Origin of the sequence: Xanthomonas sacchari, from assembly GCF_024266585.1 — a bacterium.
Lineage (GTDB): Bacteria > Pseudomonadota > Gammaproteobacteria > Xanthomonadales > Xanthomonadaceae > Xanthomonas_A > Xanthomonas_A sacchari_C.
The window spans coordinates 840,344-896,310 of sequence record NZ_CP100647.1 but is presented as its reverse complement, the minus strand read 5'-3'; the positions used below and the strand labels follow the sequence as shown (position 1 = coordinate 896,310).

At 71.0% G+C, this 55,967-nt stretch carries 49 protein-coding genes and 1 pseudogene (1 of these 50 cut by a window edge); 19 read left to right on the top strand and 31 right to left on the bottom strand.

Annotated elements, in window-relative coordinates; translation table 11 throughout:
• Window positions 1–1,151 precede the first annotated feature (1,151 nt).
• Both NKJ47_RS03740 and NKJ47_RS03735 read left to right on the top strand, forming a co-directional pair.
• A complete protein-coding gene (locus NKJ47_RS03740; protein WP_254460198.1) occupies window positions 1,152–2,723 on the top strand; it encodes a M4 family metallopeptidase in 1,572 nt (523 codons plus the stop codon).
• A 307-nt stretch (window positions 2,724–3,030) separates the two neighbouring features.
• Window positions 3,031–4,311, top strand: coding sequence for a DEAD/DEAH box helicase (locus NKJ47_RS03735; protein WP_254460197.1), 1,281 nt, complete (start codon window positions 3,031–3,033; stop codon window positions 4,309–4,311).
• 397 nt (window positions 4,312–4,708) lie between these two features.
• Here NKJ47_RS03735 and NKJ47_RS03730 read toward each other — a convergent pair whose 3' ends face one another.
• Window positions 4,709–5,038, bottom strand: a complete 330-nt coding sequence (locus tag NKJ47_RS03730; RefSeq protein WP_254460196.1) for a DUF6172 family protein — start codon at window positions 5,036–5,038, stop codon at window positions 4,709–4,711.
• 162 nt (window positions 5,039–5,200) lie between these two features.
• Between NKJ47_RS03730 and NKJ47_RS03725 the strand changes: the two genes are divergently transcribed.
• Window positions 5,201–5,962: an SDR family NAD(P)-dependent oxidoreductase gene (locus tag NKJ47_RS03725; protein ID WP_254460195.1), complete on the top strand. Its 762-nt coding sequence runs from the start codon at window positions 5,201–5,203 to the stop codon at window positions 5,960–5,962.
• Window positions 5,963–6,293: 331 nt separating this feature from the next.
• Here NKJ47_RS03725 and NKJ47_RS03720 read toward each other — a convergent pair whose 3' ends face one another.
• The gene (locus tag NKJ47_RS03720) at window positions 6,294–6,926 is read right to left on the bottom strand and encodes an NAD-dependent dehydratase (protein WP_254460194.1); all 633 of its coding nucleotides are present in this window, start codon (window positions 6,924–6,926) and stop codon (window positions 6,294–6,296) included.
• 558 nt (window positions 6,927–7,484) lie between these two features.
• Between NKJ47_RS03720 and NKJ47_RS03715 the strand changes: the two genes are divergently transcribed.
• Both NKJ47_RS03715 and NKJ47_RS03710 read left to right on the top strand, forming a co-directional pair.
• Complete coding sequence (locus tag NKJ47_RS03715; protein WP_254460193.1) at window positions 7,485–8,411, top strand: carbohydrate kinase family protein; 927 nt, start codon at window positions 7,485–7,487, stop codon at window positions 8,409–8,411.
• Between the two features lie 91 nt (window positions 8,412–8,502).
• The gene (locus NKJ47_RS03710) at window positions 8,503–9,003 is read left to right on the top strand and encodes an MgtC/SapB family protein (protein ID WP_254460192.1); all 501 of its coding nucleotides are present in this window, start codon (window positions 8,503–8,505) and stop codon (window positions 9,001–9,003) included.
• On the opposite strand, the gene NKJ47_RS03705 is transcribed toward NKJ47_RS03710, so the two are convergent.
• Window positions 8,964–9,590, bottom strand: coding sequence for a ParB-like protein (locus NKJ47_RS03705; protein ID WP_254460191.1), 627 nt, complete (start codon window positions 9,588–9,590; stop codon window positions 8,964–8,966). The two genes, NKJ47_RS03710 and NKJ47_RS03705, sit on opposite strands and share 40 nt — an antisense overlap.
• 459 nt (window positions 9,591–10,049) lie before the next feature.
• Between NKJ47_RS03705 and NKJ47_RS03700 the strand changes: the two genes are divergently transcribed.
• Window positions 10,050–11,660, top strand: a complete 1,611-nt coding sequence (locus tag NKJ47_RS03700) for a GGDEF domain-containing protein (RefSeq protein WP_254460190.1) — start codon at window positions 10,050–10,052, stop codon at window positions 11,658–11,660.
• 263 nt (window positions 11,661–11,923) lie between these two features.
• On the opposite strand, the gene NKJ47_RS03695 is transcribed toward NKJ47_RS03700, so the two are convergent.
• Window positions 11,924–12,832, bottom strand: a complete 909-nt coding sequence (locus tag NKJ47_RS03695) for a DUF808 domain-containing protein (RefSeq protein WP_254460189.1) — start codon at window positions 12,830–12,832, stop codon at window positions 11,924–11,926.
• Between the two features lie 435 nt (window positions 12,833–13,267).
• Between NKJ47_RS03695 and NKJ47_RS03690 the strand changes: the two genes are divergently transcribed.
• Together NKJ47_RS03690 and NKJ47_RS03685 are read left to right on the top strand one after the other, a co-directional pair.
• Entirely contained in the window at window positions 13,268–14,893 is a 1,626-nt protein-coding gene (locus NKJ47_RS03690; protein ID WP_254460188.1) for a dihydroxyacetone kinase subunit DhaK, read from the top strand.
• A 311-nt stretch (window positions 14,894–15,204) separates the two neighbouring features.
• On the top strand, window positions 15,205–16,128 hold the full coding sequence (locus tag NKJ47_RS03685; protein WP_254460187.1) for an IS110 family transposase: 924 nt from the start codon (window positions 15,205–15,207) through the stop codon (window positions 16,126–16,128).
• A gap of 327 nt (window positions 16,129–16,455) precedes the next feature.
• Here NKJ47_RS03685 and NKJ47_RS03680 read toward each other — a convergent pair whose 3' ends face one another.
• Both NKJ47_RS03680 and NKJ47_RS03675 read right to left on the bottom strand, forming a co-directional pair.
• Window positions 16,456–17,604 carry an XAC2610-related protein gene (locus NKJ47_RS03680; RefSeq protein ID WP_254460186.1) on the bottom strand — a complete coding sequence of 383 codons (1,149 nt, stop codon included), beginning with the start codon at window positions 17,602–17,604 and terminating at the stop codon, window positions 16,456–16,458.
• A gap of 85 nt (window positions 17,605–17,689) precedes the next feature.
• On the bottom strand, window positions 17,690–17,830 hold the full coding sequence (locus NKJ47_RS03675; RefSeq protein ID WP_254460185.1) for a hypothetical protein: 141 nt from the start codon (window positions 17,828–17,830) through the stop codon (window positions 17,690–17,692).
• A 420-nt stretch (window positions 17,831–18,250) separates the two neighbouring features.
• On the opposite strand from NKJ47_RS03675, the gene NKJ47_RS03670 reads away from it, so the two are divergent.
• Window positions 18,251–19,942 (top strand): ABC1 kinase family protein, encoded by a 1,692-nt coding sequence (locus NKJ47_RS03670; protein WP_254460184.1) that lies wholly within the window; start codon window positions 18,251–18,253, stop codon window positions 19,940–19,942.
• 123 nt (window positions 19,943–20,065) lie between these two features.
• Here the strand turns inward: NKJ47_RS03670 and NKJ47_RS03665 are convergent, their stop codons facing one another.
• From NKJ47_RS03665 to NKJ47_RS03640, 6 genes are all read right to left on the bottom strand, one after another.
• The gene (locus NKJ47_RS03665; protein WP_254460183.1) at window positions 20,066–22,444 is read right to left on the bottom strand and encodes a DUF3772 domain-containing protein; all 2,379 of its coding nucleotides are present in this window, start codon (window positions 22,442–22,444) and stop codon (window positions 20,066–20,068) included.
• A gap of 316 nt (window positions 22,445–22,760) precedes the next feature.
• On the bottom strand, window positions 22,761–23,783 hold the full coding sequence (locus NKJ47_RS03660; RefSeq protein ID WP_254460182.1) for an NAD(P)H-quinone oxidoreductase: 1,023 nt from the start codon (window positions 23,781–23,783) through the stop codon (window positions 22,761–22,763).
• Window positions 23,784–24,141: 358 nt separating this feature from the next.
• A complete protein-coding gene (locus tag NKJ47_RS03655; RefSeq protein WP_254460181.1) occupies window positions 24,142–25,458 on the bottom strand; it encodes a histidine-type phosphatase in 1,317 nt (438 codons plus the stop codon).
• A gap of 8 nt (window positions 25,459–25,466) precedes the next feature.
• A complete protein-coding gene (locus NKJ47_RS03650) occupies window positions 25,467–27,968 on the bottom strand; it encodes a TonB-dependent receptor domain-containing protein (protein ID WP_254460180.1) in 2,502 nt (833 codons plus the stop codon).
• A gap of 114 nt (window positions 27,969–28,082) precedes the next feature.
• On the bottom strand, window positions 28,083–29,165 hold the full coding sequence (locus NKJ47_RS03645; RefSeq protein ID WP_254460179.1) for a FecR family protein: 1,083 nt from the start codon (window positions 29,163–29,165) through the stop codon (window positions 28,083–28,085).
• Window positions 29,158–29,673 (bottom strand): RNA polymerase sigma factor, encoded by a 516-nt coding sequence (locus tag NKJ47_RS03640; protein WP_254460178.1) that lies wholly within the window; start codon window positions 29,671–29,673, stop codon window positions 29,158–29,160. The genes NKJ47_RS03645 and NKJ47_RS03640 overlap by 8 nt, the downstream gene beginning before the upstream one ends.
• Window positions 29,674–30,028: 355 nt before the next feature.
• On the opposite strand from NKJ47_RS03640, the gene NKJ47_RS03635 reads away from it, so the two are divergent.
• On the top strand, window positions 30,029–31,099 hold the full coding sequence (locus NKJ47_RS03635; RefSeq protein WP_254460177.1) for a pirin family protein: 1,071 nt from the start codon (window positions 30,029–30,031) through the stop codon (window positions 31,097–31,099).
• 333 nt (window positions 31,100–31,432) lie between these two features.
• Here NKJ47_RS03635 and NKJ47_RS03630 read toward each other — a convergent pair whose 3' ends face one another.
• The 6 genes from NKJ47_RS03630 to NKJ47_RS03605 form a co-directional block, all read right to left on the bottom strand.
• Window positions 31,433–32,035, bottom strand: coding sequence for a DUF4142 domain-containing protein (locus tag NKJ47_RS03630; protein WP_254460176.1), 603 nt, complete (start codon window positions 32,033–32,035; stop codon window positions 31,433–31,435).
• Between the two features lie 220 nt (window positions 32,036–32,255).
• Complete coding sequence (locus tag NKJ47_RS03625; RefSeq protein ID WP_254460175.1) at window positions 32,256–32,471, bottom strand: hypothetical protein; 216 nt, start codon at window positions 32,469–32,471, stop codon at window positions 32,256–32,258.
• 3 nt (window positions 32,472–32,474) lie between these two features.
• Window positions 32,475–33,062: a peroxiredoxin family protein gene (locus NKJ47_RS03620; protein ID WP_254460174.1), complete on the bottom strand. Its 588-nt coding sequence runs from the start codon at window positions 33,060–33,062 to the stop codon at window positions 32,475–32,477.
• Window positions 33,063–33,416: 354 nt separating this feature from the next.
• Window positions 33,417–33,635, bottom strand: a complete 219-nt coding sequence (locus tag NKJ47_RS03615; protein ID WP_254460173.1) for a hypothetical protein — start codon at window positions 33,633–33,635, stop codon at window positions 33,417–33,419.
• A 33-nt stretch (window positions 33,636–33,668) separates the two neighbouring features.
• Window positions 33,669–33,848: a hypothetical protein gene (locus NKJ47_RS03610; RefSeq protein WP_254460172.1), complete on the bottom strand. Its 180-nt coding sequence runs from the start codon at window positions 33,846–33,848 to the stop codon at window positions 33,669–33,671.
• 91 nt (window positions 33,849–33,939) lie between these two features.
• Complete coding sequence (locus NKJ47_RS03605) at window positions 33,940–34,692, bottom strand: IclR family transcriptional regulator (protein ID WP_254460171.1); 753 nt, start codon at window positions 34,690–34,692, stop codon at window positions 33,940–33,942.
• Between the two features lie 211 nt (window positions 34,693–34,903).
• On the opposite strand from NKJ47_RS03605, the gene fucP reads away from it, so the two are divergent.
• Together fucP and NKJ47_RS03595 are read left to right on the top strand one after the other, a co-directional pair.
• Window positions 34,904–36,211 carry an L-fucose:H+ symporter permease gene (gene fucP, locus NKJ47_RS03600; RefSeq protein WP_254460170.1) on the top strand — a complete coding sequence of 436 codons (1,308 nt, stop codon included), beginning with the start codon at window positions 34,904–34,906 and terminating at the stop codon, window positions 36,209–36,211.
• Between the two features lie 3 nt (window positions 36,212–36,214).
• Window positions 36,215–36,589, top strand: coding sequence for an L-rhamnose mutarotase (locus tag NKJ47_RS03595; RefSeq protein WP_254460169.1), 375 nt, complete (start codon window positions 36,215–36,217; stop codon window positions 36,587–36,589).
• Between the two features lie 375 nt (window positions 36,590–36,964).
• On the opposite strand, the gene NKJ47_RS03590 is transcribed toward NKJ47_RS03595, so the two are convergent.
• From NKJ47_RS03590 to NKJ47_RS03565, 6 genes and pseudogenes are all read right to left on the bottom strand, one after another.
• Window positions 36,965–38,284 carry an L-fuconate dehydratase gene (locus tag NKJ47_RS03590; protein ID WP_254460168.1) on the bottom strand — a complete coding sequence of 440 codons (1,320 nt, stop codon included), beginning with the start codon at window positions 38,282–38,284 and terminating at the stop codon, window positions 36,965–36,967.
• Between the two features lie 248 nt (window positions 38,285–38,532).
• On the bottom strand, window positions 38,533–39,390 hold the full coding sequence (locus tag NKJ47_RS03585; protein WP_254460167.1) for a fumarylacetoacetate hydrolase family protein: 858 nt from the start codon (window positions 39,388–39,390) through the stop codon (window positions 38,533–38,535).
• Between the two features lie 34 nt (window positions 39,391–39,424).
• Entirely contained in the window at window positions 39,425–40,171 is a 747-nt protein-coding gene (locus NKJ47_RS03580; RefSeq protein WP_254461329.1) for an SDR family oxidoreductase, read from the bottom strand.
• A gap of 33 nt (window positions 40,172–40,204) precedes the next feature.
• Window positions 40,205–41,083 (bottom strand): annotated as a pseudogene (locus tag NKJ47_RS03575) (amidohydrolase family protein); the annotation flags it as partial.
• Window positions 41,080–42,111 carry an aldo/keto reductase gene (locus NKJ47_RS03570; RefSeq protein WP_254460166.1) on the bottom strand — a complete coding sequence of 344 codons (1,032 nt, stop codon included), beginning with the start codon at window positions 42,109–42,111 and terminating at the stop codon, window positions 41,080–41,082. The gene NKJ47_RS03570 and the pseudogene NKJ47_RS03575, both read right to left, overlap by 4 nt.
• Before the next feature lie 192 nt (window positions 42,112–42,303).
• Window positions 42,304–42,972, bottom strand: a complete 669-nt coding sequence (locus NKJ47_RS03565) for an HAD-IA family hydrolase (protein WP_254460165.1) — start codon at window positions 42,970–42,972, stop codon at window positions 42,304–42,306.
• Between the two features lie 237 nt (window positions 42,973–43,209).
• On the opposite strand from NKJ47_RS03565, the gene NKJ47_RS03560 reads away from it, so the two are divergent.
• Window positions 43,210–43,428 (top strand): hypothetical protein, encoded by a 219-nt coding sequence (locus NKJ47_RS03560; RefSeq protein ID WP_242161229.1) that lies wholly within the window; start codon window positions 43,210–43,212, stop codon window positions 43,426–43,428.
• 343 nt (window positions 43,429–43,771) lie between these two features.
• Here the strand turns inward: NKJ47_RS03560 and glpK are convergent, their stop codons facing one another.
• The 4 genes from glpK to NKJ47_RS03540 all read right to left on the bottom strand — a co-directional run bounded on the left by glpK (window position 43,772) and on the right by NKJ47_RS03540 (window position 49,025).
• Window positions 43,772–45,271, bottom strand: coding sequence for a glycerol kinase GlpK (gene glpK / locus NKJ47_RS03555; protein WP_254460164.1), 1,500 nt, complete (start codon window positions 45,269–45,271; stop codon window positions 43,772–43,774).
• A 100-nt stretch (window positions 45,272–45,371) separates the two neighbouring features.
• Entirely contained in the window at window positions 45,372–46,193 is an 822-nt protein-coding gene (locus tag NKJ47_RS03550) for an MIP/aquaporin family protein (RefSeq protein WP_254460163.1), read from the bottom strand.
• 163 nt (window positions 46,194–46,356) lie between these two features.
• Window positions 46,357–47,871, bottom strand: a complete 1,515-nt coding sequence (gene glpD / locus NKJ47_RS03545; protein WP_254460162.1) for a glycerol-3-phosphate dehydrogenase — start codon at window positions 47,869–47,871, stop codon at window positions 46,357–46,359.
• Between the two features lie 293 nt (window positions 47,872–48,164).
• A complete protein-coding gene (locus NKJ47_RS03540) occupies window positions 48,165–49,025 on the bottom strand; it encodes a DeoR/GlpR family DNA-binding transcription regulator (protein ID WP_343237525.1) in 861 nt (286 codons plus the stop codon).
• Between the two features lie 165 nt (window positions 49,026–49,190).
• Here NKJ47_RS03540 and NKJ47_RS03535 point away from each other — a divergent pair, with 165 nt between their 5' ends.
• Entirely contained in the window at window positions 49,191–49,664 is a 474-nt protein-coding gene (locus tag NKJ47_RS03535; protein ID WP_254460160.1) for a DUF1456 family protein, read from the top strand.
• 157 nt (window positions 49,665–49,821) lie between these two features.
• Complete coding sequence (locus NKJ47_RS03530; protein ID WP_254460159.1) at window positions 49,822–50,640, top strand: HDOD domain-containing protein; 819 nt, start codon at window positions 49,822–49,824, stop codon at window positions 50,638–50,640.
• A gap of 87 nt (window positions 50,641–50,727) precedes the next feature.
• Here NKJ47_RS03530 and NKJ47_RS03525 read toward each other — a convergent pair whose 3' ends face one another.
• Window positions 50,728–51,855 carry an exodeoxyribonuclease III gene (locus NKJ47_RS03525; RefSeq protein WP_254460158.1) on the bottom strand — a complete coding sequence of 376 codons (1,128 nt, stop codon included), beginning with the start codon at window positions 51,853–51,855 and terminating at the stop codon, window positions 50,728–50,730.
• A gap of 74 nt (window positions 51,856–51,929) precedes the next feature.
• On the opposite strand from NKJ47_RS03525, the gene NKJ47_RS03520 reads away from it, so the two are divergent.
• Entirely contained in the window at window positions 51,930–52,136 is a 207-nt protein-coding gene (locus tag NKJ47_RS03520) for a hypothetical protein (protein WP_254460157.1), read from the top strand.
• A gap of 155 nt (window positions 52,137–52,291) precedes the next feature.
• Entirely contained in the window at window positions 52,292–52,723 is a 432-nt protein-coding gene (locus NKJ47_RS03515; protein ID WP_254460156.1) for a hypothetical protein, read from the top strand.
• Between the two features lie 153 nt (window positions 52,724–52,876).
• On the opposite strand, the gene NKJ47_RS03510 is transcribed toward NKJ47_RS03515, so the two are convergent.
• A complete protein-coding gene (locus tag NKJ47_RS03510) occupies window positions 52,877–53,104 on the bottom strand; it encodes a hypothetical protein (protein WP_254460155.1) in 228 nt (75 codons plus the stop codon).
• A 358-nt stretch (window positions 53,105–53,462) separates the two neighbouring features.
• On the opposite strand from NKJ47_RS03510, the gene NKJ47_RS03505 reads away from it, so the two are divergent.
• Window positions 53,463–54,245 carry a lysophospholipid acyltransferase family protein gene (locus NKJ47_RS03505; protein WP_343237534.1) on the top strand — a complete coding sequence of 261 codons (783 nt, stop codon included), beginning with the start codon at window positions 53,463–53,465 and terminating at the stop codon, window positions 54,243–54,245.
• A gap of 339 nt (window positions 54,246–54,584) precedes the next feature.
• On the opposite strand, the gene NKJ47_RS03500 is transcribed toward NKJ47_RS03505, so the two are convergent.
• The gene (locus NKJ47_RS03500; RefSeq protein ID WP_254460153.1) at window positions 54,585–55,319 is read right to left on the bottom strand and encodes a hypothetical protein; all 735 of its coding nucleotides are present in this window, start codon (window positions 55,317–55,319) and stop codon (window positions 54,585–54,587) included.
• A gap of 139 nt (window positions 55,320–55,458) precedes the next feature.
• Here NKJ47_RS03500 and NKJ47_RS03495 point away from each other — a divergent pair, with 139 nt between their 5' ends.
• Window positions 55,459–55,967 carry the 5' portion of a ThuA domain-containing protein gene (locus NKJ47_RS03495; RefSeq protein ID WP_254460152.1) on the top strand. Its footprint extends 211 nt past the window's final position, so only the first 509 of its 720 coding nucleotides appear in the window; the start codon lies at window positions 55,459–55,461; its stop codon lies off the right edge, out of view.

The following is a 55,967-nucleotide window of genomic DNA, read 5'->3' as shown; positions in this document are numbered from 1 at the left end:
ACGAGGCATTCTTGGATTGGCGCTGCCGATCGCATCAGCGTGCAGTCGTTGCACATCACCCGACCTGCCTGATACCAGGCGGTACATCTGCTGCACCCGACGCAGCAGATGCACCGCCACTGTGGGAGGGACTTCAGTCCCGACGCGACGAACAAAACGGCGTCGGGACTCACGCCCTTCTGCGGCGGATGCCTCGGAGATGACGTAGAGGCGCGTGTGTTTTCTGCGGTCTTCTCCACATCACGGGATGATCCCCAAGCAAGTCCGGCACAGCGCGTCGGGGCTGAAGCCCCTCCCACAGTGCAATGGCCAAACGCTACGAGGCATTCTTGGATTGGCGCTGCCGATCGCATCAGCGTGCAGTCGTTGCACATCACCCGACCTGCCTGATACCAGGCGGTACATCTGCTGCACCCGACGCAGCAGATGCACCGCCACTGTGGGAGGGACTTCAGTCCCGACGCGACGAACAAAAAGGCGTCGGGACTCACGCCCTTCCGCAGCGGATGCCTCGGAGATGACGTAGAGGCGCGTGTGTTTTCTGCGGTCTTCTCCACATCGCGGGATGATCCCCAAGCAAGTCCGGCACAGCGCGTCGGGGCTGAAGCCCCTCCCACAGTGCAGCGACCAGACGCTACAGGGCGTTCTTGGATCGGTGCTGCCGATCTGCCGATCGCATCGGTGTGCGGTCGTTGCAAATACCACCCGACCTGCGTGACACCTGACGGTGCATCTGCTGCGCCCGACGCAGCCGATGCACCGCCACTGTGGGAGGGACTTCAGTCCCGACGCGACGAACGGGGCTGAAGCCGCTTCTCCACCCTGCATTCCGCACGACGACCCGGCGCTGCACGCATCGCGCTGCAGACGTCGCGTGTCGGTCTTGCGCGTCACACCGCGATGACGCGCCAACCCGCCTCGACCGTACATCCCACATCGCGGTACTGGCGCACGTCGTCTCCGCACGACGCAAATTTCTGAACAAAACCTGTCTACCACGCGGCGCGGCGGCGCCGTTATGGTCGCTGCACAGGGGGAGGCAGTGCGCCCGATCGGCCGCACTGCCGCAGACGTCATGCCACGCACCGCGCCACGGCCGCTTCGCTGCCGCGCCGGCGCGTCCTTTCTTCCCACGTTCGAGGATTCCATCCATGCTCCTGCCGCTTCGTCATCGCCCGTTGGCGCTGCTCCCGTCCCTGCTGCTCGCGCTCGCCGCCACCTCCGCCAGCGCCGCGCAACGCGTGGACCTGCATGCCAAGAATCCGGACACGCTCGGCACCCAGTACCGCAGCGCCGCCGCCCGCGTCGGCGGCATTCCGGCCGCGGCCGCGGTGCGCCATGCCGAACTGATCGGGCTGGACGCAGAATCCGCGCTCACCCTGCTCGGCAGCAGCGAGGATCCCGACGGCACCGTGCACCGCCGCTACCAGCAGACCTTCCGCGGCATTCCGGTGTGGGGCGAACAGGTGATCGTCAGCGAACGCGCCGACGGCAGCGTGCGCAGCCTGTTCGGCCGTTCGGTGGCCGGGCTGGCCAGCGAACTGCCGGCCACCGCCGCCAATGCCGCCAGCGCGTCGCTGTCGGCCGATGCCGCACTGACGCTGGCACGCCGCGCCGCGCTCGGCGCCACGCTGGCCAACCGCCGCCTCGAACGCGCGCAGGCGCCGCAGATGATCTATCTGGACGACAGCGACCGCGCGCACCTGGCCTACGTGGTGTCGTTCTTCGCCGATGCGCCGCAGGGCGGTGCGCCGAGCCGGCCGTTCGTGATCGTGGACGCGCGCAGCGGCGCCATCCTGAAGCAGTGGGACGGCCTGACCACGCGCGACGCCACCGGCCCCGGCGGCAACGCCAAGACCGGCCAGTACGAGTACGGCAGCGACAGCATCCACGGCTTCCTGGACGTGGACAACAACTGCCGCATGCAGAACACCAACGTCAAGTCGGTGAACCTCAACGGCGGCAGCTCCGGCACCACCGCCTTCCAGTTCACCTGCTCGCGCAACACCTACAAGGCCATCAACGGCGCCTACTCGCCGATCAACGACGCGCACTACTTCGGCGGCGTCATCGAGAAGATGTACCGCAGCTACGTCGGCGTGGCGCCGCTGACCTTCCAGCTGGTGATGCGCGTGCATTACGGGACGCGCTACGAGAACGCGTTCTGGGACGGCTCGACGATGAGCTTCGGCGACGGCAACACCCGCTTCTATCCGCTGGTCAGCGCCGACGTCGCCGGCCACGAGGTCTCGCACGGCTTCACCGAGCAGCATTCCAACCTCACCTACTCCAACCAGTCCGGCGGCATCAACGAGGCGTTCTCGGACATGGCGGGCGAGGCCACCGAGTACTACCTCAAGGGCACGAACGACTTCAAGGTCGGCACCGAGATCTTCAAGTCCAACGGCGCGCTGCGCTACATGGCCAACCCGACGCAGGACGGCAGTTCGATCGACAACGCCGCCAACTACCGCAGCGGCATGGACGTGCATTACTCCTCGGGCGTCTACAACAAGGCGTTCTACACCCTGGCCACCACGTCCGGCTGGAATACGCGCAGCGCCTTCGAAGTGTTCGCCCGCGCCAACCAGCTGTACTGGACGCCCAGCACCACCTTCAACAGCGGTGCCTGCGGCGTGCAGACCGCCGCCAGCGACCTCAACCGCTCGGTGACCGCGGTGCGCAACGCCTTCGCCGCCGTCGGCGTGAGCTGCACGCAGTAACGTCCGGCGCAGCGCGCACGGCCATCGGCGATGGATGGCCGTGCGTTGCAGTTGGGGAATGGGGAATGGGGAACAGACGATCTCGCTGTTCCCTCGGATGAGCGGCTTCAGCCACGACAGGCATTCCCGATACCGCCCGTCGCGGCTGAAGCCGCTTCCGCAACGCAACCTGGACCCTGGCAGAGAACGCGTTGGGCAGCGTCCTTCGGCCGCGCCACCGTTGGCGGCGCCGCGCCGCGGCGGACGCCGCGTTTCCATCGGCGTCGGCGATACTGTGCGGTCTCTCCCGCGCCCTGCCCGCCCCCCGATGCCGTTCGCTTCCCTCGGGCTGTCGCCCGCGCTGTATCCCGCCTTCGCCGCCGCGCTCGCGCGTGCCGGCTGGCAGACGCCCACGCCGATCCAGCAGCAGGCGGTGCCGCTGATCGTCGCCGGCCACGACCTGCTGGCCATGGCGCAGACCGGTTCCGGCAAGACCGCGGCATTCGCGCTGCCGCTGCTGCAGGCCTGCGCGCAGGCCGCCAGACCAGCGCGTTCCGCCCGCGTGCTGGTGCTGGTGCCGACCCGCGAATTGGCGGTGCAGGTCGCCGACACCTTCGTCGCGCTGGGCCTGGAGCTGCCGCGGCGGCCGCGGGTGGTGGTGGCGGTCGGTGGCGTCTCGATCAATCCGCAGATGCTGGCGCTGCGCGGCGGCGCCGAGGTGGTGGTGGCCACGCCCGGTCGCCTGCTCGACCTGCTGGAGCAGCGCGCGCTGCAACTGGACGCGGTGGCGCACCTGGTGCTGGACGAGGCCGACCGCCTGCTCGACCTGGGCTTCGGCGCCGAACTGGAGCGGCTGCTGCGCCTGCTGCCGCCGATGCGGCAGACCCTGCTGTTCTCGGCCACCATGCCGGCGCCGATCGCGGCGCTGGCTGCGCGCCTGCTGCGCGCGCCGCGGCGGATCGGCGACGCCGCCGACGCCGCACCGATTCCGGCGACGCTGCGCCAGCGCGCGATCGAGGTCGACAGCGGACAGCGCCTGGCGCTGCTGCAACATCTGCTGGAACACGAGGCCTGGCCGCGGGCGCTGGTGTTCGTGGCCAGCCGGCGCAGCGCCGAGCAGGTCGCCACCGCCCTGGCCAAGGCCGGCATCGCCGCGCAGCCGCTGCATGGCGAACTGGCCCAGGGCCGGCGCCAGCGCACCCTGGACGCGTTCCGCCAACAGCAGCTGCGGGTGCTGGTGACCACCGACCTGGCCGCGCGCGGCATCGACATCGCCGCGCTGCCGGTGGTGGTGAACTACGACCTGCCGCGCTCCACCGCCGACTACACCCACCGCATCGGCCGCAGCGCGCGCGCCGGCGCCGACGGCCAGGCGCTGAGCTTTGTCGACGCGGCCAGCGCGGCGCATCTGCGCCTGATCGAGAAACGCCAGGGCGTGCGCGTGCCGCGGGAACGCATTCCCGGTTTCGAGCCGGTGCCGGCACCGGCCGCAGCGCCGGCCACGGAAACGGCCCCCTCCACCGGCGGCATCAAGGGCAAGCGACCGAGCAAGAAGGACAGGCTGCGCGCGGCGCGTGCGCAGGGCGGCGAGCCACCGACAGACGGCTGAACGGCACCGCGTCGGCCTTGCCGCGGATCAGCGCGGATCCGTCGCCACGCCAACGCGTGCCGCGCCGGGAAAAGTTTCCGGCCACACACATCCGGGCGCCTTGCGTCATCGCGCGAACGCGACCGTTTCCGGCAAGAGACGTCTCAAGGAAACCCCAAGTCACCTGCTTTCGCCACACGCAAGCCGAATCCAGGCTGTCCTGTAGGAGCGGCTTCAGCCGCGACGGGCGTTACCGGGAACGCCCCGTCGCGGTTGAAGCCGCTCCTACACATACGTCCCGTGATTGTTAGCATCCCGCGACCGCGCAACGCGGGCTGCGGCAACGCCACAGGGGCGATGGGCGGTGGGACCGCAGGCCGCGGCACGGCGCCGACGCGGCCTGCGCGCCGGATCGGGCTCAGTCCTCGAACGGATCGTGCTCGCGCTCGTCCTGGCCGCCCTTGGCCCGCGGCGGCCGCGTGCAGGCCCGGCTGCGGATCTCCACGTAGAACTGATCGCCGCCGGCGGCGACCAGCGCGTCGACCGCACGCAGCAGCTCGGCCGGCGGCAGCACCGCGGCGGTGGCCTCCTCGGTGCCGAACAGCGTGTCGAAGTCCCAGTAGTCGGCGCCGGCGGGCAGGGTCTTGCGGCGCTCGCGGCGGATGTATTTGCGGATGTCGTGCTTGGCGGCGTCGAGCAGGCGGTCGGGATGCTTGCCTTCGATGCGGAGCCGGTAGGTCTTCTTCACTGCGGGAAATCCTGGAAAGGGGATGCGGCGGCCATCGCACCGCGGCGGGCGCACCGGCACGCGGCGCGTGCGACGGGCCGCCATGGTGCCAGAAGCGGCCACGCGCTGCGGAATGCGCGGATAATCGACGCACGCCCCACGGCCACGCAGGAGGAACCACCGATGACCGATCCGTCCGCCTTCGCGGGATACCGCGTGCTCGTCGCCGGCGCCAGCCGCGGGATTGGCCTGGCCATCGCCGACGCCTTCGCCGGCCACGGCGCGGCGGTGGCGATCTGCGCGCGCAGCCCCGCGCCGCTGGCCGACGCCGCCACGCAACTGCAGCGCCACGGCCACCCGGTCGCGTCGCAGTGCTGCGACCTGGGCGACGCCGCCCAGATCGAAGCCTGGGTGGCGCAGGCCGCAGAGGCGCTGGGCGGCATCGATGTGATGATCAACAACGCCTCCGGCTACGGCCATGGCGACGACGATGCGAGCTGGCAGGCCGGCTTCGACATCGACCTGATGGCCGCGGTGCGCTGCAATCGCGCCGCGCTGCCGCGGCTGCGCGCCAGCGGCCGCGGCTGCATCCTCAACATCAGCTCGATCAACGGCCTGCGGCCGACACCGCGGGTACCGGCGTACTCGGCGGCGAAGGCGGCGCTGAACTACTACACGACCACGCTGGCGACGCAGCTGGCGCGCGAGCGGATCCGGGTCAACGCGATCGCGCCCGGCTCCATCGAGTTCCCCGGCGGCCTGTGGGAGCAGCGCCGCCAGCAGCAGCCGGAGCTGTACCGGCAGATCCGCGCCAGCATCCCGTTCGGTGCCTTCGGCGCGCTGGACGACATCGCCAACGCGGCGCTGTTCCTGGCTTCGCCGCAGGCGCGCTGGATCACCGGCCAGGTGCTGGCGGTCGACGGCGGCCAGTCGCTGGGCGCCTGAGGCTGGTCGTGCGCACGCGCACGGCTGGAGCGTGTTATTGCACGGTGAGGCGAGCACGAAGCGGCCTGTGCCGCGTTGAGACACGGCGTGCGCCGCGGCCCAAGCCGGTCGCCTCGGTGGGCGCGCAATGCCGTGTCAGCTGCAGCTTGCCTGCGCCTTGGCTGGCGGCAGCGCGCAGCTTCGGCTTTCCCGGCGCAGTGGCGGTGTCGCCTGACGTCGCGCCGCAAGGAGGCGATCCACGCCGAAGCGTCTCAACATGTATCGACACGCGCGGTGCTACCGACTCGCGAATCCCCTCCAATCCCGAATCCCCACTCCCCAATCCCAGCCCCTAGACCAACTGCGCCGCGTCGATCACCTGCACACCCGGACGCGGCTGCAGCGCGCCCGCGACCAGCGCCGCGGCGATGCGTTCGGCCGGATTGATCCGGTAGCGTCGCGGCAGCAGCGGCCCGAGCGCCCGCAGCACCACGCTGGCGGCATGTTCGCCGGGACGGCGTTGCGCGCGTTCGCCGCCGATCAGGCCCGGCCGCACCAGGGTCAGCGACGGGTAGGCCAGCGCGCGCAGGTCGTTCTCCAGATCGCCCTTGACCCGGTTGTAGAACGCCCACGAATGCGGATCCGCCCCCAGCGCGGAGTTGAGCGCGAATGCCTCGGCGCCGTGCTGGCGCAGCAGGCGCGCGATCGCCAGCGGATAGGCGTGATCGACCCGACGGAACGCCTCGCGCGAGCCAGCCTGGCGCATCGTGGTGCCGAGTGCGCAGATCCCCGCATTCACCCGCCACCACGGCGCCTGCGCCGGCAACGCATCGAAGTCGAGTAATGGGTTGTGCAGCTTGGGATGGGCCAGGCCCAGCGCGCGCCGGGTCGGCGCGATCACCGCGCTGCAGGCCGGCTCGGCCAGCAACTGGGCCAGCACGTGGCCACCGACCAGGCCGGTGGCGCCGGCGAGCAGGATCTTCATGGGGATGTCCTTGGAGACTGGCGAGGAGCGGCGACTATCGCAGGGGCGGCGGAAAGGCGCCGTGGGTGGTCTGTTTGCAGCGGGTGCCAGTCCATGAGGCGCTGCGCGCCCCGACCCTCACCCCAACCCCTCTCCCGGCGGGAGAGGGGCTAGGCATGCGCGGCCCCTCCCTTCTCCCCTCGGGAGAAGGTGCCCCGCAGGGGCGGATGAGGGTACGGCCGCCAGCCAGGCATCCGTCCTGCACGCCAGCGTGCAACCAAGCCCACCAGCACGCTGCCGGACGACTGGCGCCCGGCATCCATGAGGCGCTGCGCGCCCCGACCCTCACCCCAACCGCTCTCCCGGGGGAAGAGGGGCTAGGCATGCGCGGCCCCTCCCTTCTCCCCTCGGGGGAAGGTGCCCCGCAGGGGCGGATGAGGGTACGGCCGCCAGCCAAGCGTCCCTCCTACACCCCCCTGCCCACGACACCCCACCCGGTCGCCGCGCCGCAGCAGGTACGCCACAATAGCCGCCCCATCGCGCCGGCCGGCGCGCTGCAATCTGACGAGGAGCGGTTCGATGTTCGTGGTGTGCGGAGAGGCCTTGTACGACATCTTCATCGACGGCTACGCCGGCACCTCGGTCGGGATGACCGCGCGCCAGGGCGGTTCGCCGTTCAACGTGGCCATCGGCCTGGCCCGCCTGGGGGCGCCGTCGGCGCTGTTCACCGGCCTGTCCACCGATCCGCTGGGCCGCCAGCTGCGCGCCACCCTCGAAGGCGAAGGCGTGGCCCTGGACTACTGCATCGACAAGCGCGAGGCGACCACCCTGGTGATGGTCGCGCTCGACGCCGGCGGCGTGCCCAACTACGCCTTCTACGGCACCGGCTGCGCCGACCGCGCGCTGACCGAGGCCGACCTGCCGGTGCTGGACGCGCGCGTCGGCGGCCTGCATTTCGGCTCCTACACGCTGGTCGCCGAGACTACCGCCAGCACCTTCCAGGCCCTGGCCGAACGCGAGCGCGGGCAGCGGCTGATCTCGCTGGACCCGAACGTGCGCCCGACGGTGGAGCCGGACATGGCGGTGTGGCGCGCGCGGCTGGCGCGCTGGATCGCGCTGGCGCACGTGGTCAAGGTCAGCCAGGAGGACATCGAGTTGCTGTATCCGCAGCAGGATCCGTTCGCGGTCGCCCGCAGCTGGCTGCAGCAGGGGCCGTCGCTGGTGGTGATGACCCTGGGCGGCGACGGCGCGGTGGCCTGGCGCGGCGACAGCGAAGCGCGCGTGCCCGGCCGGGTGGTGCAGGTGGCCGATACGGTCGGCGCCGGCGACAGCTTCCAGGCGGCGCTGCTGCAACAGTTGCCCGACCCCGCCGCGCTGGCGGCGCTGGGCAGCGAGCCGGCCGCGCTGGAGCGCCTGCTGCAGTTCTGCGTGGCCGCCGCGGCGATCAACTGCACCCGCGCCGGCGCCAATCCGCCCAGCCTGGACGAGGTCCGCGCCGCGCTCTGAGGCCGGCCGACGGCCTGCACGGAACGCCCGCCGCCGGTTTCCCTATGATGGGCCGGCCGCCCACGGCGCGACATCCACCGGGAGACCTGCCTTGATCGACCTGTCCGACATCGCCGTGCGCCTGGGCATCGCCGCCCTCGCCGGTGCGGCGATCGGGTTGAACCGCGACCTGCACGGCAAGCCGATCGGGATCCGCACGCTGGGGCTGGTGGGCCTGGCCACCGCGATGGTGGTGCTGCTGGCCGACCCGCTCGGCAGGGGCGGTTTCACCGACGCCGGCAGCCGCGTCATCCAGGGCATCCTCACCGGCATCGGCTTCCTCGGCGCCGGCGTTATCTATCACACCCGGAAGCATGTGCGGGTGCACGGCCTGACCAGCGCCGCCTGCGTCTGGCTCACCGCCTGCATCGGGATCCTGTGCGGCGCCGGCCAGTGGCAGATCGTGGCGGTGTCCCTGGGCATCGCCTTCGTCATCCTGCTGTTCGGCGGCCGCGTCGAACGCGCCCTGCACACGGCGCTGGGCGGCAAGCCGGCGCGTGCCGCGGCGCCCGATCAATCATCGGACGACGGCCCGCACCAGCCCGGCAGGTAGCTCGCGTCCCGGCTCTTGGCGAGCGCGAGCGCCATCTCCACCGCGCGGGCAAAGTCCTCCTTGATGTCGCGGCGCCGCAGCCGGCGGCGGAACAGGTCGGCCCACAGGAATTCGCTGAACGGCGTGGTGTCCTTGGCGTAGCCACCCGCGCGCCGGACCTCGCCGGCGAGGCTGCGGTAGGGATCGTCCTTCAGGTCCGCGATCGACGTCGGCATGTCCTTGAAGGCGCGGCGCTCGCCCTTGGCGTCGTAGGGATAGGCCCAGCGGCGATGATCCAGCACGCGCCACAGCGCGTCCTTGTCGACGACGCTGAGGTCGGCGATCACCGTGACCAGGATGTCCTTCACCCCTTCGTCGTGCAGCGCCCGCGCCAGGTGGTGGTGGTCGACCACGTAGTAGCGCCCGTCCGGCCCCAGCACCACCGGAATCGTGTGCGTGCCGAGCAACTCGGCCTGCTTGTGCCTGGACGCCTGCGCGCGCCAGCGCTTGCGCTTCTCCTTCACCTCGCGCATGCCCACGGTCATCTGCGTCGGGCGCAAGGACAGGATCGGCACGGGATGCAGCAGCGGTTCGCGGGGATCGGCCATGCTCAGTCTCCGTGGCGGTGGGGGGGCGCGGCGCGGCCGGCGCCGCGGCAGGCCTGCCGCCAGAGTGCCAGCGTCGTGCGCGTCGTGCACAACGCCAGGACACGCCCGATTTTCTCGGTGCTCCTCTCTCCCCCGGGAGAGGGGTTGGGGGTGAGGGTGCGGCGGCCAGGGGGCCGTCTCCCCAGACGCGACACTAGCGCCCCCGACCCTCATCCGCCCCTTCGGGGTACCTTCTCCCGGAGGGAGAAGGAAACGGGCGGCCGCTCCGTCGAATTCCGCCGCCTGCCCGCGTTGCTCCCCTCTCCCGCCGGGAGAGGGGCCGGGGGTGAGGGTGCGACGGCAATGGAGTGCGCTTCACAGACACGCCGCCCGCCGGCTCAAGCGCGCGGCGCCAGCGCCGATATCCAGATCCTGAGCGCCACCATCGGCGGCGCATTGACCTGGGAGGAACCGGCTGGCATGGCGGACCAACGCGACGAGCCGCCGATCAGCGGACTGCGCAAGCTGCTGTCGCCGCGCAGGCGCGATCCGGCGCCGACGCCGGCTGCGGCGCTGCCGGCGCGCGCGCATGGGCACGGCCATGGGCACAAGCACGCCCCTGCGGCAACGCCTGCGCTGGCGGCCACCGACCCGGCCGCCGCCACCGCCGCGCTGATCCGCCTGTTCCAGCAGGCGCACGCGCCGCTGGACCTGCTCGGCGCCTTCGCCGACGGCATGGCCACGCTGCACGGCGAGCTGGGCGACATGGGCCGGCGCCTGCAATCGGCGGCCAGCAGCGGCGACTGGCCCAGCTACGGCCGCGCGCTGCGCCAGCTGATCGACAAGTACATCCGCACCATCGACGTCGAAGACCCGCTGGCCGGCCCCAGCGACAGCGAGCGCCTGCGCGACCTGCTGCGGCAGACCGTGGCCGGCGCGCTGGCGGCGCTGCTGCACACCCTGCCCGAACTCGCCAACGAGGCCGAGGCCAGCGGCGAGGCGCTGCGCCAGTGGCGTCCCGGGCAACCGCTGGACCCGGTGGCGCAGCAGGTCCGAGAGCTGTGCCACCAGATCGCGCTGCGCGCCAGCGACAGCCAGGAGCAGCAGGCCCTGTTGCTGAGCCTGTTCGACCTGCTGCTGGAGAACGTCGGCGAACTGCTCGACGACACCAGCTGGCTGCAGGGCCAGATCGCGGTGGTGCGCGACCTGATCGCCGGGCCGCTGGACCGCTACTCGATCGAGGAGGCGCGCGGCAGCCTGCGCGAGGTGATCTACAAGCAAGGCCTGCTCAAGCAGGGCATCGCCGAATCCAAGCAGGCGATGAAGGAGCTGATGCTGACCTTCGTCGAGGACCTGGACGGCATGGCGGTCAGCACCGGCGAATTCCACGACCGCATCGCCGACTACTCGCAGACCATCCGCGACGCGCGCAGCATCGCCGATCTCAACCGCCTGCTGCAGGAAGTGCTGCAGGACACCGGCCACGTGCAGGAGCAGGCGCTGCGCGCGCGCGACCACCTGATCACCGCACGCCAGGAGGTGGAGGCGGCCGAACAACGCATCCTGCGCCTGGAACAGGAACTGCAGGACGTCAGCGGCCTGGTCCGGGTCGACCAGCTGACCGGCGCGCTCAACCGCCGCGGCCTGGACGACCTGTTCGCGCGCGAACTGGTGCGCACCGAGCGCAGCGCACAACCGCTGTGCGTGGCGATGCTGGACCTGGACGATTTCCGCCAGCTCAACGCCACCTACGGCCATCCCGGCGGCGACAGCGCGCTGCGCCACCTGGTGGAGGTGGCGCGCACCACCTTGCGCGCCAGCGATGCCATCGCCCGCTTCGGCGGCGAGGAATTCGTGCTGCTGATGCCGGACTGCACGATCTTCGAGGCCAGCGCGGCGGTGACCCGGGTGCAGCGCGCCCTGGCCCAGCGCGCAGTGGTACACGAGGACCAGCGCGTGTTCGTCAGCTTCAGCGCCGGCGTGGCCCTGCGCCAGCCCGGCGAAGCGCAGGACGCGCTGATCCGCCGCGCCGACCTCGCCCTGTACGAGGCGAAGAAGGCGGGCAAGAACCGGGTGATTTCAGCGGAGTAGCCGGGAATCGGGAATCGGGAATCGGGAATCGGGAATGGTATCCGAGCACACCCGCTGTCAAGCGATCTGCCGGGAAAAGTTCCGATCCCTCCGAAGAAGGTACGCACGTACATGGACGGCAAATCGCGATCTGCCGTAGGAGCGGCTTCAGCCGCGACGGGCGGTCCCGGATACCCGATCGCGGCTGAAGCCGCTGCTAGCAATCAAAGCAAGAAATCCAGGAAGGCGGCGCCCCCGCAAAACATCCCGCCGGTGTCCAGCCGCTACGATTCGCGACTGCCACGCAGCTTCTGGAACGCCAACACGGCGCCCAGCACCAGGGCCCCGGCCACGATACCCACCACCGCATTGCCCACCGCCAGCACCAGGCTGCCCAGGCCGCCGGTCGGGGCGAGGCCGGCGATGGCGTGGTGCAACGGGCCGATGCTGTGCACCAGGATGCCGCCGCCGACCAGGAACATCGCCGCGGTGCCGGCGATCGACAGGGTGCGCATCAGCCACGGCGCCAGCCACAGGATGCCGCGGCCGATCGACGCGGCGGCGGCGCCCTTGCGGCTCAAGTACAGGCCCAGGTCGTCGAGCTTGACGATGCCGGCGACCAGGCCGTAGACGCCGGCGGTCATCGCCAGCGCGATCGCCACCAGCACCGCGAGCTGCTGCACGAAAGGCACGCCGGCGACCACGCCCAGCGACAGCACGATGATTTCCGCCGAGAGGATGAAGTCGGTGCGGATCGCACCCTTGACCTTGTCCTTCTCCAGCGCCACCACGTCCACCTGCTGGTCGGCCAGCGCCTGCACCTGCTGCGCGCGCCGCTGCGCGTCCTCTTCCTGCGAATGCAGGAAACGGTGCGCCAGCTTCTCCACCCCTTCGAAGCACAGGAAGGCGCCGCCGATCATCATCAGCGGGGTGATCGCCCACGGCAGCCAGGCACTGATCGCCAGCGCCGCCGGTACCAGGATCGCCTTGTTGAGCAGCGAGCCCTTGGCCACCGCCCACACCACCGGCAGTTCGCGGTCGGCGTTCACCCCGGTCACCTGCTGCGCGTTCAGCGCCAGGTCGTCGCCGAGCACGCCGGCGGTCTTCTTGGCCGCGACCTTGGTCAGGATCGACACGTCGTCGAGCAGGGTGGCGATGTCGTCGAGCAGGGTGAACAGGCTGGCGCCGGCCATGCGGGGATTCCATTCGGGATGAGCGACGATTCTCGCCGATTCCGCCGCGCGGTGGGCTGCCGCCCGCACAAACGCTTGCCGCCGCGTGTTTCCCCAACGCCGTGCGCGGGCGCTGCACGGCCGGCGTGACGCGACGTGATGCCCCCTTCGGACGGGGGCGGGAAAAGGGGCGCGTGCCCCGCGTCGATCGCCGACGACGCGCCGACCACCAGCACCGCGTGCGCCGGCACCCGGCGCGCGGCCTCGTCCAAGGCGGACGCCAGCGCACCGGGCAAGGTGAACAGGCCGGGACGGGCAATGCGCGTGCCCGTCGGCGAGGTCGGCGAGGCCGGCGCGATTCTCGCCGAGACCGTTCGCCGCGGCCGCGCGCCGCCGCCTCACCCGCACTCGGCTACGCTGCGGCGCAGTCCCGCCACACGCCGCCAAGGAGATGCCATGGACCAGTTCCTCACCGCCCCCCGCGCCATCGTCGACGACGTGCTCGCGGCCGCGGCCATGCTGCAACCGCTGCTGCTCTCCGAGGCCGGCAGCGGCACCCGCATCGTGCTGCAGGCCGCGCGCGATCCGCGCCAGGTCGCGGTGCTGTCCGGCGGCGGCGCCGGGCACGAACCGGCGCATGCCGGCTTCGTCGGCCCGGGCATGCTCAGCGGCGCCATCGCCGGCGACCTGTTCGCCTCGCCCGGCGTGGAGGCGGTGCTGGCGGCGATCCGCGCCTGCGCCGACGCCCCCGGCGTGCTGCTGGTGATCAAGAACTACACCGGCGACCGGCTCAACTTCGGCCTGGCCGCCGAGCGCGCCCGCGCCGAGGGCATCGAGGTGGCCAGCGTGCTGGTCGCCGACGACATCGCCCTGCCCGACGCCGCACAGCCGCGTGGCATCGCCGGCACGGTGCTGGTGCACAAGTACCTGGGCCACCTGGCGCGCGAGGGCGTGCCGCTGGCCGAACTGGCGCAGCGCGGCCAGGCCTTCGCCGACCGCCTGCTGTCGCTGGGCATGGCGCTGTCCAGTTGCCGCGTGCCCGGCCAGCACGCCGGCCGCCGCGCGCCGGAACTGGGCCTGGGCATCCACAACGAGCCGGGCGCGCGCCCGGTGCAGCCGGCCTCGGTGGAGGAGGCGCTGGCGCTGGTGCTGGATCCGTTGCTGGCGCAGGCCGATGCCCGCTTTGGCACCGACGCGCCGCTGGTGCTGATGCTCAACGACCTCGGCGGTTGCTCCACGCAGGAACTGGGCGTGCTGACGCGGCTGGCGCTGCAGCGCATCGGTGTCGAGCGGGTGGCGCTGATGCCGCTGCCGGCGGCGCTGATGACCTCGATGGACATGCACGGGTTCTCGATCACCCTTGCGCCGGCCGATGCCGACGTGCTCGCCGCGCTGCAGGCGCCGGTGCAGACCCTGGGCTGGCCGGGCGTGCGCGTGCCGCATGCACCGCAGCGCTTCGCACCGGCGCTGCGGCGCGACACCGGCCATCGCGAGGGCGCGCGCGATGCGCAGTGCGCGGCGGCGCTGGCGCGGGTGGCACAGGCGCTGATCGCCGCACAGGCGGAACTGGACGCGCTGGACGCACGCAGCGGCGACGGCGATGCCGGCAGCACCTTCGCCGCCGGCGCGCGCGCCCTGCAGCAGGCGCTGGACGACGACGCACTGGCCACCGGCGACGCCACCGCGCTGGCGCGCGGCCTGGCGGCGACGATCGAGCACAGCATGGGCGGCTCCAGCGGCGTGCTGCTGTCGATCCTGTTCACCACCGCCGCCGCCGCATTGGCCGACGGACACGACTGGGTGCAGGCGCTGCAGGCGGGCGTGGCGCGGATGCAGCATTACGGTGGCGCGCAACGCGGCGACCGCACCCTGCTCGATGCGCTGCTGCCGGCGCTGGAGGCGCTGGCGCAGGGCGCCGGCGTGGACGCCGCCGCGCACGACGCCCGCACTGGCGCCGATGCCACCGCACGGCTCACCCGCGCCGGTGCCGGCCGCGCCGCCGCGGTGCCGGCGGAGGCGCTGCGCGGCGTGATCGACCCCGGCGCCGAAGCGGTGGCGCGGGCGTTCGCGGCGTGGCGCTGAAGGCGCCGGTCGGGTCGGCCGACGCGGTTCAAGGCAGGCCTGCGTCACCCGGGACGGCAGGCGTTGTCGAGACCGCCTGTCGCGGCTGGAGCCGCTTGTGTCAAATGAGGGTCTATCGTTGTAGGTGAGAGCGGAGTGCGGCAGGCCGTTTAGCCGCAGTGCCAGCAAGCACGAGTAGGAGTCAGCGCCGCCGCACCCCGTATCTCCTGCCTCATCAGCCCGAACAGTTGCCCGAGTCGCGAGCTCGAACTCCACAAGCATGGGCATCGGCAGGAGTGCTCTCGTTCCTGAGTCTACTGCGGAGAACGTCTATGCGGCGCTATGTCGGGATCGATGTATCCAAGGCCGAACTGGTCATTCATGTCCTGCCGGACGAGCAGGCCTGGACCCAACCCAATACGCCACAGGGGCAGCGTGTGCTGGCCCAACGCCTGGTGGAGCTGGGCTGCGAGCGGATCTTGCTGGAAGCCAGTGGCGGCTACGAACATGCCGTGCTGCGGGTGCTCCGAGAGGCGGACCTGCCGGCAGTGCGGATGGCCGCCGATCGTCCGCGCAAGCTAGCCCAAGCCTTGGGCCTGCAGGCCAAGACCGACGCCCTGGACGCGCGCCTGCTGGCCATCGCCGCCCAGCACATCCCGACCACGCCCACGACCGTGGTGCCCGAGCACCAGCAGTCTCTTCGCGAACTGTTGGACCTGCGTGCCACCCTGGTGGGCCAGCGCGATGCCCATCGGCGGCGCCTGGAACACATCACCAGCGCCAAGGTGCAACACCGCTGCCGAGAGGTGATCGCCCTGCTGAACCAGCAGATCCAGACATTGACGCAGGAGATCGAGCAGCAGGGCAAGACCTGCTTGAGCTTGCCCAAGGTACCTGGGCTCGGCACGATCCTGCGCGCAGTGCTGGCCGCGCGGTTGCCAGAGCTGGGCACGCTGCCGCCACGCAAGCTCGCCGCCCTGGTCGGGCTGGCCCCGTTCAATCACGACAGCGGCTGCTGGAAAGGCCAACGTCGCATCAAAGGCGGCCGTGCCGACGTGCGAGGCGTGCTGTACATGGCCACCTGGGCCAGCATCCGCGCCAAATCCCCCTTGGCCAACACCTACGCGCGCTTGCGCGCGGCCGGCAAGCCGGCCAAGGTCGCCATCGTCGCCTGCATGCACAAGTTCCTGCGCTGGCTCAATGCCATCGCGCGCGATCAGGCCCCGTACGCTCCTCCGGTTATCGCTGGGGCATGACAGTTGACTCCTACGACAAGCCAGCACATGGCATGCATCGCGCCATCGCCGCACACGCAGGCGTGTCCGCATGCAGCTCAAGGACCATCGCCGGCTGCCGCCTTTGTAGGAGCGCTTCAGCCGCGACAGGCTTCACCGGTCGCATCCGTCGCGGCTGAAGCCGCTTCTACAAAAATCCGCTCCTACAGATGCGCTTCCATGACCAGAGGTTCCCTGAAGCTTCACCAGGCCTGCAATGAACCACCCGAGTGCACTGTGGGAGGGACTTCAGTCCCGACGCGGTAAGGCCGGACCGCCAACGCCCTTCGGAACCACGACCCGTGCCCCCTACTCCGCCGACGCGGCCTCCAGCGCCTGCGCCACCGCCTGCAGCGAGCCGCGCGCCGAGCCGGGCTGCAGCGCCAACGCCTGGGTCTTGCCGCGCACCACCACCTCCATGCGCTGCGGCACGCCGTGCGCATCGCCGACGATGCGGTAGGTGGTGTCGCCACGCGCGAAGCGGAGCACGTGCCGGTCGGCGGCGTAGTCCATCGCCTCGCCCTGCGCGTCCGGATACAGCAGGTCCACCCGCTGCTGCGCGCCGAGCGCCGCATAGAACGGCTGGCTGCTGGCGCCGTCGCCGACATTGGCGAACACCACGATGCGCTTGCCGGCAGGCGCCAGGCGGAACTCGAGCAGGATCCTGCGCTCGCCTGTGGTGGTGCCACCCTGCTCGTCCCACAGGTAGTGCGTGTCGGCCACGCGCTTGCCGGCACGGTCGCGGTACACCGTCTCCTGCGCCAGGCCCGGCCCCTCGCTGCGCGCATCCTCCACCACTTCGCGCTCCAGCAGCGGCGCGTCACCGCGGACCGAATAGGTCGCGTACTGGTGCCAGCAGCAGCCGTCCTTGGTCATGGTGTGGAGCTTGCGCGCCTGCGCATCCACCTCGAACAGGCCGCAGTTGCTCTGCGCCAGCTCGGTGAAGCCGGGACTGGCCTCGAAGCCGTCGGCGGTGCCCAGGTACACCTGGTAGGACGGGCCGTGATAGCAGCTGTTCTGCCCGTCCATCACCGCCAGGTCCTTGATCCCGTCGAAATTGAAGTCGTCGTAGATCAGCACGCTCTGCTCGCCGTACGGCAGCTCGTGCACGTTGGCCTTGACCTTGCCGCTCTTGCCGTCGGTGTCCAGCACCAGCTCCGAGGAGGCCACCTCGAGCAGCGGCGTGGCGTTGCCGCGGGCGAACACGCGCACGATCCCGGGCCGGAACACCCCGTCGCCGTCCTCGATTTCCAGCGTCGCGCGGTAGCGGTCGGAAAAGTGCTGCAGGTCGTAGCTGCGGCGCTTGCCGGCGGCGAAGGCCTTGGCGTCGAAATCCTCGCCGACAGAGCGCTGGGTCGCGGTTGCGGCGGTCGCAGTCGCCGACAGCAGCACCGCCAGCAACGCGCACGCGAAAAGGAGGGCGGCACGGCGGACGGCAGGCGAAACGACGACGGACATGGCGGCGCATCCTGGCAGGCGACAGCGGATGCCCAGGGTAAGCCCGGTCGCGGCATCGGAACAGGGGCTGCCGACCGCCGGCGCGTCAGAACAGCGCACGTGCGAAGGCGCGTAGGGCGCTGCGCACCTCGGTGGCGATGCCGGCGCCGGCGTCGCCCAGCCAGGCCATGAGCAGCAGCGCCAGGACCGCCACCGCCGCCAGCAGCGCGAGCCGGCGCCCGCTCATCGGGCGACAGCCGCGCCGACAGCGCGTGCCTGTGCGCGCATCGCGCCGTCCCATGGCGCGGTCTCCGGTGCAGCGCGCCGAGGGCCGCGCCACGAGGAATGGCGCTGATGCCCCCCGATCGACATCGCCCGTTCGCTCCGCTGCACTCCGCACCTTCCGCCCGCGTCATCGCAACGCGGCAGGATACGCCGCCCGACCATGCCGAGGACGCCATCGCCAGCGCCCCCCCGGGGGGCGCGCCGATAACGGCGGACCACCTGTACGGCGACCGGCGCGGGATCGCGCCTGTCGCATGGGCAACGCCCATCGGCCCTCCCGCCCCGTCAGCGACGAACAGGCGACGCGCGACGCGGGATTCACCGCGCGACGACCCGGCCGTCGCCACACTCGTGGCTGCCTTTCGCCTGCCCGGAGCCCACCTTGAGCGCGACGCCCGACGCTGCGGACGCACCGCACGTGATCGGCGGCCTCAGCCGCCGCACCCAGATCCTGCGCCTGCTGCTGCGCTACCGCAGCTCCGGGGTGTTTTCCGGCATGGACATGGAGACCGCCCAGGGCGAGCACGCGCTGCCGCCGGAAGGCACGCCGGAACAGTTCGTCACCGACCTGGAGGCGCTGGGCCCGACCTTCGTCAAGCTCGGGCAGATGCTGTCCACGCGCCCGGACGTGGTGCCGCCGGAGTTCGCCACCGCGCTGGAGCGGATGCAGGAGAACACCGCGCCGATTCCGAGCGAGCGCATCCGCGAGATCGTCGAGGCCGAGCTGGGCGTCGGCATCAACAAGGCCTTCTCCGCCTTCGACGACACCCCGCTGGGCAGCGCCTCGCTGGCGCAGGTGCACCGCGCCGCGCTGCGCGACGGCACGCCGGTGGCGATCAAGGTGCAAAAGCCCGAGGTCGCCGCGCAGGTGCGCTCGGACCTGGAGGTGCTGCGCAGCTTCGCCAGCGCCGCCGACAAGCTGACCGGGCTCGGCCGGCGCATCCGCTTCGCCGACTGGCTGGCCGAGTTCGGCAAGGCGCTGCTGGCCGAACTGAACTACGAGGCCGAGGCCGAGAACCTGGCGCGCTTCGGCGAGCACCTGCGCCCGTTCCCGCAGCTGTGGGTGCCGCAGCCGGTGTGGGACCTGTGCAGCCGCCGGGTGCTGACCATGCAGTTGGCCGAAGGCGTGCGCGTTGACAAGATTTCCGGACTGCGCCGCACCGAGCAGCCGATGGACGAGCTGGCCGCGGCGCTGGTGCGCGGCTACCTGGACCAGATGTTCGTGCACGGCGAGATCCACGCCGACCCGCATCCGGGCAACCTGCGCGTGCTCGCCGACGGGCGCCTGGCGATCTTCGACCTGGGCATGGTCGCGCACGTGCCGCCGAAACTGCGCGAGCGCCTGCTCAAGCTGCTGTTCGCGGCGGTGGACGGCCGCGGCGAGGAGGTGGCCGAGGAGACCATCGCGCTGAGCACGCGCCTGGAGGATTTCGACGAAGAGCGCTACCAGCGCGAGACCGGGCAGATGATCGCCCGCTATGCGGCGCACGACGCCATGTCCGAAGGCCGGGTGGTGCTGGACCTGGTGCGCATCGCCACCGCCTACGGGCTGCGCACGCCGCCCGAGCTGAGCCTGCTCGGCAAGACCCTGCTGAACCTGGAAGCGGTATGCCGCGCGCTGTCGCCGCACCTGGACACCCGCGTGGTGGTCGAGGACCAGTTGCAGCACGTGATGCGCGCGCGGCTGAAGAAGTCGCTGTCGGCGGCCAACCTGGCCAGCGAGGCGATGGAACTGCAGGCGCTGCTGCGCGAGGGCCCGCGCCGCATCTCCGACATCCTCACCCTGGCCGCGGAAAACCGCCTGCAGGTGCGCGTGGCCGGGCTGGAGGAATCGCGGCTGATGGAAAGCCTGCAGAAGATCGCCAACCGCGTCGCCGCCGGCATCGTCACCGCCGCACTGATCCTGGCCTCCACGCAGATGATGCGCATCGACACCGGCAGCAAGCTGTTCGGCTACCCGGCGATCGCGATGGTGCTGTTCCTGCTGGGCGTGGTGCTGGGGCTGGGCATCATCGCCAGCGCGGTGCTGTTCGACCGGCGCGCGCACGCCCGCGAGGAGCGCGGTAGGCGCTGAAAGCCGGGATTGGGGAATCGGGAATGGGGATTCGTAGGAGCGGCTTCAGCCGCGACCTGCCGCGCCGGCAGCTGGCGGCCAACGCCGCTTCGCGCACCACCAATCCTGAATCCCCACTCCTGGCTACTCCTGCGGATCGCGTAGAAGCTTCACTTCCTGCGGCGATTCCAGCGCAATGCCCTCCTCGGCCAGGCGCTGCAGCAGGGAGAAAAACAGTTCGCTGCGGGTGCCGTAGGTGAGCCGCGGCGAGGCCACGTAGGCGAAGCTGTTGAGGGTGACGTGGCCGTTGGCGATGGAGTCGATGAACACCGACGGCGCCGGGTCGTCCAGCACGCCCGGGTGCGCCGCGTACAGCTCCAGCAGCAGCGCGCGCAACCTGGTCACGTCGGTGCCCAGCGACACCGCGAACTGGATCTGCACCCGGCCCAGCGGCCCGGCCAGGGTCATGTTGCGCAGGGTCTTGGTGATCAGTTCGGAGTTGGGGACGATCAGGGTGGAGCGATCGCCGACCTGGATCTCGGTGGCGCGCACGCTGATCCGGCGCACGTCGCCCTCCTGGTCGCCGATCTTGATCCAGTCGCCGATCTTGACCGGGCGCTCGGCGAGCAGGATCAGGCCGGACACGAAGTTCTGGGTGATCGACTGCAGGCCGAAGCCGATGCCGACCGACAGCGCGCTGACCACCAGCGCGATCCGCTCCAGGCCGATGCCCAGCGCGGCCAGCGCCCACAACGCCGCCAGGATGATGCCGACATAGCGCGCCACCGTGCTGATCGAGTTGCGCGAGCCGTCGTCCAGTTCGGTCTTGGGCAGGTAGGTCTGGGTCAGCCAGCGATGCAGGTACTGCATGACGCCCAGGCCCAGCAGCAGCACCAGCACCGCGCGGACGATCGCGCCCGGGTACAGCACCACCTTGTCGCTGACGCGGATGCCGTCGGACAGCAGCGAGAACCAGTCCGAGACGATCGAGACGTTGGTGCCGAACGGCATCAGCAAGGCGCCGATGCCGATCAGCAGCAAGACCACCCGGACCAGCGCCGAGGTCAGCACCCCGGCCTGCTCCAGGCTGCTCGAGCGCACCCCGAAGGCGCCATTGGCGGCGCGCCCGATGCGGCCTTCGCTGGCGAACAGCCACAGCGCGAAGTCGTCGGCGAAGGTCATCAGCAGGCGCACCGCGCCGACGATCATGGTGATCCAGATGATCTGCCGGGTGATGAACAGGCCCAGGTGCAGATAGCCCAGCAGCGCCGCCAGCAGCGCCACCACCACCGCGACCTTGATCAGCACGCCGATCAGCGCCAGCGCCCCGCCATGCTGCCCGGGCGGCGGCGGCTGCTCGTTGGCCAGCGCCTGCGCCGCGGCCTCGGCGTACTGGCGCCGGCGCAGCCGCGACAGGCTGGTCAGGGTGGCCAGGATCAGCACGCCGTAGACCAGGGCGATCACCCCGTCGGCGGCCACGGTGGCCGAGTCGCTGGTGCGGGCGGCCTGGTTGACCACCAGCAGCATGCTGCTGAGCCAGGCCAGCGCCGCGGTGGCCCAGGTGTATTTGCGCAGGCGCCGCGCGGTGGCGTCGTCGATCGGGAACAGGCGCCAGCTGGGCTGGTTCGGCAGCAGCACGCTGGCGCCGAGCGAGCCCATGAACGCGGCAGCGAAGCTGACCACCACGAAGCCGTTGAGCACCGCGTCTAGCCGCTCCGGCACCGCATCGATGCTGCGCAGGCTCTCGGCCAGGGCCAACGCGGCCAGGCCCGGGGTCAGCGTGCCCAGCAGCAGGAACCAGATCGCCAGGCCGGAGCGGCGCAGGCGGCTGCCCGGCGCGCGCGACATCGCGTAGCGCTTGCCCAGCCAGCGCAGCAGGTAGCGCAGCGGGAACAGCAGGATCAACGCGATGGCGATGCCGACGCCGAGCGCGCCGGCGCCGTGCTCGGCGATCGCGGCCTGCAGCGACTGCGCGCCCAGGGTGTACAGGGCCAGCAGCTTGGCCTGGTCGTCGGGGAAATCGTCGGCAATCTGCTTCCACAGCGCCGGCGACAGCGGCGAGGGCGAGCGCAGCGACAGTTCCTGGCTGAAATGCTCGGCGCGCGCGCGTTCGATGTCGTCGGCCAGTTGCCGCGCCTCCACCACCATCAGCTTGCCGCGCTTGACCCCCGAGTCCAGGCTGTCGCGCTGCTTGGTCAGCGCCTTGCGCTGCGCGGCGATGTCGGGAGAATCGCCGGCGGCGGCCGGGCCGAGCTGCTGCAGGCGCGCATTGACCTGCGCCAGTTGCTGCGACAGGGCCTCGGCGGCGGTCTGCGCATCGCTGGCGGCATTGGAGACCTGGGCGACGAGATCCTGGAAGGCGGCCTGGTTGCCCACGTCCACTTCCTGGCCGCGCGCGTCCTTCAGCGCCTTTGCGGCGTTGTCCAGCAGGGTCTGCGGGTCCGGCGGCGCGTCGTCGACGTCCTGCGGCTGGGCGGAGGCCACGGCCGCGCACAGCCACAACAGCAGCAAGACGCAACGCAACAGGGACGACGAGGAGGCGGAACGGGGCAGCAGGCGCACGCAGGGACCGGCACGGGCAAGCGCGGACCACCGCGCGTGCGGCACTATACGGCGCGGCGCTTGAACCGGGCCAGCGGCGGGTGCGGCGGGTGCCGGGACGCGTGGTGCGAGGGGCGCGGGACACCAGCGCGCGCACGGTGGCGACCAAGCGTTGCCCCCATCACGACCGGAATCGCCTGTAGGAGCGGCTTCAGCCGCGACGGGCTTTTACGGGAACGCCCGTCGCGGCTGAAGCCGCTCCTACGACGGCACCGGGTAGCCGCGACCGATCCCCGTGTCACTGCGCTGCTGTCGTCAGCACGATCTTGCCGATGTGCGCGCTGGATTCCATCAGCGCATGCGCCTGCGCCGCCTCCTGCAGCGGGAAGCAGCGGTCCACCTGCGGCTTGATCCGGCCCTGTGCCAGCAGCGGCCACACATGCTGCTCCAGTTCGCGCGCGATCGCCGCCTTCTCCATCACCGAACGCGGCCGCAGGGTCGAGCCGGTGTGGGTCAGGCGCTTGGCCAGCAGCGGCATCAGGTCCAGTTCGCGCACCTTGCCCTGCTGGATGCCGATCTGCACGATGCGCCCGTCCAGCGCCGCCGCCTGGTAGTTGCGCGCCAGGTAGTCGCCGCCGATCAGGTCCACGATCACGTCGGCGCCGCGGCCACCGGTCAGGCGCTGGGTCTCGGCGACGAAGTCCTCGTCGCGGTACAGGATGGCCGCCTCCGCGCCCAGCGCCAGGCTGGCGGCGCGCTTGTCGGCCGAGCCCACGGTGGTGATCACCCGCGCGCCGAAGGCCCGCCCGAGCAGGGTGGCGACGCTACCGATGCCGGAGGTGCCGCCATGCACCAGCAACGTCTCGCCGGACTGCAGGCGGCCGCGCTGGAACACGTTGGTCCACACGGTGAAGAAGGTTTCCGGCACCGCCGCCGCCTCGGTCAGGCTCAGCGCCGCCGGCACCGGCAAGGCGTTGCGCTCGTGCACCACCGCGTACTCGGCATAGCCGCCGCCGGCGACCAGCGCGCAGACCTGGTCGCCCAGTCGATAGCGCTCCACGCCCTCGCCCAGGCCGACCACCTCGCCGGCGAACTCCAGCCCCGGCAGCGGCGAAGCGCCCGGCGGCGGCGGATAAAGGCCCTGGCGCTGCATCACGTCGGGCCGGTTGACGCCGGCCGCGGCCACCCGCACCAGCAGTTCGCCGCGCCCGGGGTGCGGCAGCGGCACGCGCACCGGCACCAGCACCTCGGGCGCACCGGGCTGGCGGATCTCGATCGCGGTCATGGTGTCGGGCAGCGCGGCGGCGTGGGTCGGGGACATGGCGGGGTCCTGGCAGAGCGCGCGGCGCACACAGGCGCAGGCGCGTGGGGGAACCGCGATGATCGACCTTCCGCGCTGAGTGGTCCGTGACGATCGGCGATGTTTGCCGCAACAGCAGGATCCCGGCATTGCGCAGGAGCGGCTTCAGCCGCGACAGGCATTGCCGGGAACGGCCGGTCGCGGCCGAAGCCGCTCCGACGGTGCAGCCACCCCGGAGAACCGCATGACAATCGCCACGCGGTGAACCCTGTGGGAGCGACGTCAGTCGCGACGCGCGGGACCATGAACACCCGTCACCTCACTCCCAACGCCCCAAGCGCCGCGCTCCACGCACTCAAGCGCCCACGACAGGCGCCGCCTAATCGCCCGCCCGCGCCACCTGCGCCGGCCATGGCGTCATCGGCGGCACCTCGGCCTGGACCCGCTGCGGATCCAGCCGCGCCTGCAGCGCCGGCAGCGCGATCGCCAGCGGGCAGCGCAGGCGGCCGCCGCAGCCGGGCAACGGCCAGCCCCGCGCGCGCAGGCCGCGGCCGTCGAAGCGGTTGCCGCGCAGCGCCGGCAGCGTCGGCACCACGCTGCGCAGCTGCAGGAAGTCCTGGCCGTGCAGCCGCACCAGCTCCAGCACCAGCGCGCCGCCGGGCGGATAGGCGTCCGGCTGTCCCGGCACGATGGGGTCGATGCCGAACAGCCCGGCCAGGTGCGCCAGGTTGGTGTCGTGGCCCAGCAGCACCAGCGCGCGCGTGTCGGCCGGCGCCAGCGGCGCCACCGTCGGCGCCTGCCCGGCCGCTGCCTGCAGTGTCGCCAGCAGGTGCGCGAGCAGGTTGGAGCCGCCGGCGCGCGCCGCCGGCAGCGCCCGCTTGCTGTAGCCGAAGGAGGCGTTGTGCAGGCCGATCAGGCGCTGCAGCGCCGCGGCGTCGGCCCGCCCCCACGCCACCTGCGGCAACGGCAGGCCCTGCGCGTATTCCAGCATCAGGTTCTCGGCCAGGCTGCCGGCGGTCTTCAACGCCTTGGCTGCCTGCGCCGGATCGCGCAGCCGCTGCGGCTCGTCCAGGCGCTGCGCGACCTGCGTGGCGCAGGCCGGTGCGGCGCAGCCGGACAGCACCCGCTGCAGCGCGCGCAGCCGCGTGCGGGTGGCCGCGTCCAGGTGCGGCGGCGGCGCGGGTGCGTCGTCGTCCTTGTCCTCGTCCTTGCCGAAGTGGAACAGCGGATTGTTCTGCGTCGTCGGCAAGGCCAGGTAGTGCGCCTGACACCCCGGCAGCAGCCCCTCGGCAAACGCCGCCGCGCTGGCGTGGTTGCGCGGCGTGCTGTCGGCGATCACCACCGCACCGGACGCGGCGCAGTCCGGCGCCAGCACCGCCGCATCCAGCCAGCGCTGCCGGTAGCGCGCGCCCAGCGCCTGCATGCCGGCCGCCCCGTGCGCGGTGAGCTGGCCGGGCGCCACCGGCCATTGCGGCCACGGCTGCGCGGCGTACTTGGCCAGCTCCTCGGGCGATTGCGTCGGCGCGCGCACGCCGTGACGCATCACCACGATCGCCAGGCGGACCTCCGCCGCGTCCGCGTCCGCGGCAGCGGACGGTTTGGGCGACGCGGCCGCCGGCCAGGCGACGATGGCGACGCACAGCAACGCGGCCAGGCGCCAGCCGGCGCGCACGCATACGAATCGGGAAGCGGACATGGCGGGCCTCAGAACTTCAGCGACAGGTCGAGGAACACGCCGCGCCCGGCCAGGCCGAAATACAGCGGCTGGTTGTCGGAGGAGCGCGTGCCGGCGTAGCCGATCAGCGCATGCCGGTTCAGCAGGTTGTTGACGTCCATGCTGATCGAATACCCCTTCAGGCCGTAGGGCCCGTGCGTGCTGCGGTAGCCCAGCGCCGCGTCCAGGCTGGCGTAGCCGCCCAGGCGCTGGTCGTTGCCGAACACGGTGGCGCCGCTGGCGGTGGTGCGGTTGTCCACGCCGTACTGCGCGCCCACCACCTTCTCCATCAGCGAGCCGAAGTAGCCGGTGCCGCTGTTGTACAGCAGACCCAGCGCCGCGGTCACCCGCGGCGTGCCGGCGACCTGGGTGCTGCTGTGCTTGTAGGTGGCCTCGTTGTAGCTGGCGTTGGCGTACAGGCTCAGGATCGGCGTCAGCGCGTAGGTGGCCTCGGCCTCGGCGCCGCGGTACACGGCGCCGCCGCCGTTGACGTAGGCGCTCTCGGTGCCGCTGTCGGTATTGATCAGGGTCTGGCTGATGTAGTTGCTGAAGTCGATGTAGTAGACGTCGGCGCCGAAGGTCAGGCCGCGCGCGGCGTAGCTGGTGCCGAGCTGGTAGTTGCTGGTCAGTTCCGGGCGCAGGCCGCGCGCGCCGTTGAGTTCGATCACGTCGATCGGCGGCGCCAGGAAGCCGCGCGCGGCCTGCACGTAGCCGCTCCAGTGCTCGCTGAAGGCCTGGTGCAGGCTCAGCGACGGCAGCGTGGCGTCGTAGCTGGCGGTGCTGTGCGCCGGCGCCGGCGGCGTGCTCTTGTTGAGCTCGGCATCGAGCTGGCGCTGCACCCGCGCGTAGCGCAGGCCCGGGCTGAGGGTGAGGCTGTCGCTGAGCTTCCAGTCGTACTGCAGATACGGCTGCAGCGTGTCGGTGCGGTCATGCAGGGTGTAGTTGTAGAGCGGCCCGTACTTGGTGCCGGTGGCCGCGCCGGTGCTCATGTCCACCGGCAACTGCTGGCGCTCGTCGAGGTTGCGCTCCACCCACACGCCGGTCTGCAGCTGGCCCGGGCCGAGGTCGCGGGCCAGCCGCAGCACGTCGCCGAAGGCGCGGAAATCGTTGTCCGAAAGCTTGCCCGGCACGTCCTTGGCGGCCTTGGACAGCTTCTTGCCGGTCGCGCCGTAGAAGGTCACGCCGTTGTCGGCGGCGCTCTCGCTGGTCGGGTTGCTGGTCTTGGAGGCGGTGTGATCGAAGCTGTTGTAGTAGACCTTGTTGTCCAGGTCCCAGTCGCCCAGGCGCGTGCTCAGGCCCAGGTAGGTGAAGCTGGAGTAGTAGGCGGCGGCGTTGTAGCCAGTGTAGTTCTGCAGGGTCGGATCGTTGCCAAGGCCATAGCGCCAGCCATGCTGCGCGATCTGCGCGCGGGTGGCGCCCTGCACGGTGTTCTGGTGCTCCTGGTTGTAGCTGCTGACGAAGGTCAGCGTGGTCGCCTCGCCCAGGTCGGTGACGGTCTTGAGGAAGGCGTGCTCGCGGCGGTCGTCGGTGCCCTTGAGGTAAGTGTCGCTGGCTTCCTTGGACAGGTCGGCGAACAGACGCGTGTTGCCGATGTGCTCGTCGGCGCTGACGCCGCCGGCCCAGGTGTTCCAGCTGCCGCCGGTGCCGTAGACGGTGACCCCGTCCACCTCGCTGGGATTGCGCGTGCGCAGCGCCAGGGTGCCGCCGAAGGTGGCGTTGCCGATGGTGGCGCCGCCGCCGGGGCCGCGGTCGATCTCGGCCTGGCCGAGCACGTGGTTGTTGAAGTAGGCCGACGTGGTGTGGTGCAGATCGCTGGCATCGCCGAACGGGATGCCGTCGAAGGTGATGTTGAACTGGCCGTCCTGGAAGCCGCGGATGCTGATGCCTTCGTTCTTGCCCAGGCCCGGGCCTTCCGGCGAGGTGGTGACCACGCTGGGTGCGTACTTGATGATGTCGTCGTAGTTGGAATTCAGACGCAGGCCGTCGCGGATGAAGCGCTCGTCGATCACCGAGGTCGGCTGGCTCGCTTCCAGCGGCGCGGCGCTGGGCGCCAGCGTGTCGACGCTGTTGGCGGTGACGTTGATCGGCGCCAGTTCGCGCGGGCCGTCGTGCTCGCCGTCGGCCTCGGCGCGGGCCGGGGCGGCACTGCGCGGGGCGCGGGGCGCGGCGGCCGGGGCGGCGGCGACGCGGCTGCGCACGATCGCGACCGAGCCCGGGGTCAGCATGCGGTAGTCCAGGCCGGTACCGGCGAGCAGGGCATGCAGTTGCTGCGGCGGTGCCAGCCCGGCTGGGGCGCCGCTGCTGCGCAGACCCTCGGCCAGTGCCGGGTCGTACATCAGTTGCAGGCCGCTGCTGCGTGCGAACTGGTCCAGCGCCTGCGCCAGCGGCATGGGCGCGATGGCCGACGCGGTGACGGCGGGCGCCGACCAGGCCGGCAGCGAGGACGCACTGCCGAGCAGCAGGGCGATGGAGACGACGAGAGGCTTGCGCATGACGATCACACCGGAGGGGAGGAAGGGCGGGCCTACGCGTGCTGCGCGACGGCCATGCTTCCTAGGAGTGCCCCGGTGCGCCGTGCGGCTACCGTCGATTGCGTGAATTTTTTCTTACAGCGGCGCCGCTGCGCGGCGGAGGGTCACCGCCTGCGCATCGCGCTGCACCTGCACGCCGGGCAGGCTGCCGACGTAGGCGACGAAGGCCTCCGGATCGCGCAGGTGGAACACGCCGCTGACCCGCCGCGCCGCCAGCGCCGGGTCGGCGATGCGCAGCGGCTGCGTGGTGTAGGCGTTGAACAGCCGCGCCACCTCGCCGAGGCTGCGATCCTGCACGCCGACCTGCGCCGGCAGCCAGGCGGTGGCGTCGGCGATGTCGGCATGGTCGCGCAGCGCCAGCACGCGGCCCTGCGCATCCACCCGCGCCTGCTGGCCGCCGCCCAGATCGGCCAGCGTCGCCCCGTCCGACGGCAGGTCGCCGCGGCGCCACCATGCCGGCGTGTCGCGCGACACCTGCACCCGCCCCTGCAGCACGGTGACGCGCGCGCCGCCGGCCTGCGGGTCGACCCCGAACACGGTGCCGACGTCGCGCAGCACCAAGGTGCCGACGCTGACCCGCAGCGGCCGTGCCGGATCGTGACCGAGATCGAACACCGCCTTGCCGCGCAGCAGGGCGATGTCGCGACGCAGCGCGCCGTAGCGCACCGCGATCGCGCCGCCGCGCTCCAGCTGCACCACGCTGCCGTCGTCCAGCGCGATGCTGCGCGGCGCGTCCGCCGGCGCTGCGTACACCGTCGCCGGCACCGGGTCCGGCGCGCTCAGGCGCAGCGCCACGCCGGCGGCGGCCAGCGCGAGCACGGCGGCCGCCGCCAGCGGCCAGCGCCTGCGTCGTGGCACGGTGCGCCGCGGATACGGCGCCGCTGCCGGTGGCTCCACGTCCGGACGCAACGGCACCACCACCGCCCCGCTGCGCAAGGCGTGCGCGCGCAACTGCGCACTGCTGGCCTGCTGCGCCTGCGCCGCGGACGGCAGGTCGCCGTGCATCCGCGCGATGTCGAGATAGGCGGCCACGTGCGCGGGCGAGTGCCGCAACCAGCCCAGGAACTCGGCCTGCCGCGCCGGCGGCTGCGCGGTCTCGCGCTGCGCCAGGTACCAGTCCGCGGCCGCCTCGGCGACGCGCTGCGGATCATCACGCATAGCGCGCCATGCCCTGCCGGCACACCGCCAGGCCCTTGATGATGTATTTCTTGACCATGTGGCTGGAGATCTGCAGTTGCTCGGCGATCTCCTGGTAGCCCAGTTCGTCGCGGTAGCGCAGCGTCATCGCCGCGCGGCACTTCGGCGGCAGCCGCGCCATCAGTTCGGCCAGGCGCTGCCGGCGCTGCGCGCGGTGCACCTGCGCATCGGCCTCGCAGGGCACCGCCAGCCGGTCCAGCACGTCCTCCAGGCAGGTGTCGCGCTGGCTGTTGCGCTGGTGCAGCAGCGCGTGCTCGCGCATCAGGTTGGCGGCGATGGTGAACAGGTAGGCTTCGGGATTGGCGATGTCCGGCGCGTGCGCCTCGCTGCGCTGCAGGCGCAACCACACTTCCTGCAGCAGGTCGTCGGTATCCCAGGCCGCGGCGCGGCGCTTGCGGAAATAGCGGCTCAGCGACGGCCGCCATTGCAGGAACAGCCGCGACAACGCCGGCAGGGGTTCGGAACGCACCAGCCACTCGCAGTGCCGGCGCCATCGGCGGCCAGCGGATTCGGAAAGGCTGCGATGCTGGGCGCGGCAGATGACAATCCAATGACGCACGGGCAATGCGGGCACAGATGCGCGGTTGCGCCCCAGCAAGCATGCAGTGCACGCCGCTGACGGCCGGGTTCGCTCCATCGGCGCAGGCAACGCGGCCGCTCACCGCGCCTGCGCCATCGCCATGGACGCGGCGGCGGCGCATCCCAGCGTTTCCCGTGCAGGACAGGATGTCCTCCGGACCGGCCTTCCGTTCCGTCGGCATCGCCCCATATCGTGAAGATTGCCGCATCCAACCTCGGGCGGCGTTCGCACGAAGGATCTCTCCATGACCGACCCCATCGTCCAGATCAAGCCGCTTGGCTTCCCTTGGGACACGATCGACCCGTTCCTGTTCTGCGTCTACCACGACGATGCCTACCCCGCCGGCAACGGCGCGATGGGGCCGGCGGCGTCCCTGCACGGCCGCGCCATCGGCCAGGACTTCAGCCGCAAGGACGGCTGGAGCATGTATCACGGCGAGGAGATTCCCGGCTTTCCCGGTCATCCGCACCGTGGCTTCGAGACCGTGACCATCGTGCGCAAGGGCCTGATCGACCATGCCGACTCGCTCGGTGCGGCGGCGCGCTTCGGCGCCGGCGACGTGCAATGGGTCACGGCCGGCGCGGGCATCGTCCATTCGGAGATGTTCCCGCTGCTGGACACGGCGGCGCCCAACCCGCTGGAACTGTTCCAGATCTGGCTCAACCTGCCGGCGCGCAACAAGCTGGCCGCGCCGCACTTCACCATGTTCTGGTCGGAAGACCTGCCGCGCTTCACTGCCACCGACGACGCCGGCCGCACCACCGAGGTGACCTGCGTGGCCGGCCGCATCGGCCCGGTCGACGCCGCCCCCGGCAGCGCCGGCGGCCCGCTCGCGCCGCCACCGGATTCGTGGGCCGCGCAGGACGATGCCGATGTGGCCATCTGGACGATCCGCATGGCACCCGGCGCACGCTGGACCCTGCCCGCCGCGCAAGGCCGCGGCACCCGCCGCAGCCTGTACTTCTTCAAGGGCGCAGCGGTGACGGTGGGCGGGCGCCCGGTGACCCGCCACGCGGCGATCGAATTGCGCGCCGATCAGGCGGTCGAGTTGGTCAGTGGCGACGGAGAGGCGAGCGAGTTCCTGGTGCTGCAAGGCCGACCGATCGCCGAACCGGTGGCCCAACACGGTCCGTTCGTGATGAACACCCAGGCCGAGATCGCCCAGGCCATGGCCGACTATCGCCGCACCCAGTTCGGCGGCTGGCCATGGCAGGACGAGGCGCCGGTGCACGGCAGCGACCCGACCCGCTTCGCGCGACATCCGGATGGGCGCGAGGAGCGGCCGGCGCCGCACGCGGTCGCCGCCAACGACTAGGGGCGCATCACCGATGCCCGAGGATGTCGCGTTGGGCCTGCGCGTGCCCCCATGGCCGCGTCATCGCCCGGGCGTGGACGGACGTCCACGTCCTCACGCTTCCTTGCCACAGGCGCACGCCATCGCGGCGCGGCATGCGCGGGGATGGATGGCACGCCCTAGCGGCTGTTTCTTTCCCCCCTCGGGAGCATGACCCTCATGTTCGTTCGGGGGAGGTACCCCGCAGGGGCGGCTGAGGCTACTGGCGCAGCCTCGTGCGCCGCAAACGCTGCGAGTCGCTTCGCGCCGTCCCCTCACCCCAACCCCTCTCCCGACGGGAGAGGGGCTACGCGCTCAGTAGCGCGCCGAGGCCAGCGCCTGCGCGCGCTCCAGCTGCTCGGCGATGCGCTTGCGCGCCTGCTGCAGCTCCTGGCGGGTGGCGTCTTCCTTGGCCGCCGGCACCAGCTCGGCGTCGATCACCGACAGCGCGTCGGAGTACTGCCGCACCACCGCCGCCGCGTAAGCGTTCATGTAGGCGGAGTCGTCCTTCTCGTCGCCCAGCGCCTGCAACTGCGCGCGGCCCTTGGCCACCTGCGCGGCGATCTTCTCCGCATCGCCGGGGCCGCCCTTGCCGGCGGTGGCCGGATCGGCATCGTGGTGCACGGCGATGGTCTCGCGGGCGAAATCGGCGACGGTCTTGCTGACGTTGCGCGACAGCGCCTGCTTCGACAGCGCCACGACGTTGCCCTCCAGCACCTGCAGCATGGCCTTGGCCGAGGCGTCGCCACCGATCGGCGCGCGCCCGCTTTCGCCGCCGACCGGCGCGGCGGTGGGCGTGGGTGAGGTGGCCGGTGCGGTCCGCGAGGCCTGATCGCCAGGCTTGCCACAACCGCTCAGCGCCACGGCGGTGAGCGCCGCAAGCAGGGACAGGCGGACGGGATGAAAGGGTGAGGTCATGGAACGCTCCTGGTTGGTCTGCGTTCCACCATGCCCAGCCGCCGCGCAAACCTGCGTGAATCGACGGCGGCGGAACAGGATTCGATCCAGGGCACCGAGGACGCGGGCGTGGCGATGCCCGCATTGCCGAAGCGCGACGCACCCGCGCGTGCGGATGTCATCGCACCCCATTGCGCTGCGTCCCCGGAGCCGGCCAGGTGCGACCGGCCCCGAGCGCGACTCAACCGCAGCAGTAGCAGGTCAGCGGCTGTCCGGGCCCGCCCGGGCCCAGCTCACCGCCGAACGGCGCGCACTCCTGCTGGCAGGCCCAGGCGCTGCAGGCCGCCTCCTTTTCGATGCCGTCGCCGGCGGTCGCCTGCACCGCGCCGAAGCCCATGCTGGCCAGGAACACGGCCGCGAGCATCCCGTTGCGTAACGCTGTCCAACGCTGTTTCATGGCTTACTCCTCGATGGTTGCCAAGGCCGGCGGCGCCTCCGTGCTGCGCACTGCGGCCATCAGGTCCTGCATCCGCTCCGTGGTCTCGAAGACGCCGACGCGCGCATAGCGCACGCGTCCCTCGCGGTCCAGCGCCAGCAGCGTCGGCACGTTGCGCGCGCGGAACAGCATCAGCGCGCGGCGATCGGTCAGCGTGGTCACCGGAAACGTGAAGCCGTGCGCGGCGGCGTAGCGCTGCGCCTGCGCGGGACTGCAGTGGCACACGCCCAGCACCTGCACACCGGGCTGCTGCGCGGCCAGGCGCTGCGCCACCTGCACCACGTGCGGTGCCGAGCGCTTGCAGTACGGGCAGGTGGTGGTGAAGAAGAACAGCACCTGGCGCTCGGCCGTCGGTTCGCCGAGCGTCAGTGGCGCACCGTCCAACGTGGTGGCGGCGATACGCGGCACGTACATGCCCAGATACGGCTCGGTGGTGCGGGTGACGAACCAGCGCCGCTCCTCGCGCAGGCCGCGGTTCTGCCAGGCCAGCACCAGCACCAGCGCGCAGGCGACCAGCAGCGCTAGCCAACTCCAGGGAAACCGCCGTGCCATGCCGTGCGCCCGAGTCACCGTGTTCCCTGCAGGCTGCGCAGCCTGGACACGGCGGTCAACGTTTTGCGCGCAGCTACAGCGAATGGGTGATCAAGCTGGGGAGCGAGTCACGTGCACCATGGATGCGCATTCCAGCGGTGCGCTGCACGCATCGCGGCGCGACGCGTGTGCAGCGTAGACATGCGCAGAATGCCGCCTCACGACGCGACAACGCCGCTTCACCCCACACTGCGCGCGGCCGCGATGCCGCTACATCGCAGGAAGTGAATCAGGCAGCGAAGCGTCGACGCACGCACGACTTGTTGCATCGGCGTCGCATCGGCCTTCGCCCCGCCGCTTGGTCGGTCACATCGCTCAAGCTGCGTCCCGCTCACCGAACGCACGCTGGCAGGCCTTGCGATCGAACTGCAGGGCGGCGCGCATGCGCTGCTCGGTGAGTGGGCGTACGACCCAACTCACGTCGTACACGCCGTCGTTGCACTCCACCGTTGGAATCGCCAGGAACCAGCGAGCGTCGGGACCACGGCAATACCAGAACGTTTCGCCCTGGGCCATGGCGGCGCTCTCGGGCATGAGCGTCCATCGCCGGCTTGCGCGCAGCAGCGATCACACCTTTTTTACCACCTGCAGATCCGCACCACGCACGATGACGCCATCACTGCTCAAGACAAGTTCGCGAAACGATTCCGTCAGTAGGTTGTCGACACGGCGTCTGTTCTGCCAATAGACCCATGTCGACAGGAGCACGAACGCCGCCAGCGCCAGAAGGAAGAACGCATCAACCATCGCACGCTGCCATGTTGAAAAATTTCAGGATCCAATCGTGGCGATACGTGCAGCCGCCGCGTGGCGCGCCAGCCCTGGCACGCACTGGCACCTACGCCAGCGCCGCACTGATCTGCGCCGCCGCATCGCACACCGCGCGCATCGCCGCCTGCGCGTCGATCGGTTGCGGGCGGCGTTCGATGAAGGGCACGGTCAGGGTGTAGCGGGCGATGCCGTGCTGCAGGATGGGCGCGGTCAGGTCGATCACGCCGACCACCGCCTCGCTGGGATGGATGCTGTAGCCCAGCGCGCGTACCTGCTGCGCCGCGGCCAGGAAGCCGGCGCGGTCGTACGCCACCTCGCTGGCGTCCAGGCGCTGCAGCAACTGCGCCTGCGCGTCGGCCGGCTGGAACGCGAACAGCACCAGGCCGGAGGTGGAATGCGCGAACGGGCGGCGGTGGCCGGGGCGCACCACCAGCCCCAGGTCGCTGGGCACGTCCATCTGCGCGATGACCACGATCTGGTCGTCCGACGGCGCGACCAGATGGCAGGGTTGGCGGATCGCGTCGGCCAGCGCGCGCATCACCGGCAGCGCCACTTCGGTGACGTTCTGCACACGCGGTTGCTGCATGCCGAGCATGAACAGGCGGTTGGTCAGCGTATAGCCGCCCTCGCCTGGGGCCCGGGTCAGGTAGCCGCGCTCTTCCAGCACCTGCAGCATGCGGAAAATTTCGCCGCGCGAGCGGCCGATGCCCTGCGAGATCTCGCCCATGGTCATCGGCCGCCCGTCGCGCGCCAGCAGCTCCAGGATGTCCAGCCCCTTGTCCAGGGCGGGTGCGCGGTACTTGGGCAGGGGGGTGGTCATTCCGTCGAGGACCCGGCTACAGGTGAAGAGGACTAGGGTACAGGGAGGCCGCGCCGGGTCGCACCGCCGGCAGCGGCGACGCGATGGACGGCACCGGCGATTTCATCCAAATATGAACTTAAATTTTATATTTGCATGGCACTCGCTGGCGCAGTACGCTCCGCCGACAATCCGAACGCGACGCGGCACACCTTGGGAGGGGTAGGCGGCAATGCACTACAGCAGCGAACGCGCCACGCCGGCGCCCGCCAGTCTCACCCGGACCGCGCTCGCGCCGCTGGTCCTGATCGTCAGCCTGTTCTTTCTCTGGGGCATGGCGAACAACCTCAACGACATCCTGATCAAGCAGTTCAAGAAGGCCTTCGCGCTGACCGACCTGCAGGCCGGGCTGGTGCAAAGCGCGTTCTACCTGGGCTACTTCGTGTTCGCGATTCCGGCGGCGATGTTCATGCGCCGCTACAGCTACAAGGCCGCGGTGGTGCTGGGCCTGTTGCTGTACGCGATCGGCGCGTTCCTGTTCTACCCCGCCGCACAGGTGCACACCTACTGGCTGTTCCTGCTGGCGCTGTTCGTCATCGCCAGCGGCTTGGCATTCCTGGAAACCACCGCCAACCCGCTGGTCACCGTGCTCGGCCCCGCCGAGGGCGCGGCGCGGCGGCTGAACCTGGCGCAGGCGTTCAATCCGCTGGGCTCGATCACCGGCATCCTGGTCGGCCAGCACTTCATCCTGTCCGGCGTGGAGCACACGCCGCAGGCGCTGGCGGCGATGGCGCCGGCCGCGCGCGAGGCCTTCTTCGCCACCGAATCGCTGGCGGTGCAGACGCCGTACCTGATCATCGGCGCGGTGGTGTTGCTGTGGGCGTTGCTGATCGGGCTGACCCGCTTCCCGGCCACCCGCGCCGGCGGCGATGGCGCCAGTGCCGGTGGCTTCGGCCAGTTGCGGCGCAACCGCCGCTTCGTGTTCGCGGTGATCGCGCAGTTCTTCTACGTCGGCGCGCAGGTCGGCATCTGGAGTTACCTGATCCGCTACCTGCAGGACGGCGTGCCCGGCACGCCGGAGAAGACCGCCGCCGATTTCCTCACCGTCTCGCTGGTGCTGTTCATGGCCGGCCGCTTCATCGGCACCGCGTTGCTGCGCTTCCTGGCGCCGGCGCGGCTGCTGGGCGTGTTCGCCCTGCTCAACCTGCTGCTGTGCGCGGTGGCGGTGGCGCTGCCGGGCTGGATCGGCCTGTACGCGCTGGTCGCCAGCAGCCTGTTCATGTCGGTGATGTTCCCGACCATCTTCGCCCTGGGCCTGGACGGACTGGACGACGACGCGCGCAAGCTGGGCGCCTCGCTGATCGTCATGGCGATCATCGGCGGCGCGGCGCTGACCGCGGTGATGGGCGCGGTGTCCGACCATGCCGGCATCCACTGGGCGATCGCGGTGCCCGCCGTCGGCTTCGCGGTGATCCTCGGCTTCGCGCTGCACGCGTCGCGCCACGGCGCGACGCCCCTCCCCTCTGCCCGCGGAGCCTGAGCCATGCCGCGCCATTGCTACCTGCTGGACCTGCACGACGACCCGGCGCTGATCGCCGAATACGAGCGCTGGCACCGTCCCGACACGGTGTGGCCGGAGATCGTCGCCTCGCTGCGCGCGGCCGGCATCCGCGAGCTGGACATCCACCGCTGCGGCGACCGCCTGGTGATGCTGATGGACGTGGACGAGGACTATTCGCCCGCGGCCAAGGCCGCCGCCGACGCGGCGGACCCACGCGTGCAGGCCTGGGAAGAGTTGATGTGGCGCTTCCAGAAACCGTTGCCCGGCTCGGCGCCCGGCGAGAAATGGCGCGAGGCGCTGCAGATCTTTTCGCTGCAGGCGGCGCTGGCCGCGCAGGAGCGCAAGGGCGCAGGCTGAGGGTATTGCGTGGGCGTGTGGTAGAGGGTCGGTGTTGACTGCAGGCGAGACCGGTTGGTTTGTCGCTTCGCTCGTCGCGGCTGTGAAGCCGCTCCTACAGTTCCAGAGAGTGCCGCAGGTGCGGTTGCAGAGGTCGCGGCAGGCACGCCGGATGCTATGTGGCTTTTGTGGGAGGGACTTCAGTCCCGACTGCTGCCGAAGCCGGTGCCTTCACAGGTTCATGCGTCGCGACTGAAGTCGCTCCCACAAGGAGCGATCCAGGATCGCTAGCGCCGCCGTTGCAGGAGCGGCTTCAGCCGCGACCGGTGCACCGCAACCGGCATGCACCGCAACCGGTGCGCTTCCTTCGGCGGAAGCGCACCAATGCCGTTGGCGTCAGGCGCCCTGCGCCGCCAGGTCCGCACTCCAGAACGGGCCATCCGGATACAGGAATTCGCTGACCGAGGTGGGATGCATCTCGGCCGAGAAGCCCGGCGCCGTCGGTGCCAGGTAGCGGCCGTGCGCGATCCGCACCGGATCGACGAAGTGCTGGTGCAGGTGGTCGACGAATTCGATCGCGCGGTCTTCCATCTGGCCGGCGATGGCGACGAAATCGGCCATCGCCAGGTGCTGCACCAGCTCGCACAGGCCCACGCCGCCGGCATGCGGGAACACGCGCACGCCAAACTTGGCCGCCAGCAGCAGGATCGCCAGGTTCTCGTTGACGCCGCCCACGCGCGCGGCGTCGATCTGGATCAGGTCCACCGCGCCGGCCTGCAGCAACTGCTTGAACACCACCCGGTTCTGGGTGTGCTCGCCGGTGGACACCGGCACCGGCGCGATGCCGCGGCGGATCGCGGCGTGGCCGAGCACGTCGTCGGGGCTGGTCGGCTCCTCGATCCAGGCGATGTCGAATTCGGCCAGCTGGCGCATCCAGGCGATCGCCGGGGCCACGTCCCAGCGCTGGTTGGCATCCACCGCCATGGCGATGCCCGGGCCGATCGCCGCGCGCGCCAGGCGGCAACGGCGGATGTCGTCCTCCACGTTGGCGCCGACCTTGAGCTTGATCGTGCGGAAGCCGTCGGCCACCGCTTCCTTGGCCAGGCGCACCAGCTTCTCGTCGGAATAGCCGAGCCAGCCCGGCGAGGTAGTGTAGGCCGGATAGCCCTGTGCGAGCAGGGTCTGGATGCGCTCGGCGCGCAGCGGTTCGGCGTCGCGCAGCATGGCCAGCGCCTCGTCCGGGGTCAGCGCGTCGCTGAGGTAGCGGAAGTCGATCGCGGCCACCAGCTGTTCCGGCGACAGCTCGGCGATGAAACGCCACAGCGGCTTGCCGGCGCGGCGCGCGGCCATGTCCCAGGCGGCGTTGACCACGGCGCCGATGGCCATGTGCATCACGCCCTTCTCCGGCCCCAGCCAGCGCAGTTGCGAGTCGTCGGTGAGGCTGCGCGCGAAACCGCCCAGGTCGCCGATCACCGCGTCCACGTCGCGCCCCACCACATGGTGCGCCAGCGCCGCCACCGCCGCGCTCTGCACGTCGTTGCCGCGGCCGATGGTGAACGCCAGCCCGTAGCCGGCCAGGCCGTCGTCGGCGTCGGTGCACAGGCGCAGATAGGCGGCCGAATAGTCCGGATCCGGATTCATCGCATCGGAACCGTCCAGTTCGCGCGAGGTGGGAAAACGGACGTCGAAGGTCTCGAGCGCGACGATTTTGCTCATGGGGATCCTGGTCGGTGAAGCGGTAGGAAAGTCAAAAAAAGTGGTGATACAGCCCCTCTCCCCCCGGGAGAGGGGTGGGGGTGAGGGTGCGGGAGTGCACGACGGCAGCCGACCCTGCAAAAACAAGAACGAAGCAAGAGCACGCGGGCGTGCCGCTCCTGCGCTAGCGCAGGCCACCTCCGGGTGGATCGCGAGGTGGCTTCGCCCCGTCCCCTCACCCCCACCCCTCTCCCGAGGGGAGAGGGGCTTTACGCCGCGTCGCGCGGATGCGCGACGACGGCCTGGCGTTGCTCGCCCAGGCCTTCGATGCCCAGCGCCATCACGTCGCCCGGCTTCAGGTACACCGGCGGCTTCTGCCCCAGGCCCACGCCCGGCGGCGTGCCGGTGCTGATCACATCGCCCGGGAGCAGCGTCATGTAGCGGCTGATATGGCTGACCAGCTCGGCCACGCCGAACACCATCGTGCGGGTGCTGCCGTTCTGGTAGCGGTGGCCGTTGACCTCCAGCCACATCGACAGGTTCTGCGGATCCGGCACCTCGTCGGCGGTGACCAGCCACGGGCCGATCGGGCCGAAGCCGTCGCAGCTCTTGCCCTTCACCCACTGCCCGCCATGCTCGAGCTGGAACGCGCGCTCGGACAGGTCGTTGATCACCGCATAGCCGGCGACGTGCGACAGCGCCTCCTCCACTGACACGTCGCGTGCGGTATCGCCGATCACCACGCCCAGTTCCACTTCCCAGTCGGTCTTGAGCGAGCCGCGCGGGATCGTCACCGTGTCGTTGGGGCCGCTGATCGCGCTGGTGGCCTTCATGAACAGCACCGGCATCTCCGGCACCGCCATGCCCGATTCGGCGGCGTGGTCGGCGTAGTTCAGCCCGACGCAGATGAACTTGCCGACGCGGCCCACGGCAGCGCCGTAGCGCACCGCGCCGTCCACCCGCGGCAGCGTGGCCGGGTCGAGCGCGCGCAATTTGGCCAGGCCGGCGGCGGTGAGATGCTCGCCGGCGACGTCGTCGATCACCGCCGAGAGGTCGCGCAGGTGGCCGTCGGCATCGAGCAGGGCCGGGCGTTCGTGGCCGGGTTCGCCGTAACGCAGCAGTTTCATGGGAAGTCCTCTGTGGGGAAGGGGGAAGGCGCGGTCAGTTCGACCAGCCGCCGTCGATGATGTGGGTCTGGCCGGTGGTGAACGAGGACTCGTCCGAGGCCAGGTACACCACCAGTTGCGCGATCTCGCGCGGGTCGCCCAGGCGGCCCATCGGCTGGCGGTCGGTGAAGCTCTTCCATACCGCCTGCTCGTCGCCGCCCAGCGCCTTGACCCGCTCGCCCAGCGACGGCGTCTTGATCGTGCCGGGGCAGATCGCGTTGCAGCGGATGCCCTTGGCCACGTAGTCGGCAGCGATGGCCTTGCTCAGGCCGATCACCGCCGCCTTGGTCACGCCGTAGGCGAAACGGTTCGGCACGCCCTTGATGCTGGACGCCACCGAGGACATGTTGACGATGCTGCCACGGCCCTGCGCGAGCATGCCCGGCAGCACCGCCTGGCACAGGTAGTACATCGCATCGACGTTGATCGCGAACGAGCGCTTCCAGGCCGCCGTATCGCAGTCGAGGATGCTGCCCTGGTGCACGTAGCCGGCGCAGTTGAACAGCACGTCGAAGGTCGGCTGCGCCGCCACCAGCGCCTGGATCGCGGCGGCGTCGGTGACGTCCAGCGTCTGCGTGACGATGCCATCGGCCTCGGCGGCCAGGGCCTGCAGCGCGGCGGCGTCGATGTCGGTGGCCAGCACCTGCGCGCCCTCGCGCGCGCAGGCCAGTGCGCTCTCGCGGCCGATGCCGGCGCCGGCGGCGGTGATCAGGCAGCGCTTGCCTTGCAGACGGCCGCTCATGCGCGGCTCCCGGAAGTGGACGCGAACGTGGTCATGGGGCGGGACTCCTGGTTGGGGGGAAGGAATCGGATCGGACAGGCGATACACGCGCCGCGCATTGCCGGCGAACACCGCTTCGGCCGCGCCGGCGGCATGCTGCGCGACCCAGGCCTGCGCCAGCGCCATCCAGGCGGCGTAGTCGGCGCGCTGGGTCAGCACCGGCCAGTCGCTACCCCACAGCAGCCGCTGCGCGCCGAAGCAGGCGAACAGCTGCGCCACGTAGGGCGCCAGCACGGCATCGTCGATGCCGGCCGCGGCCGGCAGTTCGGTGAGCAGGCCGGACAGCTTGCACACCACGTTGGGATGCTGCGCCAACTGTGCCACGCCATCGGCCCAGGCCTGGAAACCGGCGCCGCCGATAGCCGGCTTGGCCGCGTGGTCCAACACCACGCGCAGCTGCGGGTGGCGCTGCAAGCGCGCCAGCAACGCCGGCAGGTGCAGCGGGCGTACCAGCGCGTCGAAGGCCAGGTCGTGCTGCAGCAGCGCGTCGAAGGCCGCATCCAGCTGCGGCCGCGCCAGCCACTGCGGATCGGCCAGGTCCTGCACCATCGGCCGCAGGCCCTTGAGCAGGCCCGCGCCGTCGGCGCACAGCGCGGCGATGCGCGCGGCGACGTCGGCGGCCGCGAAATCCACCCAGCCGACCACGCCGGCAATGCGCGGCTCGGTCCGCGCCAACTGCAGCAGGTAGCGCGTTTCCGCTTCGCTCTGCGCCGCCTGCACCGCCACCAACGCGGTCACGCCCTGCGCGTCCAGCGTCGCGGCCAGATCCTCGGGCAGGTAATCGCGGTACAGCACGCCCAGCGCCGGCGTCAGCCAGGCATAGTCGCCACGCGCCAGGCGCCAGAAATGCACATGGGCGTCGATCGTGTTCACGGCGTCGGCACCGGTGCGCGCAGCAGCCCGTCGTCGCGCAACTGGCGCCACAGCGCCGCGGGAATCGACGCGCGCAGGCGCGTGGCGGCGCTGGCCGCTTCCGCCGGCGTACGCATGCCGGCGACCACCGCGCTCACCGCCGGATGGGCCAGCGGGAACTGCAGCGCCGCCGCGCCCACGTCCACGCCGTGCGCCGCGCAGGCCGCGAACAGGGCTTGCGCGTGCTGCAGCGTGGCTGGATCCACCGGCGCGTAGTTGTAGGTGTCGCCCGGCCCGCGCGCATCGCTGAGCAGGCCGGAGCTGTACGGCCCGGCGACCAGGATGCCGATCCGCCGCTGCAGCGCCTGCGCCATGATCCGCTGCGCAGCGTGCTGTTCGAGCAGGGTGTAGCGGCCGGCCAGCATCACGCAGTCGAGCGGGAACAGCGGCATCAGTTCCAACGCCACGTCTTCCTCGTTGACGCCGATACCGATCGCCCGGCACGCGCCCTGCGCCTTCAGCGCGGCCATCGTCGGCAAGGCCTCGTCCAGCGCCTGCCGCAGCAGCGCCGGATGGCGCTCGCCGTGGGTCAGGCGGCCGATGTCGTGCAGCAGCAGCACGTCGATGTGATCGGTGCCGAGCCGTTGCAGGCTGGACTCGAACGCGCGCAGCACGCCGTCGCGGCTGTAGTCGAACTCGGCGCGGCGCCCGGCGACGGCAAAGCCCTCGCGCCCTGGCGCCGCCGCGGCATCGTCGTAGACGCAGCGCCCGACCTTGGTCGAGAGCGTGTAGCTGGCGCGCGGCAGCCCGCGCAGGCCCTGCCCCAGGCGTTGCTCACTCAGCCCATAGCCGTAGTACGGCGCGGTATCGAAATGGCGAATGCCGGCGGCATAGGCGTCGGCCACCGCGGCCAGGGCCACCGCGTCGTCCACCTCGGCGTACAGGTTGCCGATCGGTGCGGCGCCGAAGCCCAGCGCGGACAGGGACACACCGCTGGCACCCAGCGCACGTGAAGCGGTGGCGGCATCGGTGGCCGGGCTCAACGCCATGCGCGAACTCCCAGGATGGGCCGCACCGCAGGTCGCCCGCGGACGCGCGAGGGACGGTGGCGACTGGGATTGCACATGGCACGCCTCTGCCCGGGATCGGGCGCGATGAGTTATGGCCGCAGCATGCACGCCCAGGATGGCAATGGGCGCCGCGACTGTTCGCCTATGAATATAGCAATCACAAGTGAACAATCAACCTGCAGCGCAGCAATCGCCTGCTCGGCGTTCGGGCGGCAGCACCAGCGCCAACAGCGCGGCCGGCCGCTGCAGCAACGGCAGCGGCGTCTGCGGCTGCAGCGCGGCCGGCAAGGTATAGCCCCAGGCGACGCCGGCGAAGGCGATGCCGGCCTGGCGCGCGGCCTCGGCATCGCGGATCTCGTCGCCCACGCACAGCGCCCGCGCGGCGGGGATGCCGCAGGCGCGCAGGCTGGCGCGCAGCTTGCGCCGCTTGCCCAGCACCGCCGCGCCGCAGCGCACGTCGCGGAACTGCGCGAGCAGCGCGGGGCCAAGCACGCGCTCGACGTTGGCGCGGCTGTTGGACGTGACCAGGGCCAAGTGCACGCCGGCCTGCGCCAGGTGCGCCAGCAGCTCGGCGACGCCGTCGAACAGCGCAATGCGCTCGATCTGCGCGCTCATCAGCGCGCGCATGCGTTGCGCCACCGCCGGCACCCGCCACCAGCGCAGGCCGCTGCGCGCCATCAGCGCGCGTGCGCTCAGGCTGCGGATTTCGTCCAGCCGCTCGACGTCGAAGCGGCGGAAACCGAATTCGTCGGCGACGCCGTTGATGGTCGCCAGGAACCAAGGAAACGAGTCGGCCAGGGTGCCGTCGAAATCGAAGATGACCAGATCGTAGCGGTGCATGCGGCGCCAGCATGCCGGAGCGCCGGCATCCGCACCAGCGGCTTCCATCGGGCCGGTTCGGGCAGCGCGCGCAGGTTGTGCTCGATCATCTCCCGCGTCGACAGTCCGGCGTTACCGGCCTGATCGTTGAAAGCCGCGTGCGCGGATCGGAACGCCTTTCATCCGCCGTTGGCGTGCGCTTCACCCGCAACCGCCGGCCCAACGCGCACGCTGGACCCTCATCGCACGGAGACGCCCATGCACATGCAATCCCCCAATCCCGGCCAGGATCCGCAGCAGCCGCCGAACGAAGTGCCGGGCCAGGTGCCGAACCCCGGTGTGGACCCAACCCCGGATCGGCCGATCGACCCGATCCCCGACCAGCCGACCGATCCGACCATCCCGCCGATCCAGGACCCGGTCGGCGGCGTCGACGCGCCGGTGCCGGGGCCGCGCGGACCGACGCAGTACGTCTGAATCCTTCGCCGTTACCGGGAGTGCGCGCAGGCTCGGCCGCAGCGGCGTTGGAACGACGGCGAGCGGCCTTTCGCGAAAGCGCCCGGCGCGGCCGAAGCCGCTCGCACAGGGAAGGGGCAGGACACCCTTGTGGGAAAGGCGCCCTTGTGGGAGGGACTTCAGTCCCGACGACGGAAGGCATCCGTCGGCTTTCGGTTTCGCTTGTCGCGGCTGCATCACCGTTGACGCCCACCAGGTTCGGTGCGGCGACTGCCGCCTTCGGCAGTCGCAGCGACGAACAACGCCTCGGCCGGCAGATGCAAAAAGGAGCAGACGCAGCCCCCGACTGCACTGCGCGACCGCCTCAGCGAATCCGGAACCCCATCGTCGCCTCCACCGCCTGCTGCCAGCCGGCGTACAGCGCTTCGCGACGCTCTGCCGGCATGTCCGGCTCGAAGCGGCGGTCCACCGCCCATTGCTGGGCGATCTCGGCGCGATTCTTCCAGAACCCGGTGGCCAGGCCAGCCAGATAGGCCGCCCCCAGTGCGGTGGTCTCGGCCACCTCCGGGCGCAGCACCGGCACGTCCAGGATGTCGCTCTGGAACTGCGCCATGAAGTCGTTGGCGATGGCACCGCCGTCGGCGCGCAGTTCCTTCAGTTCGATGCCCGAATCGACCTGCATCGCGGTCAGCACGTCGCGCGTCTGGTACGCCATCGACTCGATCGCGGCGCGGATGAAGTGTTCCTTGGTGGTGCCGCGGGTCAGGCCGAACACCGCGCCGCGGATGTCGCTGCGCCAGTACGGTGCGCCCAGGCCGACGAAGGCCGGCACGAAGTACACGCCGTCGTTGTCGCCGGCGCGCTCGGCATAGGCCTGCGAGTCGCTGGCCTTGCCGAGCATGCGCAGCCCGTCGCGCAGCCATTGCACCACCGAGCCGGCGACGAAGATCGCGCCTTCCAGCGCGTACTCGACCTTGCCGTCCACGCCCCAGGCGATGGTGGTGAGCAGGCCGTTCTTCGAGGCCACCGCCTTCTCGCCGGTGTTCATCAGCATGAAACAGCCGGTGCCGTAGGTGTTCTTGGCCATGCCCGGCTCGAAGCAGGCCTGGCCGAACAGCGCCGCCTGCTGGTCGCCGGCGATGCCGGCGATCGGCACGGCGTGGCCGTAGAAATACTGGCCCTGGGTGTTGCCGTAGATCTCGCTGGACGAGCGCACCTCCGGCAGCATCGAGGCGGGGATGTCCAGCAGCTGCAGCAACTCCTCGTCCCAGCGCAGTTCATGGATGTTGTACAGCAGCGTGCGCGAGGCATTGGTGTAGTCGGTGACGTGGACCTTGCCGCCGGTGAGGTTCCAGATCAGCCAACTGTCGATGGTGCCGAAGGCCAGTTCGCCGCGCTGTGCGCGTTCGCGCGCCCCCTCGACGTGGTCGAGGATCCATTTCACCTTGGTGCCGGAGAAGTACGCATCGATCAGCAGGCCGGTCTTGGCCCGCACCGTCTCCTCGTGGCCGTCGGCCTTGAGCTGGTCGCAGATGTCCTTGGTCTGCCGCGACTGCCAGACGATGGCGTTGTAGATCGGCTGGCCGGTGGCGCGGTCCCACACCACCGCGGTCTCGCGCTGGTTGGTGATGCCGATGCCGGCGATCGCGCTGGCGTCCACCTGGTGGTTGTTGAGCAGCTCGGTGATCGTGGTGTAGACGCTGGTCATGATCTCGCGCGGGTTGTGCTCGACCCAGCCCGGCTGCGGGAAGATCTGCGAGAACTCGCGCTGGGCCATGCCGACGATGCGGCCCTGGCGGTCGAACAGGATCGCGCGCGAACTGGTGGTGCCCTGGTCGATCGCCAGGATGAACTGCTTTTCCATCGGAGACTCCTGCGGGATGCACGCCGCGCGCGACCGCGCGGCGCCAACGGGGAATGGGAACGCGCGCACGCCGCGCGCGGGGACGCGCAGGCGGCCGGCGCTAGGCGCGGCGCGCGGCGGCCTGCTCTTCCTCCAGCGCCTTCACCCGCGCCGGCAGGAACGGATAGATCAGCCACTGGTAGGCGGCGCCGCCGATCACGCCGCCGATCAGCGGGCCGACGATCGGGATCCACCAGTAGTGGTCGGCCGACGGCAGCGCCGAGGGCCCCCAGCCGGCGACGTAGGCGAACAGGCGCGGGCCGAAGTCGCGGGCGGGATTGATCGCCCAGGCTTCCAGGTAGCCCATCGACGCGCCGATGGTGGCCACCAGCAGGCCGATGATCAGCGCACCGGAGTTGGCGGTGGGCGCGGCCTCGTTGTAGCGCTCGGTGATGGCGAAGATGCCGAAGATCAGGAACGCGGTCAGGATCACCTGATCGCGCAGCGCGTGCATCGGGGTGATCGCCAGGCCCGGCGCGGTGAAGAACACCCCGGCCGCGCCGCCGCCGGCGCGGGTGAGCTGCTGGGCCTGGTTGTAGTGGTCGATCACCGGCGCGAACAGCAGGTAGACGATCCAGGCGCCGAGGAACGCGCCGATCACCTGGGCGACCCAGTACGGCAGCACCTTGGGCCAAGGAAAACCGCGGTACAGCGCCAGCGCCAGGGTCACCGCCGGGTTGGCGTGGGTACCGGACACCGAGCCGGTGACGTAGATGGCGATGGTCACCGCCAGGCCCCAGGCGATGCACACGCCCCAATAGGCGTGCTGGTAGGGGCTGGGGTCGTAGAGCACGTACATGCACGCCACCGAGCAGCCGAAAGCGATGATGATCAGCATCGCGATCGCCTCGGAAATCAGTTCGCCCACCAGTTGCCGGCTCATGCCCGTGCCTCCCGGCCCGCCGTCGTTGCCGCTGTCGATCCACCCATGCCTGCCACCCTCCACGGTTGCGTCCAGGTTGTTCCTGCGCCGCGGCGAGGGCCGGGCGCAGCGCGATTGTGCACGCGCCGCCGCCGCCCGAACCGGGCCGGCGGCGGCGTTTTGCTCATGCCGGTGCCGCGGCCAGGGTGGCCGGCGCCTGCTGCAGGTAGGCGACCAGGCGCTCGCGGCCGGCGGCGTCCACGCGCAGGCCGAGCTTGCTGCGGCGCCACAGCAGGTCCTCGGCCTCCACCACCCACTCGTGCTGGCGCAGGTAGTCGACCTCGGCCTGGTACAGGTCGGCGCCGAAGTGCTGGCCCAGGTCCTGCAGCGCGGCCGCATCGCCCAGCAGCGTCTGCGCGCGGGTGCCGTAGTTGCGCGCCAGCCGCTGCGCGGTGGCCTCGGCCAGCCACGGCCGCGTCGCGCGCAGTTCGCGCGCCAGCGCGGCGATGTCGCTGCGCTCGCCGCCGGGCAGCGGCGCGCCATGCGCGGTCCAGGCCGGCGCCTTGCGCCCGGCATGCGCGGTGAGCCGGTTCACGGCCTCCTCGGCCAGCTTGCGGTAGGTGGTGAGCTTGCCGCCGAACACGTTGAGCAGGGCGGCGCCGTCGCGCGCATCCAGCTCCAGCAGATAGTCGCGGGTGACCTCGGCGGCGTTGTCCTCCTCGTCGTCGAGCAGCGGGCGCACGCCGCTGTAGCTCCACACCACGTCGTCCGGCGCGATCTGCTTGCGGAAGTAACGGTTGGCCGCCTCGCACAGATAGCGCGTCTCCTCGCCGTCGATGCGCGGCGCGGCCGGGTCGGCGCGGTAGTCGACGTCGGTGGTGCCGATCAGGGTGTAGTCCTGCTCGTAGGGGATGGCGAAGACGATGCGCCGGTCCGGCTGCTGGAAGATGTAGGCGTGGTCGTGCTCGAACAGCCGCGGCACCACGATGTGGCTGCCCTTGACCAGGCGCAGCGCGTGGTCGTGGCCGACGTGCGCCACCTCGTCCAGGAACTGCACCGCCCACGGCCCGGCGGCATTGACCAGCGACCGCGCGCGCAGTTCCTCGCGGCGGCCGTCGGCGTGCTGCAGCTGCACCTGCCACAGGCCATCGACACGGCGCGCACCGATGCAGCGGGTGCGGGTGAGGATGCGCGCGCCGCGCTGCGCGGCGTCCATCGCGTTGAGCACCACCAGCCGCGCGTCCTGCACCCAGGCATCGGAATAGACGAAGCCGGTGCGGAACTCCTCGCGCAGCGGCGCGCCCACCGGATGCGTGCGCAGCGCCAGGCGCCGCGAACCCGGCAGGGTACGGCGGCCGCGGCCGAGGTGGTCGTACAGGAACAGGCCGGTGCGGATCATCCACGCCGGGCGCAGGTGCGGCTGGTGCGGCAGCAGGAAGCGCAGCGGCCAGATGATGTGCGGGGCCAGCCGCAGCAACACCTCGCGCTCGGCCAGCGCCTTGCCGACCAGGGCGAATTCGTACTGCTCCAGGTAGCGCAGGCCGCCGTGGATCAGCTTGGTGCTGGCACTGGAGGTATGCGCGGCCAGGTCGTCGCGCTCGCACAGGCACACCGACAGGCCGCGGCCCACCGCGTCGCGGGCGATGCCCACGCCGTTGATGCCGCCACCGACCACCAGCACATCGTAGGTCTCACGCATAGCCGACTCCGGAAGTGTCGTGTCCCGGACCCGGCAACCGGCCGGGCCCAGGACTGGGGACTAAAAGATCGTAAACGAACATTTTCAAACATAGCACGCTGCACTGCAGCGTAGCGTCGACAGCGACTGGGGAAACGACGTGAAACGCCCGCAGTCCTTAGGCCAGAGGCAGCCTGGCGAGTACAGGGCACCGCCGCGAGGTGGCGAGCCCACCTTATCACGCAACATTAACGAAACAATTCGAACACAAGCGCCGGCTCGCTGCCCAGGCATCGGAGCCGGGCCGGCACGGCTCAGTCGGCCGGCCCGTCCAGCTCCGGCGCGGCCGGATCGGCGGCATCGCCCTCGGCGACGAACACGCGGGTGCCGGCCGCGTCCAGCACCGCCGCCAGGTCGGGCGGCGGCGCGCGGTCGGTGAACCAGGCCTGCACCCGTCCGATCGGCCCCAGCCGGACCATCGCGTTGCGGCCGAGCTTGCTGTGGTCGGCGGCCAGGAACACCTGCCGCGAGTGCTCGATGATCGCCTGCGCCACCCGCACCTCGTGGAAATCGAAATCCAGCAGGGTGCCGTCGGGGTCGATGCCGGAAATGCCGATCACGCCGAAGTCCACCTTGAACTGGCGGATCAGCTCGATGGTCGCCTCGCCGGTGACGCCCTGGTCGCGGCCGCGCACGCGCCCGCCGGCCACCATCACTTCGAAGCTGGGATTTGCGCTCATCATCACCGCGACGTTGAGATTGTTGGTGATCACGCGCAGGCCGCTGTGGCCCATCAGCGCGCGCGCCACGTCCTCGTTGGTGGTGCCGATGTTGATGAACAGCGAGGCGTCGTCGGGAATGTGCTGCGCCAGCAGCGTGGCGATGCGCCGTTTCTCCCGCGCCTGCAGCGACTTGCGCGCCGCGTAGGCCAGGTTCTCCACGCTCGACGGCAGGCTCACCCCGCCGTGGTAGCGGCGCAGCACGCCGGCCTCGCACAGCAGGGTCAGGTCGCGGCGGATGGTCTGCGGCGTCACCTCGAAACGCGCCGCCAGCCCTTCCACTTCGGCATAGCCCTGCTGGCGCACCAGCGCCACCAGTTGCTCCTGGCGCGGATTGAGCGCGGACACTGCGCTCGGCTTGGGAATCGGATGGTCCATGCGCCGATGATGGCGCATGCGCCGGCGGATGCAACCGCGCCGCGGCGCGACATGGCGCCATGCCGCGTGCACAGCGTCGGTGAACCGCAGCCATGGCCTGCGCCGGCGTGGTCTACGCGCCGGTGCGGGCCAGCGCCTAGACTAGCGCCCCTCCCCGGGCCTCCCGGCACTCCCGCACCGATCATGCTCAACAACGACATCCTGCGCTCCATCCGCTACATGCTCGACCTGAGCGACCAGAAGATCGTCGATCTGGCCCACCTCGCCGATCCGGCATTCGCGATCGACAAGACGCAGATCCCCGCCTGGCTGAAGAAAGAGGACGAGGACGGTTTCGTCGAGTGCAGCGACGCGGTGCTGGCGCACGTGCTGGACGGGCTGGTGTTCCACTACCGCGGCCGCGACGACAGCCTGCCGCCGCGCCCGGTGGAAGCGCGCATCACCAACAACGTGGTGCTGAAGAAGCTGCGCGTGGCGTTCCAGCTCAAGGACGTGGACATGCACCAGATCTTCGACGCCGCCGGCTTCCCGGTGTCCAAGCCGGAGCTGTCGGCGCTGTTCCGGCAGCCGGAGCACAAGAATTTCCGCCTGTGCGGCGACCAGTTGCTGCGCAACTTCCTCAAGGGCCTGACCCTGCGCGTGCGCGCCGCCGGCTGAGCCGCGCGCCCCGCCGCAGCAGGGCGCGGCCGTGGCCGCGAGGCGGGCGATCCGCACGCCGGCCATCGCGAATCGGTAGGATGCGCCCAGTCCGCCACCACCGCGGGCGCGGCCGGCTGTCGGCCCTGCCCGCCTCCCGTTCCGCTCGAGGGTCCCCATGAAGCTAGAGGCGCTGTTCGACCAGTTGCACACCCTGCCGACCATTCCCCAGGTGGCGCAGGACCTGATCCTGCAGTTCGATGCGCCGGGCACCAGCCTGGACGCGGTGGCGCGCAACATCGAGCGGGACCCGGTGATCGCGGCCAAGGTGCTGCGGCTGGCCAATTCGGCGCGCTTCCGCGGCGCGCGCGATTCCACCACGGTGGAAGACGCGGCGTTGCGCCTGGGCTTCAACACCTTGCGCACCCTGGTGCTGGCGTCCTCGGTGACCGGCGCGTTCCATGCGCCGGCGCATTTCGACCTGCGCGCGTTCTGGCTGCACAGCTTCGAAGTGGCCGGCGTGTGCCGGCTGCTGGCGCGGCAGAAGGGCCTGGACGCGGAGACCGCTTTCACCTGCGGCATGATGCACAACATCGGCGAACTGCTGATCCAGACCGGCGCGCCCGACTATGCCGCGCAGTTGCACCCGGACGCCTCCTCCAGCGGCCGCGCCGCCGACGAGACCGTGCAACTGGGCTTCGGCTACCCGGAAGTGGGCGCCGAGCTGGCGCGGCGCTGGCACCTGCCGCAGGTGATCCAGACCGCCATCGCCTTCCAGGCGCGGCCGCTGCAGGCCGCGGAAGACGAGCCGATGCCGAAGGTGGTCGCCCAGGCCGCCCTGGTCGCCGACGCGCTGGAGCGCCACGGCGGCGCCAACGCGCAGGCGCGACAGGCGGTGACCGGCCCGCTGATGGACGATGTGGACCTGGACGCGCTGTTCGCCGCGCTGCCCGCCGTGATCGAGGCCGATCGCGCCTTTACCGAGATGCTGAAGTAAGGGAAGACGTGCTGCCGCGTCGGCCACGCCGCGCGGCAGCCGCCACGGAATCGGCGCCTCCCCGCTTCGCCGTACCCTCATCCGGCGCTACGCGCCCCCTTCTCCCGGTGGGAGAAGGGATGGTTTCCGGCGGGCGCGCGCGGGCCTCGGCGGCACCGCGGCCGCATCGCGCGGTTTGCGGGCTTTCGGCGTCTTCGCGGTTGTCGCCTTTGCCGCACGTGTCTTCTTCGCGGCCTGCGCTGACGTCGTCGATTTCGCCGCGGTCCTGGCCGTGGTCTTGCCCTTGATCCGCGCGGCGGTCTTCTTCGCCAGCGACGTCGCGCCAGAGGCGGATGTGCGTGGGGTCTTGTTCGCCTTGCCGCCCTGGGTCTTGCTCCCAGCAGCGTCACCGCGCCGCGGCTTGGCCGACGCCGCAGCCGCAGCGCTGGCCGGCGACGCACGCAGCGCGACCCAGGTCGGCGCATGGTCGCTGGCATGCGGCAGGTCGCGCACCCAGCGGTCCACGCCGGCGTCGTGCAGGCGCGCGGCCAGCGGCGGATTCAGCAGCAGGTGGTCGATGCGCAGCCCGGCATCGCGCTGCCAGTGCTGGCGGAAATAGTCCCAGAACGTGTACACGCGGCGCGCGCCGTGCACCTGGCGCAGGCTGTCGGTCCAGCCCTGCGCCAGCAGTCCGGCATAGGCCTGGCGGCTCTCCGGCTGCAGCAGCGCATCGCGCCGCCACGAGGCCGGGGTGTAGATGTCCGCATCGGTGGGCACCACGTTGAAGTCGCCGATCAGGGCCACCGGATGCGGCAACGCCACCAACTGCTGCGCATGCCGCTGCAGCCGTGCGAACCAGTCCAGCTTGTAGTCGAACTTCGGCCCTGGCCGCGGATTGCCGTTGGGCAGGTACAGGCAGCCGACCAGCACGCCGTGCGCCATCGCCTCGATGTAGCGGCTCTGGGTGTCGCGCGGATCGCCGGGCAGGCCGCGCCGGCTCTCGACCGGATCGCAGCCCTTGGCCAGCAGCGCCACGCCGTTCCAGCCGGACTGGCCCATCCACACCGCGCCGTAGCCGGCGGCATGCAGCGCGGCCAGCGGGAAGCCGGCGTCCACGCTTTTGAGCTCCTGCAGCCCTACGATATCCGGCGCCTCGCGCTGCAGCCATTGCAGCAGATGCGGCAAGCGGCTGCGGATGCCGTTGACGTTGTAGGTGGCGATCTTGAGCGTCTTCATCCGGCGCACCTGCAGAACCTGCCGTCACCTTCGCCCCGCTACCCTCGCCGCATCGTGAAGACCGGAGCCGGCGCATGACCCCGCTCGACAAGCCCTTGCGCCGCGAACTGGACATCGACGGCACGCGCTACACCCTGACCGTGGACCCGGACGGCCTGAAGCTCACCGAAAAGGGCCGGCGCAAAGGCCTGGAATTGCGCTGGAGCGCGCTGGTCAGCGGCGACGCCGCATTGGCCACCGCCTTGCAGGCCTCATTGGCCGATCGCCCCGGCAAGCGCTGAGCGCACGCAAGCTAGGCAGGCGATACTCCAAGGCGCAGCCGCTGATGGTGCTATCGTCGCGCCTTCGGCAACCAGCAGGGAGCGGGCGGATGCGCAGGCGCGAGGGGAATGCTGTCGGAAACCGGCAGACGCGTGCCCACCAGGCACCACGGGTCATGCGACCGCTGCTGCTCGCCCTGCTGCCGCTGGCCGCGCACGCCGCGCCGGACGTGCCGGAGCGCTTGCACGTGTCCAGCACCAGCGAATACGCCGCAGGCACGCCCGAATGGCGGCAGGTGCGCGACTGGCTGGCGCAGCACCGGCCGTCGCAAGCCGGCCCCGCCCAGGCCCAGAACCTGCAGCGGCTCGGCCCCCTGGTCCTGACCTACGCACGGGCGCTGCACGGCGTTCCGACCCAGGCGCCCGAAGCGCTGCCGCTGCCCGACCAGGGCACGACAGGCGACAGCATCGCCATCGCCAGTTGCCTCGACGGCCTGCGGCAATCGTGGGTCTACGCCGTCGAGGAACCGTCCGCGCGTGCATGGACGCTGACCTCGTTCACCGCCGCGCAGAGGACGGACTGCACGCAGGCCAACGGCGCGCCCTGACCCTGCAAAGCGCTCCCACCGGCACTGCTTCAGGTCGCCTCGCTTCGCTCGCTGTTGCCACGCTGCGACAAGGGCGCGTCTTGCCTGAGACGAGCGGTTTCAGCCACGACGGGCGTTATCGGCAACGCCTCCTCGCGGCTCACGCAGCGCGTGTCAGATCGCACGCGCGTCGCTGGGTTGCGTATTGGAGCTGGGGCCGTAGGACAGCCGGTAGTGCTGCGGGTTGTTATCGTTCGTTTCCGTCGCGGCCGCGGCGACGATGTCGACCTTGAATTGGGTTTCGGCCGCAGGGTTGTGCAGGTAGCGGGTGTACGTCCGCTCCCAGTTGGTCGGATCGTCGAGGTGTTCGGCACGGACCTTCTTCCAGACGGGATACGACATGGCATGGACTCCTTGGGTTAATGGACGGACCTGCACCTGCCAGCGCGATGCCGGCGTGCGATGCCATGTTTGTGCTGACCGCAACCAAGACCAATCGGCATACGCCTGATCTTCGGGCGCCGCGATGCGACCTGTCGGCGCATGCCCAGCGCATCTGCAACAGAGCCGGTTGCGCTGCGAGCAATGGCAGCGCCGCCAACGGGAGTCGCGGACGGCCGCTTGCATCGCTGCCGAGGCAGGCAGGTCTCGGCTACCATCGCCCCGCGCGCGCCGCGCGTGCCCACTGTCTCCTCGCTCGCCCCCGCCCATGCCCGCCGCCGCTTCGTCCCGCCCCGCCGCAACTCCCCTCGTCGGCCGCCTGCGCACCATGGTCCGCGTCGCCATCTGCCTGGTCGCCAGCGTGCTGCTGATCCCGCCGCAGTGGCTGCTGATGCGCTTCACCCGCGGCCGCGGCGCGTTCGTACTGCCGCGGCTGTGGTTCGGCTGCCTGCGGCGCGCCCTGGGCATCCGCCTCGAGGTCGTGGGCACGCCACGCGACACCGGCGGGACGCTGTTCGTCGGCAACCACATCTCCCACTTCGACATCGTGGTGCTGGGCAGCCTGCTGCGCGCACGCTTCATCGCCAAGAACGACATGGAGCGCTGGCCCGGCATGCGCCACATCGGCGCGCTGGCGCAGACCGTGTTCATCAGCCGGCGCCGCCAGGACGCCGCGGCAGTGGCCGCCGCCGTGGCCGCGCAACTGCGTCCGGAACATGACGTGGTGCTGTTCGCCGAAGGCACCACGTCCTCCGGCGCACGGGTGGCGCCGTTCAAGTCCAGCCTGTTCTCGCTGTTCCTCGGCACCGAGCCGGGCGCGCGGCACTGGACCCTGCAACCGTTCACGCTGGAGGTGCGCAGCGTCGACGGACAGCCGCTGGCGCAGGGCGGCGATCGCGACGCGTATGCCTTCTACGGCGAGATGCAGGCCGGCGCGCACGTCGCGCACTTCCTGCGCCTGTCCGGTGCCGTGGTCAGGGTGACCTTCCACGCACCGATCGCGGTGGCGCCGGGCAGCGACCGCAAGGCGCTGGCCGCGCAGTTGCACGGCATCGTGGCCTCTGCGCTGCCGGTCGCGCCGACGGATGCCGCTGCGGCCTAGGACGGCGGCACGCGCCGGCGCGCACCGGCAAGGCCCGACGGCGCATCAGTGCGTGGTGTCCGGCGCCAGCGGCTCCGCCAAGCGCACCACCGCGTCCTGCTTGCGTCACTCCATCGCGCCCAGCGCCGGCCAGGTCTGGGCATCGCGGCGCAGGCAGGCGACGCCACGCGCGTCACGGCCACCGACGGATCGCCCGGTGGGCGCCAGCGCGGCGGCACCCGTTGCGCGCCTCATGCCGGTCGCTGGTTCGTCAAAGACCATCGCATCGCGTCGCGCTTCACCTATCGCGCGGCGGCACAAGGGGCAACGCGTGCATGCCGCCCCCGTGGCGACGCCCACTCAGTGCCTGACCGCCTCGCACAGCTTGCGGTTGAACCAGGTGGACTTGGCGATGGGCAGGTAGGCGTCCCAGTCGCTGGGCGGCAGCATGGCGCTCTGCGTGTCCAGTTGCGCCTGGAACGAGGCCTCGTCGCGGCTGCGGCCGGCCATGGTGCCGTCCAGCACCGCCAGGCACTCCTGCGGCCGGCCCAGGCGCAGCAAGGTGATGGCGCGGTCGTTGGCGAAGCGATCCCGGTCCAGCCAGTTGAGGAAACCGCCGCACTCGCCTTCGAACGCCTGCATGCCGGCCAACGCCTGCGCATAGCGCTTGCCGCGATAGTCCTGCAGATACGCCTCGCGCCGCCGGTTGCTGGCCGCGGCGGTGCAGCCGGCCGGCAGCCGCAGGTAGTCGCCCTCGAAACTGGCGCGCATGCCGCAGTAGTCGCGGCAGCTCTCCTCGGTCAGCGCGGCCACGTTGAACCCGCCTTGCACTGGCTTGAACGCGAGCCTGCACGGCACGTCGCCGGCGTCGTTCAGCTCCGCCTTGTCGCCCTGCAGCGTGCCCGACAGCGAACAGGTGTGGCCGTTGGCGCCGACCGACAACAGGTCGAACTGGCGCGCCCCGCCCTGCTCGGTGACCCGCATGCTGCCCCAGCCTTCCTTGGTGGCGTACTCGCCGGGCGTCGGGCCGGCCGCCGCCGCACCGAACGTCACCAGCCACACCAGCATCGCGCTCCATCCGTCTCGCCGTGTCATCGCCTGTTCCTGCTTCGATCAGAACCGGCAAGTGTGCGGCATCGCCTCGCTGGCAGACCAGTCCCGCCACATGCGCTGGCGGATGCAGCGCGCTGCGCCGCGTCACGCCCGCGCGCGCGTTCCGCGCGACAATCCGCGCATGACCCGCCTTCTGCTCTCGCTCGCCGGCATGCTCGCCGGCATCGCCGCCGCCGCGCCGCTGCCCGAGCGCATGCTGGTCTTCAGCAAGACCGCCGGCTACCGCCACGACTCCATCCCCACCGCGGTGGCGACCTTGCGCCAGCTCGGCGAGGCCGAGGGGCTGGCCGTGGACCACAGCGAGGACGCCGGCGTGTTCACCGCCGACAACCTGGCGCGCTATCGCGTGGTGGCCTTCGCCAGCACCACCGGCGAGATCCTCGATGCCGACCAGCAGCGCGCGTTCGAAGGCTTCGTGCGCAACGGCGGCGGCTTCCTCGGCGTGCATGCCGCGGCCGACACCGGCTACCAATGGCCGTGGTACGGACGCCTGGTCGGCGCCTGGTTCCAGAGCCATCCGCCCGGCCTGCAGTCCACCCGGGTGCAACCCGAACGCGACGGTCGCCCGTACGGCGCGGCGTGGCCGATCCGCGACGAGCTCTACAACTTCCGCCACAACCCGCGCGGCCA

Bases quoted from the DNA above. Each gene is read 5' to 3' on its own strand.
- NKJ47_RS03740 (WP_254460198.1), top strand. From the start codon at position 1,152: ATGCTCCTGCCGCTTCGTCATCGCCCGTTGGCGCTGCTCCCGTCCCTG.
- NKJ47_RS03735 (WP_254460197.1), top strand. From the start codon at position 3,031: ATGCCGTTCGCTTCCCTCGGGCTGTCGCCCGCGCTGTATCCCGCCTTC.
- NKJ47_RS03725 (WP_254460195.1), top strand. From the start codon at position 5,201: ATGACCGATCCGTCCGCCTTCGCGGGATACCGCGTGCTCGTCGCCGGC.
- NKJ47_RS03720 (WP_254460194.1), bottom strand. From the start codon at position 6,926: ATGAAGATCCTGCTCGCCGGCGCCACCGGCCTGGTCGGTGGCCACGTG.
- NKJ47_RS03715 (WP_254460193.1), top strand. From the start codon at position 7,485: ATGTTCGTGGTGTGCGGAGAGGCCTTGTACGACATCTTCATCGACGGC.
- NKJ47_RS03705 (WP_254460191.1), bottom strand. From the start codon at position 9,590: ATGGCCGATCCCCGCGAACCGCTGCTGCATCCCGTGCCGATCCTGTCC.
- NKJ47_RS03700 (WP_254460190.1), top strand. From the start codon at position 10,050: ATGGCGGACCAACGCGACGAGCCGCCGATCAGCGGACTGCGCAAGCTG.
- NKJ47_RS03695 (WP_254460189.1), bottom strand. From the start codon at position 12,832: ATGGCCGGCGCCAGCCTGTTCACCCTGCTCGACGACATCGCCACCCTG.
- NKJ47_RS03690 (WP_254460188.1), top strand. From the start codon at position 13,268: ATGGACCAGTTCCTCACCGCCCCCCGCGCCATCGTCGACGACGTGCTC.
- NKJ47_RS03685 (WP_254460187.1), top strand. From the start codon at position 15,205: ATGCGGCGCTATGTCGGGATCGATGTATCCAAGGCCGAACTGGTCATT.
- NKJ47_RS03680 (WP_254460186.1), bottom strand. From the start codon at position 17,604: ATGTCCGTCGTCGTTTCGCCTGCCGTCCGCCGTGCCGCCCTCCTTTTC.
- NKJ47_RS03675 (WP_254460185.1), bottom strand. From the start codon at position 17,830: ATGAGCGGGCGCCGGCTCGCGCTGCTGGCGGCGGTGGCGGTCCTGGCG.
- NKJ47_RS03660 (WP_254460182.1), bottom strand. From the start codon at position 23,783: ATGTCCCCGACCCACGCCGCCGCGCTGCCCGACACCATGACCGCGATC.
- NKJ47_RS03655 (WP_254460181.1), bottom strand. From the start codon at position 25,458: ATGTCCGCTTCCCGATTCGTATGCGTGCGCGCCGGCTGGCGCCTGGCC.
- NKJ47_RS03650 (WP_254460180.1), bottom strand. From the start codon at position 27,968: ATGCGCAAGCCTCTCGTCGTCTCCATCGCCCTGCTGCTCGGCAGTGCG.
- NKJ47_RS03645 (WP_254460179.1), bottom strand. From the start codon at position 29,165: ATGCGTGATGATCCGCAGCGCGTCGCCGAGGCGGCCGCGGACTGGTAC.
- NKJ47_RS03635 (WP_254460177.1), top strand. From the start codon at position 30,029: ATGACCGACCCCATCGTCCAGATCAAGCCGCTTGGCTTCCCTTGGGAC.
- NKJ47_RS03630 (WP_254460176.1), bottom strand. From the start codon at position 32,035: ATGACCTCACCCTTTCATCCCGTCCGCCTGTCCCTGCTTGCGGCGCTC.
- NKJ47_RS03625 (WP_254460175.1), bottom strand. From the start codon at position 32,471: ATGAAACAGCGTTGGACAGCGTTACGCAACGGGATGCTCGCGGCCGTG.
- NKJ47_RS03620 (WP_254460174.1), bottom strand. From the start codon at position 33,062: ATGGCACGGCGGTTTCCCTGGAGTTGGCTAGCGCTGCTGGTCGCCTGC.
- NKJ47_RS03615 (WP_254460173.1), bottom strand. From the start codon at position 33,635: ATGCCCGAGAGCGCCGCCATGGCCCAGGGCGAAACGTTCTGGTATTGC.
- NKJ47_RS03610 (WP_254460172.1), bottom strand. From the start codon at position 33,848: ATGGTTGATGCGTTCTTCCTTCTGGCGCTGGCGGCGTTCGTGCTCCTG.
- NKJ47_RS03605 (WP_254460171.1), bottom strand. From the start codon at position 34,692: ATGACCACCCCCCTGCCCAAGTACCGCGCACCCGCCCTGGACAAGGGG.
- fucP (WP_254460170.1), top strand. From the start codon at position 34,904: ATGCACTACAGCAGCGAACGCGCCACGCCGGCGCCCGCCAGTCTCACC.
- NKJ47_RS03595 (WP_254460169.1), top strand. From the start codon at position 36,215: ATGCCGCGCCATTGCTACCTGCTGGACCTGCACGACGACCCGGCGCTG.
- NKJ47_RS03590 (WP_254460168.1), bottom strand. From the start codon at position 38,284: ATGAGCAAAATCGTCGCGCTCGAGACCTTCGACGTCCGTTTTCCCACC.
- NKJ47_RS03585 (WP_254460167.1), bottom strand. From the start codon at position 39,390: ATGAAACTGCTGCGTTACGGCGAACCCGGCCACGAACGCCCGGCCCTG.
- NKJ47_RS03580 (WP_254461329.1), bottom strand. From the start codon at position 40,171: ATGAGCGGCCGTCTGCAAGGCAAGCGCTGCCTGATCACCGCCGCCGGC.
- NKJ47_RS03570 (WP_254460166.1), bottom strand. From the start codon at position 42,111: ATGGCGTTGAGCCCGGCCACCGATGCCGCCACCGCTTCACGTGCGCTG.
- NKJ47_RS03565 (WP_254460165.1), bottom strand. From the start codon at position 42,972: ATGCACCGCTACGATCTGGTCATCTTCGATTTCGACGGCACCCTGGCC.
- NKJ47_RS03560 (WP_242161229.1), top strand. From the start codon at position 43,210: ATGCACATGCAATCCCCCAATCCCGGCCAGGATCCGCAGCAGCCGCCG.
- glpK (WP_254460164.1), bottom strand. From the start codon at position 45,271: ATGGAAAAGCAGTTCATCCTGGCGATCGACCAGGGCACCACCAGTTCG.
- NKJ47_RS03550 (WP_254460163.1), bottom strand. From the start codon at position 46,193: ATGAGCCGGCAACTGGTGGGCGAACTGATTTCCGAGGCGATCGCGATG.
- glpD (WP_254460162.1), bottom strand. From the start codon at position 47,871: ATGCGTGAGACCTACGATGTGCTGGTGGTCGGTGGCGGCATCAACGGC.
- NKJ47_RS03540 (WP_343237525.1), bottom strand. From the start codon at position 49,025: ATGCGCCATCATCGGCGCATGGACCATCCGATTCCCAAGCCGAGCGCA.
- NKJ47_RS03535 (WP_254460160.1), top strand. From the start codon at position 49,191: ATGCTCAACAACGACATCCTGCGCTCCATCCGCTACATGCTCGACCTG.
- NKJ47_RS03530 (WP_254460159.1), top strand. From the start codon at position 49,822: ATGAAGCTAGAGGCGCTGTTCGACCAGTTGCACACCCTGCCGACCATT.
- NKJ47_RS03525 (WP_254460158.1), bottom strand. From the start codon at position 51,855: ATGAAGACGCTCAAGATCGCCACCTACAACGTCAACGGCATCCGCAGC.
- NKJ47_RS03520 (WP_254460157.1), top strand. From the start codon at position 51,930: ATGACCCCGCTCGACAAGCCCTTGCGCCGCGAACTGGACATCGACGGC.
- NKJ47_RS03515 (WP_254460156.1), top strand. From the start codon at position 52,292: ATGCGACCGCTGCTGCTCGCCCTGCTGCCGCTGGCCGCGCACGCCGCG.
- NKJ47_RS03510 (WP_254460155.1), bottom strand. From the start codon at position 53,104: ATGTCGTATCCCGTCTGGAAGAAGGTCCGTGCCGAACACCTCGACGAT.
- NKJ47_RS03500 (WP_254460153.1), bottom strand. From the start codon at position 55,319: ATGACACGGCGAGACGGATGGAGCGCGATGCTGGTGTGGCTGGTGACG.